Annotated in this window: 63 protein-coding genes, 1 tRNA gene and 6 pseudogenes (2 of these 70 only partly in view); 36 read left to right on the forward strand and 34 right to left on the reverse strand. The window is 35.1% G+C overall.

Features of this window, described 5'->3' with window-relative positions:
• Nucleotides 1-598 carry the 5' end (the start) of an HlyD family type I secretion periplasmic adaptor subunit gene (locus tag ABWU47_RS03915; protein ID WP_186809115.1) on the reverse strand. Its footprint begins 923 nt before the window's first position, so 598 of the gene's 1,521 nt are visible here — the first part of the coding sequence; its start codon is at nt 596-598; its stop codon lies beyond the left edge, outside the window.
• Nucleotides 599-864: 266 nt separating this feature from the next.
• On the opposite strand from ABWU47_RS03915, the gene fabG reads away from it, so the two are divergent.
• Together fabG and ABWU47_RS03925 are read left to right on the forward strand one after the other, a co-directional pair.
• Nucleotides 865-1,599, forward strand: a complete 735-nt coding sequence (gene fabG / locus ABWU47_RS03920) for a 3-oxoacyl-[acyl-carrier-protein] reductase (protein ID WP_077188170.1) — start codon at nt 865-867, stop codon at nt 1,597-1,599.
• A gap of 94 nt (nt 1,600-1,693) precedes the next feature.
• Nucleotides 1,694-2,029, forward strand: coding sequence for a TrbC/VirB2 family protein (locus ABWU47_RS03925; RefSeq protein WP_077188171.1), 336 nt, complete (start codon nt 1,694-1,696; stop codon nt 2,027-2,029).
• Nucleotides 2,030-2,072: 43 nt separating this feature from the next.
• Here ABWU47_RS03925 and ABWU47_RS03930 read toward each other — a convergent pair whose 3' ends face one another.
• From ABWU47_RS03930 to ABWU47_RS03995, 14 genes and pseudogenes are all read right to left on the reverse strand, one after another.
• Nucleotides 2,073-3,455, reverse strand: coding sequence for an IS66-like element ISWen3 family transposase (locus ABWU47_RS03930; protein ID WP_353285577.1), 1,383 nt, complete (start codon nt 3,453-3,455; stop codon nt 2,073-2,075).
• An 80-nt stretch (nt 3,456-3,535) separates the two neighbouring features.
• Nucleotides 3,536-3,681: pseudogene (locus tag ABWU47_RS03935) on the reverse strand (DDE-type integrase/transposase/recombinase); the annotation flags it as partial.
• A 22-nt stretch (nt 3,682-3,703) separates the two neighbouring features.
• A protein-coding gene (locus ABWU47_RS03940) for an IS5 family transposase (RefSeq protein WP_238513981.1) occupies nt 3,704-4,488 on the reverse strand; the annotation gives its coding sequence in 2 pieces (ribosomal slippage) (nt 3,704-4,167 and nt 4,167-4,488; 786 coding nt in all).
• Between the two features lie 68 nt (nt 4,489-4,556).
• Nucleotides 4,557-4,736, reverse strand: coding sequence for a hypothetical protein (locus ABWU47_RS03945; protein ID WP_353285578.1), 180 nt, complete (start codon nt 4,734-4,736; stop codon nt 4,557-4,559).
• An 18-nt stretch (nt 4,737-4,754) separates the two neighbouring features.
• Nucleotides 4,755-4,961, reverse strand: a pseudogene (locus ABWU47_RS03950) (IS3 family transposase); the annotation flags it as partial.
• Nucleotides 4,962-4,982: 21 nt separating this feature from the next.
• On the reverse strand, nt 4,983-5,267 hold the full coding sequence (locus tag ABWU47_RS03955) for a transposase (RefSeq protein WP_038198869.1): 285 nt from the start codon (nt 5,265-5,267) through the stop codon (nt 4,983-4,985).
• 78 nt (nt 5,268-5,345) lie between these two features.
• On the reverse strand, nt 5,346-6,104 hold the full coding sequence (gene pstB, locus ABWU47_RS03960) for a phosphate ABC transporter ATP-binding protein PstB (protein ID WP_065094809.1): 759 nt from the start codon (nt 6,102-6,104) through the stop codon (nt 5,346-5,348).
• Entirely contained in the window at nt 6,101-6,886 is a 786-nt protein-coding gene (gene dapB / locus ABWU47_RS03965; protein WP_006279993.1) for a 4-hydroxy-tetrahydrodipicolinate reductase, read from the reverse strand. Before dapB ends, pstB begins: the two co-directional genes overlap by 4 nt.
• A 384-nt stretch (nt 6,887-7,270) precedes the next feature.
• Nucleotides 7,271-8,152: an Rpn family recombination-promoting nuclease/putative transposase gene (locus ABWU47_RS03970; RefSeq protein WP_077188592.1), complete on the reverse strand. Its 882-nt coding sequence runs from the start codon at nt 8,150-8,152 to the stop codon at nt 7,271-7,273.
• Between the two features lie 301 nt (nt 8,153-8,453).
• The gene (gene holA / locus ABWU47_RS03975) at nt 8,454-9,470 is read right to left on the reverse strand and encodes a DNA polymerase III subunit delta (protein WP_006279994.1); all 1,017 of its coding nucleotides are present in this window, start codon (nt 9,468-9,470) and stop codon (nt 8,454-8,456) included.
• 5 nt (nt 9,471-9,475) lie between these two features.
• Nucleotides 9,476-9,613 (reverse strand): hypothetical protein, encoded by a 138-nt coding sequence (locus ABWU47_RS03980; RefSeq protein ID WP_220468367.1) that lies wholly within the window; start codon nt 9,611-9,613, stop codon nt 9,476-9,478.
• 173 nt (nt 9,614-9,786) lie between these two features.
• Complete coding sequence (locus tag ABWU47_RS03985) at nt 9,787-10,596, reverse strand: metal ABC transporter permease (protein ID WP_049973644.1); 810 nt, start codon at nt 10,594-10,596, stop codon at nt 9,787-9,789.
• 1 nt (nt 10,597) lies between these two features.
• Nucleotides 10,598-10,954, reverse strand: a complete 357-nt coding sequence (locus ABWU47_RS03990) for an Mth938-like domain-containing protein (protein ID WP_006279996.1) — start codon at nt 10,952-10,954, stop codon at nt 10,598-10,600.
• 3 nt (nt 10,955-10,957) lie between these two features.
• A complete protein-coding gene (locus tag ABWU47_RS03995; protein ID WP_077188591.1) occupies nt 10,958-11,824 on the reverse strand; it encodes a 4-(cytidine 5'-diphospho)-2-C-methyl-D-erythritol kinase in 867 nt (288 codons plus the stop codon).
• 81 nt (nt 11,825-11,905) lie between these two features.
• Between ABWU47_RS03995 and ABWU47_RS04000 the strand changes: the two genes are divergently transcribed.
• On the forward strand, nt 11,906-15,478 hold the full coding sequence (locus tag ABWU47_RS04000; RefSeq protein WP_077188590.1) for a UvrD-helicase domain-containing protein: 3,573 nt from the start codon (nt 11,906-11,908) through the stop codon (nt 15,476-15,478).
• Nucleotides 15,479-15,774: 296 nt separating this feature from the next.
• Nucleotides 15,775-16,786 (forward strand): IS630 family transposase gene (locus ABWU47_RS04010; protein WP_410530061.1). Its coding sequence is split into 2 segments (ribosomal slippage): nt 15,775-16,254 and nt 16,256-16,786, totalling 1,011 coding nucleotides; the frame shifts between segments, so codons are not numbered across the junction.
• A gap of 101 nt (nt 16,787-16,887) precedes the next feature.
• On the opposite strand, the pseudogene ABWU47_RS04015 reads toward ABWU47_RS04010, so the two are convergent.
• Both ABWU47_RS04015 and ABWU47_RS04020 read right to left on the reverse strand, forming a co-directional pair.
• Nucleotides 16,888-17,616, reverse strand: a pseudogene (locus ABWU47_RS04015) (IS5 family transposase).
• A gap of 103 nt (nt 17,617-17,719) precedes the next feature.
• A complete protein-coding gene (locus tag ABWU47_RS04020; protein WP_353285764.1) occupies nt 17,720-18,997 on the reverse strand; it encodes an adenylosuccinate synthase in 1,278 nt (425 codons plus the stop codon).
• Nucleotides 18,998-19,177: 180 nt separating this feature from the next.
• Between ABWU47_RS04020 and ABWU47_RS04025 the strand changes: the two genes are divergently transcribed.
• Nucleotides 19,178-20,782 (forward strand): hypothetical protein, encoded by a 1,605-nt coding sequence (locus tag ABWU47_RS04025; RefSeq protein ID WP_006279635.1) that lies wholly within the window; start codon nt 19,178-19,180, stop codon nt 20,780-20,782.
• A gap of 51 nt (nt 20,783-20,833) precedes the next feature.
• On the opposite strand, the gene ABWU47_RS04030 is transcribed toward ABWU47_RS04025, so the two are convergent.
• Together ABWU47_RS04030 and ccmC are read right to left on the reverse strand one after the other, a co-directional pair.
• Nucleotides 20,834-21,250 carry a GNAT family N-acetyltransferase gene (locus ABWU47_RS04030; RefSeq protein WP_006279634.1) on the reverse strand — a complete coding sequence of 139 codons (417 nt, stop codon included), beginning with the start codon at nt 21,248-21,250 and terminating at the stop codon, nt 20,834-20,836.
• 8 nt (nt 21,251-21,258) lie between these two features.
• Nucleotides 21,259-21,969 (reverse strand): heme ABC transporter permease CcmC, encoded by a 711-nt coding sequence (ccmC, locus tag ABWU47_RS04035; RefSeq protein ID WP_006279633.1) that lies wholly within the window; start codon nt 21,967-21,969, stop codon nt 21,259-21,261.
• A gap of 150 nt (nt 21,970-22,119) precedes the next feature.
• Here ccmC and ABWU47_RS04040 point away from each other — a divergent pair, with 150 nt between their 5' ends.
• The 7 genes from ABWU47_RS04040 (at nt 22,120) to ABWU47_RS04075 (ending at nt 24,622) form a co-directional block, all read left to right on the forward strand.
• Nucleotides 22,120-22,950 (forward strand): pyruvate, water dikinase regulatory protein, encoded by an 831-nt coding sequence (locus ABWU47_RS04040; RefSeq protein ID WP_353285580.1) that lies wholly within the window; start codon nt 22,120-22,122, stop codon nt 22,948-22,950.
• A 49-nt stretch (nt 22,951-22,999) separates the two neighbouring features.
• Nucleotides 23,000-23,128 (forward strand): type B 50S ribosomal protein L36, encoded by a 129-nt coding sequence (gene ykgO, locus ABWU47_RS04045; RefSeq protein ID WP_006279631.1) that lies wholly within the window; start codon nt 23,000-23,002, stop codon nt 23,126-23,128.
• A 49-nt stretch (nt 23,129-23,177) separates the two neighbouring features.
• Nucleotides 23,178-23,492, forward strand: coding sequence for an FtsB family cell division protein (locus ABWU47_RS04050; protein WP_006279630.1), 315 nt, complete (start codon nt 23,178-23,180; stop codon nt 23,490-23,492).
• Nucleotides 23,493-23,571: 79 nt separating this feature from the next.
• The gene (locus ABWU47_RS04055) at nt 23,572-23,826 is read left to right on the forward strand and encodes a transposase (protein ID WP_353285581.1); all 255 of its coding nucleotides are present in this window, start codon (nt 23,572-23,574) and stop codon (nt 23,824-23,826) included.
• Between the two features lie 177 nt (nt 23,827-24,003).
• A complete protein-coding gene (locus tag ABWU47_RS04065) occupies nt 24,004-24,300 on the forward strand; it encodes an IS3 family transposase (RefSeq protein WP_094189604.1) in 297 nt (98 codons plus the stop codon).
• A 3-nt stretch (nt 24,301-24,303) separates the two neighbouring features.
• The gene (locus ABWU47_RS04070; protein WP_010082071.1) at nt 24,304-24,465 is read left to right on the forward strand and encodes a DDE-type integrase/transposase/recombinase; all 162 of its coding nucleotides are present in this window, start codon (nt 24,304-24,306) and stop codon (nt 24,463-24,465) included.
• Nucleotides 24,458-24,622, forward strand: coding sequence for an IS3 family transposase (locus tag ABWU47_RS04075; RefSeq protein ID WP_010082072.1), 165 nt, complete (start codon nt 24,458-24,460; stop codon nt 24,620-24,622). Before ABWU47_RS04070 ends, ABWU47_RS04075 begins: the two co-directional genes overlap by 8 nt.
• A 100-nt stretch (nt 24,623-24,722) precedes the next feature.
• Here ABWU47_RS04075 and ABWU47_RS04080 read toward each other — a convergent pair whose 3' ends face one another.
• The 4 genes from ABWU47_RS04080 to ABWU47_RS04095 all read right to left on the reverse strand — a co-directional run bounded on the left by ABWU47_RS04080 (nt 24,723) and on the right by ABWU47_RS04095 (nt 29,744).
• Nucleotides 24,723-25,805: an efflux RND transporter periplasmic adaptor subunit gene (locus tag ABWU47_RS04080; protein WP_077188586.1), complete on the reverse strand. Its 1,083-nt coding sequence runs from the start codon at nt 25,803-25,805 to the stop codon at nt 24,723-24,725.
• 209 nt (nt 25,806-26,014) lie between these two features.
• A complete protein-coding gene (locus ABWU47_RS04085; protein ID WP_077188585.1) occupies nt 26,015-27,097 on the reverse strand; it encodes a Fic family protein in 1,083 nt (360 codons plus the stop codon).
• 237 nt (nt 27,098-27,334) lie between these two features.
• Nucleotides 27,335-29,083 carry a DNA primase gene (gene dnaG, locus ABWU47_RS04090; RefSeq protein WP_077188584.1) on the reverse strand — a complete coding sequence of 583 codons (1,749 nt, stop codon included), beginning with the start codon at nt 29,081-29,083 and terminating at the stop codon, nt 27,335-27,337.
• Between the two features lie 487 nt (nt 29,084-29,570).
• Entirely contained in the window at nt 29,571-29,744 is a 174-nt protein-coding gene (locus ABWU47_RS04095; RefSeq protein ID WP_353285582.1) for a hypothetical protein, read from the reverse strand.
• A 575-nt stretch (nt 29,745-30,319) separates the two neighbouring features.
• Between ABWU47_RS04095 and ubiG the strand changes: the two genes are divergently transcribed.
• Complete coding sequence (gene ubiG / locus ABWU47_RS04100; protein WP_077188583.1) at nt 30,320-31,495, forward strand: bifunctional 2-polyprenyl-6-hydroxyphenol methylase/3-demethylubiquinol 3-O-methyltransferase UbiG; 1,176 nt, start codon at nt 30,320-30,322, stop codon at nt 31,493-31,495.
• An 11-nt stretch (nt 31,496-31,506) separates the two neighbouring features.
• Here the strand turns inward: ubiG and ABWU47_RS07090 are convergent, their stop codons facing one another.
• Nucleotides 31,507-32,019 carry a TrbC/VirB2 family protein gene (locus ABWU47_RS07090; RefSeq protein ID WP_236717777.1) on the reverse strand — a complete coding sequence of 171 codons (513 nt, stop codon included), beginning with the start codon at nt 32,017-32,019 and terminating at the stop codon, nt 31,507-31,509.
• 67 nt (nt 32,020-32,086) lie between these two features.
• Here ABWU47_RS07090 and metG point away from each other — a divergent pair, with 67 nt between their 5' ends.
• Nucleotides 32,087-33,712, forward strand: a complete 1,626-nt coding sequence (metG, locus tag ABWU47_RS04110) for a methionine--tRNA ligase (protein ID WP_006279930.1) — start codon at nt 32,087-32,089, stop codon at nt 33,710-33,712.
• Here the strand turns inward: metG and ABWU47_RS04115 are convergent.
• Both ABWU47_RS04115 and ABWU47_RS04120 read right to left on the reverse strand, forming a co-directional pair.
• Entirely contained in the window at nt 33,709-35,118 is a 1,410-nt protein-coding gene (locus ABWU47_RS04115; RefSeq protein WP_186809146.1) for a hypothetical protein, read from the reverse strand. The two genes, metG and ABWU47_RS04115, sit on opposite strands and share 4 nt — an antisense overlap.
• Before the next feature lie 113 nt (nt 35,119-35,231).
• Nucleotides 35,232-36,683, reverse strand: coding sequence for a replicative DNA helicase (locus tag ABWU47_RS04120; RefSeq protein WP_006279932.1), 1,452 nt, complete (start codon nt 36,681-36,683; stop codon nt 35,232-35,234).
• 114 nt (nt 36,684-36,797) lie between these two features.
• Here ABWU47_RS04120 and ABWU47_RS04125 point away from each other — a divergent pair.
• The 6 genes and pseudogenes from ABWU47_RS04125 to ABWU47_RS04150 all read left to right on the forward strand — a co-directional run.
• Nucleotides 36,798-36,880, forward strand: a tRNA-Leu gene (locus ABWU47_RS04125).
• A gap of 24 nt (nt 36,881-36,904) precedes the next feature.
• A complete protein-coding gene (locus tag ABWU47_RS04130) occupies nt 36,905-37,501 on the forward strand; it encodes an RDD family protein (RefSeq protein WP_015589093.1) in 597 nt (198 codons plus the stop codon).
• Nucleotides 37,502-37,643: 142 nt separating this feature from the next.
• Nucleotides 37,644-37,874: a hypothetical protein gene (locus tag ABWU47_RS04135; RefSeq protein WP_041573522.1), complete on the forward strand. Its 231-nt coding sequence runs from the start codon at nt 37,644-37,646 to the stop codon at nt 37,872-37,874.
• Nucleotides 37,849-38,523: a RadC family protein gene (radC, locus tag ABWU47_RS04140; protein WP_010962534.1), complete on the forward strand. Its 675-nt coding sequence runs from the start codon at nt 37,849-37,851 to the stop codon at nt 38,521-38,523. Before ABWU47_RS04135 ends, radC begins: the two co-directional genes overlap by 26 nt.
• A 106-nt stretch (nt 38,524-38,629) precedes the next feature.
• Nucleotides 38,630-38,758 carry a hypothetical protein gene (locus ABWU47_RS04145; protein ID WP_353285583.1) on the forward strand — a complete coding sequence of 43 codons (129 nt, stop codon included), beginning with the start codon at nt 38,630-38,632 and terminating at the stop codon, nt 38,756-38,758.
• 401 nt (nt 38,759-39,159) lie between these two features.
• Nucleotides 39,160-39,279: pseudogene (locus tag ABWU47_RS04150) on the forward strand (transposase); the annotation flags it as partial.
• Nucleotides 39,280-39,288: 9 nt separating this feature from the next.
• Here the strand turns inward: ABWU47_RS04150 and ABWU47_RS04155 are convergent.
• From ABWU47_RS04155 to ABWU47_RS04165, 3 genes and pseudogenes are all read right to left on the reverse strand, one after another.
• Nucleotides 39,289-40,300 (reverse strand): IS630 family transposase gene (locus ABWU47_RS04155; RefSeq protein ID WP_410530061.1). Its coding sequence is split into 2 segments (ribosomal slippage): nt 39,289-39,819 and nt 39,821-40,300, totalling 1,011 coding nucleotides; the frame shifts between segments, so codons are not numbered across the junction.
• A gap of 109 nt (nt 40,301-40,409) precedes the next feature.
• A protein-coding gene (locus ABWU47_RS04160; RefSeq protein WP_238513981.1) for an IS5 family transposase occupies nt 40,410-41,194 on the reverse strand; the annotation gives its coding sequence in 2 pieces (ribosomal slippage) (nt 40,410-40,873 and nt 40,873-41,194; 786 coding nt in all).
• Between the two features lie 107 nt (nt 41,195-41,301).
• A pseudogene (locus ABWU47_RS04165) lies at nt 41,302-42,195 on the reverse strand (MFS transporter); the annotation flags it as partial.
• Nucleotides 42,196-42,658: 463 nt separating this feature from the next.
• On the opposite strand from ABWU47_RS04165, the gene ABWU47_RS04170 reads away from it, so the two are divergent.
• The 7 genes and pseudogenes from ABWU47_RS04170 to ABWU47_RS04200 all read left to right on the forward strand — a co-directional run bounded on the left by ABWU47_RS04170 (nt 42,659) and on the right by ABWU47_RS04200 (nt 47,296).
• Nucleotides 42,659-43,588: an AEC family transporter gene (locus ABWU47_RS04170; RefSeq protein WP_006279391.1), complete on the forward strand. Its 930-nt coding sequence runs from the start codon at nt 42,659-42,661 to the stop codon at nt 43,586-43,588.
• A gap of 209 nt (nt 43,589-43,797) precedes the next feature.
• Entirely contained in the window at nt 43,798-43,932 is a 135-nt protein-coding gene (locus ABWU47_RS04175) for an IS3 family transposase (RefSeq protein ID WP_007548354.1), read from the forward strand.
• A complete protein-coding gene (locus tag ABWU47_RS04180; RefSeq protein WP_007548509.1) occupies nt 43,929-44,063 on the forward strand; it encodes a hypothetical protein in 135 nt (44 codons plus the stop codon). Before ABWU47_RS04175 ends, ABWU47_RS04180 begins: the two co-directional genes overlap by 4 nt.
• A 462-nt stretch (nt 44,064-44,525) precedes the next feature.
• Nucleotides 44,526-44,696 (forward strand): DDE-type integrase/transposase/recombinase, encoded by a 171-nt coding sequence (locus ABWU47_RS04185; RefSeq protein WP_080717647.1) that lies wholly within the window; start codon nt 44,526-44,528, stop codon nt 44,694-44,696.
• Between the two features lie 256 nt (nt 44,697-44,952).
• The gene (gene rmuC / locus ABWU47_RS04190) at nt 44,953-46,284 is read left to right on the forward strand and encodes a DNA recombination protein RmuC (protein ID WP_077188164.1); all 1,332 of its coding nucleotides are present in this window, start codon (nt 44,953-44,955) and stop codon (nt 46,282-46,284) included.
• Between the two features lie 84 nt (nt 46,285-46,368).
• Nucleotides 46,369-46,563, forward strand: a pseudogene (locus ABWU47_RS04195) (IS256 family transposase); the annotation flags it as partial.
• Nucleotides 46,564-47,155: 592 nt separating this feature from the next.
• Nucleotides 47,156-47,296 carry a hypothetical protein gene (locus ABWU47_RS04200; RefSeq protein WP_218914972.1) on the forward strand — a complete coding sequence of 47 codons (141 nt, stop codon included), beginning with the start codon at nt 47,156-47,158 and terminating at the stop codon, nt 47,294-47,296.
• Nucleotides 47,297-47,323: 27 nt separating this feature from the next.
• Here the strand turns inward: ABWU47_RS04200 and ABWU47_RS04205 are convergent, their stop codons facing one another.
• Nucleotides 47,324-48,496: an NADH-quinone oxidoreductase subunit D gene (locus ABWU47_RS04205; RefSeq protein WP_077188163.1), complete on the reverse strand. Its 1,173-nt coding sequence runs from the start codon at nt 48,494-48,496 to the stop codon at nt 47,324-47,326.
• A gap of 275 nt (nt 48,497-48,771) precedes the next feature.
• Between ABWU47_RS04205 and ABWU47_RS04210 the strand changes: the two genes are divergently transcribed.
• The 5 genes from ABWU47_RS04210 to folD all read left to right on the forward strand — a co-directional run bounded on the left by ABWU47_RS04210 (nt 48,772) and on the right by folD (nt 53,032).
• Nucleotides 48,772-49,950 (forward strand): aspartate aminotransferase family protein, encoded by a 1,179-nt coding sequence (locus tag ABWU47_RS04210; protein ID WP_353285584.1) that lies wholly within the window; start codon nt 48,772-48,774, stop codon nt 49,948-49,950.
• Between the two features lie 88 nt (nt 49,951-50,038).
• Nucleotides 50,039-51,322 carry an HlyC/CorC family transporter gene (locus ABWU47_RS04215; RefSeq protein ID WP_353285585.1) on the forward strand — a complete coding sequence of 428 codons (1,284 nt, stop codon included), beginning with the start codon at nt 50,039-50,041 and terminating at the stop codon, nt 51,320-51,322.
• Between the two features lie 13 nt (nt 51,323-51,335).
• Nucleotides 51,336-51,602, forward strand: coding sequence for a DUF2312 domain-containing protein (locus ABWU47_RS04220; protein ID WP_010082293.1), 267 nt, complete (start codon nt 51,336-51,338; stop codon nt 51,600-51,602).
• Complete coding sequence (locus ABWU47_RS04225; RefSeq protein WP_006280027.1) at nt 51,595-52,170, forward strand: UbiX family flavin prenyltransferase; 576 nt, start codon at nt 51,595-51,597, stop codon at nt 52,168-52,170. The genes ABWU47_RS04220 and ABWU47_RS04225 overlap by 8 nt, the downstream gene beginning before the upstream one ends.
• Nucleotides 52,154-53,032, forward strand: coding sequence for a bifunctional methylenetetrahydrofolate dehydrogenase/methenyltetrahydrofolate cyclohydrolase FolD (folD, locus tag ABWU47_RS04230; RefSeq protein WP_155968464.1), 879 nt, complete (start codon nt 52,154-52,156; stop codon nt 53,030-53,032). The genes ABWU47_RS04225 and folD overlap by 17 nt, the downstream gene beginning before the upstream one ends.
• A 523-nt stretch (nt 53,033-53,555) precedes the next feature.
• Here the strand turns inward: folD and ABWU47_RS04235 are convergent.
• From ABWU47_RS04235 to ABWU47_RS04255, 4 genes are read right to left on the reverse strand one after another with little or no spacing between them, the layout of a single operon-like run.
• Entirely contained in the window at nt 53,556-53,720 is a 165-nt protein-coding gene (locus ABWU47_RS04235) for an IS3 family transposase (protein WP_010082072.1), read from the reverse strand.
• Nucleotides 53,713-53,874 carry a DDE-type integrase/transposase/recombinase gene (locus ABWU47_RS04240; protein ID WP_353285586.1) on the reverse strand — a complete coding sequence of 54 codons (162 nt, stop codon included), beginning with the start codon at nt 53,872-53,874 and terminating at the stop codon, nt 53,713-53,715. Before ABWU47_RS04240 ends, ABWU47_RS04235 begins: the two co-directional genes overlap by 8 nt.
• A 3-nt stretch (nt 53,875-53,877) precedes the next feature.
• Entirely contained in the window at nt 53,878-54,300 is a 423-nt protein-coding gene (locus tag ABWU47_RS07095; protein WP_174930894.1) for an IS3 family transposase, read from the reverse strand.
• A 51-nt stretch (nt 54,301-54,351) separates the two neighbouring features.
• Entirely contained in the window at nt 54,352-54,615 is a 264-nt protein-coding gene (locus ABWU47_RS04255) for a transposase (RefSeq protein WP_049973625.1), read from the reverse strand.
• A 104-nt stretch (nt 54,616-54,719) separates the two neighbouring features.
• On the opposite strand from ABWU47_RS04255, the gene ABWU47_RS04260 reads away from it, so the two are divergent.
• The 4 genes from ABWU47_RS04260 to ABWU47_RS04275 form a co-directional block, all read left to right on the forward strand.
• A complete protein-coding gene (locus ABWU47_RS04260) occupies nt 54,720-54,905 on the forward strand; it encodes a hypothetical protein (RefSeq protein ID WP_182319079.1) in 186 nt (61 codons plus the stop codon).
• Nucleotides 54,886-55,227, forward strand: a complete 342-nt coding sequence (locus ABWU47_RS04265; protein ID WP_006280030.1) for a hypothetical protein — start codon at nt 54,886-54,888, stop codon at nt 55,225-55,227. Before ABWU47_RS04260 ends, ABWU47_RS04265 begins: the two co-directional genes overlap by 20 nt.
• 39 nt (nt 55,228-55,266) lie before the next feature.
• Complete coding sequence (gene fsa, locus ABWU47_RS04270) at nt 55,267-55,908, forward strand: fructose-6-phosphate aldolase (protein WP_236515101.1); 642 nt, start codon at nt 55,267-55,269, stop codon at nt 55,906-55,908.
• A 336-nt stretch (nt 55,909-56,244) separates the two neighbouring features.
• A protein-coding gene (locus tag ABWU47_RS04275) for an ankyrin repeat domain-containing protein (RefSeq protein WP_006280032.1) crosses the window boundary here: on the forward strand, nt 56,245-56,328 show its start. The gene runs 846 nt beyond the window's last position; 84 of the gene's 930 nt are visible here — the first part of the coding sequence; the start codon lies at nt 56,245-56,247; its stop codon lies off the right edge, out of view.

Here is a 56,328-nt window from a genome sequence, read left to right on the forward strand (position 1 = left end):
TCTTTATCGCTTTATTTACAAGTTCATCGTGAGATAATTTTTTAACCTCATCAGGAAACTCGAGCGTGTCCAAATCTACTCTGATTGCAAGAAGCCTTGCTTCTGTTGCTAAAAATGATAAGAGCTTCTCTTTGATGATACTTAAATTCGCCTTCTCGTTAACATCACTCAACAAAACTAGAGGCTCATCTTTTTTAACTGCTTGACCCTCTTTTACTAAAATTTTGCTTATTATTCCTCCGCCCAAGTGTTGAACTATTTTTCTATTTGAAGATACAATAACTTCTCCACTTGCATGCACCGCACCGTCAATTGGAGCTATAGCCGACCAAATACCACCTATCCCAAAAAAGATGAGTATTACTACCAGACCAAAAAATAGTGGTCCCCATGTTACTTTCAGGACTTCATTTACGTTATTACTTTCGCGTTTTAAAATAAAATTTATCACTGCATCAATCAATGCAAACGTCTTATCCAAAAATTTTGGGTACTTCTTCTTTTTATTTTTTACTCCTTGCATATTTATATTATCACCATGGCCAATCAAGCCTGTCAAAGAAAATCCAGCGCTAAGCTTTTTTAACTTACTTATCATAATACTACTGTGAATTTGTGTTAACTCAAGATAACACACAAAAACAAAGAATCTATAATTTAAGCATTCCATTTAGACTGTAGAGCACCAGAATAAACTATTTAGTAACAATTCCTGCATCAACTATGTTTTTAAAATTTTTTGACGTTTAACTTTATTATAACTTTTTCTTTACTTTGTGAATATCTGAGTTACTTATATTATGTAAGAAATCTATTGCCAACTAGTCAATATTCTGTTAGGAATTAAGATAATATAAAGTTATTATGCTTAAATTGGAAAGCAGAAAGTTCCTGATTACTGGCGCATCAGGCGGAATAGGGCAAGCAATTGTAAAAATTATGCACAAAGCCGGAGCAACTTTATGTATTTCTGGCACAAAAAAAGAAGTGCTCGAAGAAGTTGCTAAACAATATGAAAAAAATATGCACGTACTCCCTTGTGATTTATCAAATGCTGAGGAAGTAAATCAACTAGTAAACAGAGCAAGTGAGTTGATGGAAGGCTTTGACGGGCTTGTATGCAACGCGGGCATTACGCAAGACAGTTTATTATTGAGAATGACAGATGAAGCATGGCAAAAAGTAATTGATATTAACTTGAGCTCTATATTTAAGCTGAGTAGAGAAGCATGCAGGAAACTAATTAAGAATAATTGGGGAAGAATTATAAATATTTCCTCAATAATAGGGCTAACAGGAAACGCCGGGCAAGCAAATTATGCAGCGTCTAAAGCTGGAATAATAGCCATGAGCAAATCTATAGCAAAAGAAGTTGCAAGTCGTAATATAACAGTAAATTGTATTGCTCCTGGGTTTATAGATACTAAAATGACTGAAGTTTTAAATGAAGGACAAAAGGGAAAAATATTAGATAATATTCCAATGAAAAGAATGGGAACAGGGGAAGAAATAGCAGCAGGGGTCTTGTTTTTAGCAAGTGATGAAGCAAAATATATAACAGGGCATGTGCTCAATATTAATGGTGGGTTATTTATGTAGCAACACTTATGTATGGACAAATTATAATTTTTACTTTAAAATAGAAAATGTGTAGGTTTAGGTTTACGTTAATTTATTACTTAGAGGCAAAAAAATGAGCTCTGTAATAGGATTTTTTGGTGTCTTGTGTGTAGTATTGCTTTTCTCTTTCTCAGGTTACGCAGCTATCACTGGTCCTGATATGGATGATACAACACAAGTAATATGTAATATTATTGGTTATGTTTGGGGGATAGGCGGTCCACTTATGACGGTAGTAATAATTGGTGCAGCTTTGCTTGCAATATTTGGCAGGATGCCGTGGCCAGCCCTCTTTGCTCTAGGCGTGTTTTGTGCTGTATTTTTTGGCGCTAAGACGATTATAATAAAAGTTATGCCCAATGTAAGCGATGAAGCAAAAGCTATGTTGGAAAAGTGTGGAAAGAAATAACCCATAAAAGTACAGAAATGCTGTATCCGTTCAGGAGAGTGGTTTAAGAAACAATAGATAGGAGATTTTGGAAAGGATTGAGACCCCTTTGTTTCCAAATTAAGTATAATGAAATTATCCGCTCAAGGAATGTATTTCCCCGCTTTGATTGTGTAAAATATGAGTTTTTGCGATAAACGACATAATGCCGAATTTGCCGTTCAGCGTGGTTATTTGTCAGCGGAATATTTTCTGGGTCATCTAAAAATTTCCACATCATTCTTTCAGATCTCAGAACATTTTTTGCAACTCGAGAGGCTCCAATTGCTTCAGGTAAACGAGATATCTCCTTCAAGTAATACTTTGTACGTTTTCTTAATTTTCTGGCACGTCTGACAAACCTCAAAACATCTATCTCACTTTTTAGTAAAGCTTTTTTTAGTGCAAATAATTCAGTGGCCACGTTTCTCAAGTAACAACCCAGAACTTTAACTTCAATATTCCAACTATGTGCTAATCTTTCAAAATCTCTTGATAAATGTGCCCAACAGATTTGCCTGTTTTTATCGGCAAAATAATTGTATGCTGCATACCTGTCAGTTATTACCAAGCTATTGCGATTGCAGAATTTACTATTTTGTAAAACTTTCATTCCTCTTGACTCTGTAAATTTTACAAAACTTGCCGTATTGCTTGCAAACATCCAACACCAAGCGAGTTTACCTTTGTTATAATGGCTCGTTTCATCAATATGTAGAACTTTACTCCTACTTATCTCTTGTTCGATCTGCTCATACATTTTTTTGCATTTTGAAGCAACTCTATGTTCACTATTTGATATGCTACCGACGCTTATGTTCAAATTGAAGATATCATTTACGACACTCGCTATTTCGCGTTTTGAATTTTTGTAGAATCCGCTGAACGCTGCAATTATTGACTTAACCCTTGGACCAAATGTATTTGGCGTAACACCTTCCGGTAACTTGCTACTTCTTCTCTTTCCGCATCTCCGACAACGGCCATGTTCTAACTGATATTCCACTACATAAGGCTTGATTTCTGGAAGATCAACTTTCTGATGAATATATGGTTTTTCACATATTGCAATTTCTCCTCCGCATTCGCAAGTATTAGGCAACTCTATCTTTACTACTTTATCTGCATCCATGTTGGCGCGAAAACTTCCTTTATGACCAACCTGACCGCCAATATTCCTTTCGCTTTTCGGCTTATTCTTTTTTATTTTATACAACTCTTTGGAACTTGGTATTGATGAATTTTTTGAGCTTAAACCGAGTCTTTCTCTTAACTCAGCATTTTCTATCTTTAAAGCCTTATTTTCTGCTTTTAAACTTTCATTCTCTTTTTCCAATCTTTCTATTTTTGCTTCTAACCTTTCTATTTTTTGCTGTAAATTTTTGCAAAGTTCTAAAAGGTTTACCATATTATTTCACTTTTGCTCTATGATTATCTTTTTAGATCACCTTGTCTACCTTATTCTGCCACTCCGCTTAACGGATACGGTTTACGCTTGTTAACAGCCATTAATAAAGAGTCCATAACCAATTGTTTATTTATGAACTGCTCATTGACCAGCCAACTACCATGCGTGAATATAGATCGATTATTGCTGCCAAATATAGCCATCCCTCCTTGGTTTTGATGTAAGAGGTTGTCCGGAAACAAGTAAATTCAAGCATATTCCCTCTTTAACATAACCCTACTCATAGCTAGGTATATGAAATTCTCAGTGGATGTTGTGAGTAAATCATACTCCTTCGATAGCCTTCTATTCCTATTAACCCAAGCAAAAGTCCTTTCTACAACCCATCTTCTTGGCTGTACTTTAAACCCTTGTTCTCTTGTTGGTAGTAGCTCAGGTGGCGTATCTTTGTGCACCCAAAATCTACATGGAGGCCTTGTAACAATTTCAATATCTATGTCATATTCTTCCTTTATGTGATTCTTTAAATTTCTTCCTTGGTATCCCATGTCAGCCCACATTTTTTTAACTTTAGTATATTTTGTTCTCATATTGTTTAATGCTATTTTAATACCATCTCTATCATTTTCGTTAGCAGCGCCTACGTAACAACCTAGTATAAAACCCTGAGTGTCTGTAATTATATGCCTTTTTCTACCCTTTACTTTTTTACTTCCATCATAGCCTTTGATCCCCCCTTTTCTGTAGTCTTTACAGATTGACTATCTACTATACAGGCACTCGGCTGCTCATTCCTTCCTATTTTTCTTCTACTATATTTTGTAATTTCATAATTCATTTTCTCAAAAATTCCCTGCTTCTTCCATTGCCTGAACTGCTCATACACAGTCTTCCATAGCGGAAAATCATTTGGTAAATACCGCCATTGACACCCTGTACGCAATACATAGAAAATTGCTTCTAATATTTCTCTTTTGCTATACTTTGGCGGCCTTCCTCCTTTCTTGTATGATACTCTGAAGTGTTTTTCTATTCTTGCCTATTCCCTTTCGCTTAGATCTGTTGGATACTTTTTTCTCATCTTTACCCCGTACTAAAATTTCAGATATTATAGCCTTTTACTTGTTTCCGGACAACCTCTAAGTAATCCCATACTTTATTTGGTTGATCAACAACAAAGTTTTGATCTAGTATATTGGGAGCTACAGCTCTATTATCTGTTTGTTGTTTTTTAATTTTAAACTTTCTTCTCAGTATAGCCCTGATGTCATTTTTCTGCATAATACTTTGCACCGTTTTCAAATTGCAACTTTTACCCAAAGCCTTCAATTCAGCATGAATTTTAGGAGCTCCATATCTACATTTAGAAGCTTGATATATTTTTTGAATATCTGCTAATAACTCTTTATTTGCTGATTCTCTACTGCTTATTTTCCTTGTAGTCCACTTATAGTAGCCACTAGCAGAAAACCCTACATAATTCCTGCACTTTATAGTGTTTACTATGCTCTTTTATGAAAAAATATTTTACTCTTTTTGACTGGCCAGGGCTTTTTTTAAAATGTCTCTTTCTCTTGTTACTTTTGCTAACTCTTTCTGTAAATCAAATCTCTCTTTGTCATAAGGTGCTACATCTGGAAATGCATTTGCCGCTGACTTTTTTTCGTTATATTTCTTCATCCATTTTCCTAATACACTATCCCTTATTCCTAGATCTCTTGCTACTTTTGCAACTGGTTGACCTACCTTTCTTTGTTCATTTGCCAGCTTAACAGCTTCCAATTTGAATTCTGCCGTATATTCTCTTGCCATTTCTAATCCTCCAAAATTTTATTTTACTCGAAAAAACTCCTTTCTTTCTCTCCACTTTTTCTGGGTAAGGTCAGAAATTTAATGATCCAGGATATACTCCTTTGTTAAGGGAGATTGAGCATTTTCGAATATTTCTTGAGTGCTTCCAGACTCAACAATTCTGCCATTATGAAAGAAAATTACACTATCAGATAACTTTTTAGCTTGCTTCATTGAATGAGTCACCATAATTATAGTAAATCTTAATTTCAGCTCTTGTATAAGATTTTCGATTGCATTGGTTGCCATTGGATCAAGAGCAGAGCACGGTTCATCCATTAATAAAATAGTTGGCTTCACTGCAATTGCGCGAGCGATGCATAGCCTCTGTTGTTGGCCACCGGATAAATTGAGTGCACTATCTTGCAATCTGTCTTTCAATTCTTCCCATAAACCAACCTTGGTTAAACTATTTTCCACCATCTCATTCAATTTTTGCTTATCCTTCGCCATACCATGCAGTTTTGGTCCATAAGCAACATTGTCGTATATTGATTTTGGAAAAGGATTTGGCTTTTGAAATACCATGCCAACTTTTGCTCTGAGTAGCACAACATCCATATCGCGTGAATATATATCACCCAGCCCATCGATATCTAATTCACCAACAGTTTTGCATCCAGGTACATAGTCATTCATACGATTAAAACAACGCAAAAATGTTGATTTACCGCACCCGGATGGTCCGATAAAAGTAGTAACTTTTCTTTTATAAATATTCAAATTTATATCGAATAAAACTTGCTTAGAGCCGTACCAGAGATTTAAATCTTTAACAGAGGCACGTGTATTGCTCATATCACATCCTGCATTGAATAGAGCCCCGGAATTTCTCTTTTATTTTCGTATAGCCATACTGCTGCTTGAACAGCTCCTCTAGCAAATGTTGTGCGATCAATTGCTTTGTGGTTTAGTTCTATCCGTTCATCAGAATTGACAAACATCACGCTGTGATCTCCTATTACTCCACCTCCACGAGATACCGCAAAACCTATTCCCCCCTTTTTTCTTATGTTTGAACCACTATGTAAATATTGATTGGACTGAAAATCCACTTTTGAAGCGTTAGCAATTGTTTTGCCAAGTTCTATAGCTGTTCCAGATGGTGAATCCTTTTTTAAGTTATGATGCATTTCCCAAATCTCAACGTCATATTCATTACCTAAAAGCTCAGCAGCTTTTTTTACCAATTTCAGCAACACATTAACCCCAACACTCATATTTGCTGACCATAATATTGGAACTTCAGCAGCATATTCTTTCAAATCGACACCTTCTATTCCAGTTGTGCCACTAACCAGCGGTGTTTTAAATTTTACAGCTGCTTTAAGGCAGTCTAACATACATTCTTTAGTTGTAAAATCTATTACAACGTCGGATAACTCAAATATGCCACTAATAGAACTTGTAACTTTAATTCCTAGATTGGCTATAATTGGTCCAATATCTGAATCTATGTACTTACTGCCTGAACGGGCAACAGCACCTGCTATTTCCACTTTGGTATTTGTAATTAATTCATTGAGTATTTTCTTGCCCATCCTGCCTAAGCAGCCTATTACTCCAACTCTGATTTTCATAAAGCTTTTTACGTTTATTAAGAATGTTAGGCCTTTTTTTAAGCTCTGTCACTTCTGATCTATATTCTATAGCTAACACGTCATACCACGATTCATTCGCGGTATCTCGGCATAGATCCCGCTAACACGTAGCGGAATGATGGTTTTTCAAATTGTCGTAAGTCAGTTTAGCTATATATGACTCATTTCTTTACTGTAACTTAACAAGAACTGGTCTGTAGCTAATAGTTATTGATAATAAGGGTAATTAACTTTGATAAGAATCTTTTCTGTGTTCAATTGAAGTCTGTATGTTCTGGAATATCTATATAGTAAATTATGCGGTAATCGTAGACTACGCTGCCCACTTAAATTATGCCACAAAGGTTTTCCAAGTGTAACCGTTCACAGATTTCCACTTAATTCTTCAATCTCACTAATAGAAAGGCCAGTAAACTTGACAATAGTGTTGACATCAACATTATTAGCCAGCATTGCTTTTGTGACTTCAATTTCCCTTTCTTTTCTACCTTCCTCTCTACCTTTCTCTTCAGCAAGATCAAGTCTGTATTCAAGAATGGCTTCTTTTTTGCGTAGATCCATTATCCTTTCTTCGTAAGCTACTAAATCTTTTTCGTTCCAACGAAACTTGTCTAATTCATCATATGCTAGCTTTATTATTGGTGCTTTTTCTGCTATCTCTTTTAAGTCCTCTTCTGTTGTTTCTTCTGCGTATTTAAAAAAGAAACACCACCTTTCTACTGTACTTTCTAGCTGCTCTACTTTACTTTTTGAAAATTTGGGCAATTCTATAAAGATAAATTGAAAATCTTTTAAGTAATGGCCGTTGGTTTTTATATCACGTATATTATGAGTAGAGATATAATCAACTTCTTCAGGAAGTAAGTTACAATTGGAAATAGCAATAAAGAAGACTTTCTTTAAATCAATGTAGTTGCCAGATTTATCTAATTGTCTTGAGTAAGCCTTAGCAGCATACAGTTGGGCACGTTTCTCAAAACCTTTATCACGAGCAAGCTGCATCTCAATCACAAACCTATTACCAATAGAATCCTTGCAGAGAACATCAACAATACTCTGTTTATCAGAGGCAACTTCGGGATCCATAATAGTACTGAGGAATTCAACTTCTTGTATTGCATTTATCTCAGTAAACCCTAAAATATCGTTCAAAAAGTGAATAAGGATATTCTTATTTTTTTCCGTTCCAAAGATTTTTTTGAAACACAAATCATTGCGAGGATCGAGAAATTTTGAAAGAGCCATAGCCAAAGTGCTTAAAAATATTAATAATTATACACTATTATTAACAATTATTCAACCATATTTTTGAAGATAGCTATAGCTAACACGTCATAACCGCCACGAACCGTCATACCGCGATTCATTCGCGGTATCTCGGCATAGATTCCGCTAACAAGTAGCGGGATGACGATTGTCGGTGAACCTAAGTTACTTTAGCTATAGGCAGCAATTTTCTGTATTTATTTTAAATTGAAGAAAGCTCAAATGAAAGATCGTGTTTTGCTAAAATCACAGAATGCAGTCTGGTTACACCTTATCTTTGTTAGCTATAGCAAGTAACTGTATTTGTAATATGACAAATCACCTGTTGAAAAATCATTTTATGATCCAAGTCAGTTTTTTTACAGGTAACTTCTAAGCTTATCAATTTTTCCAAGATCTTCTTAAGTTCTGAAAGTTGCAAACTTTTCAAATGAGATTTAAAACTCTGCAATTGTTTAAAAAACAATGGAGGGCTTAGCTGATCAATCGCAGCCTGCTCACTCATTCCACCTTGCACTGACAGCAAAACGGTTTCAAGGCGTAGGAAATAATTTGATATAATGCGAATTAGTGCTATCGGTGAAAAATTTTCTTGCGATATCAATGCATCAGAAATTCTAATGAAACGCGACATATCTTTACTTGCTATGGCAGAGCATAGATCATCAAGTGTAGCATAGTCGTTGCCGGAAGTTGAAAAGCATAATTCTATATCAGTAAGTTTTAGGTCTTTTCTCTCCCCTAAGTATAAAACTAACTTCTCAAGTTCTGAACATATAGGCAGCTTGCTATGATTAAAGTAAGATTGCAAATGGTAGATTATCTCATTTGTGCATTTTATATCATTTTGTTTTAAGTAACTTGATATAATATCATAAAGATTGCTGTTGCTGTCTTTATAGCAAGCAATCACACCAAAAATTTTTGAACTCTCCATATAACTTTTGGTTGCAGAATTGTGTGGAAGATCAGTTGCTGTCATCATTACATAATGACCACTTGCATTATAATCCAATACGTTTTTTAACTCTTTGGATATACCTCCACTCACATTTATCAGTTTAATTAATTTTTTGCTGGTAAACATCGAAATGTTTGCCAATTCAGAAAATAGTAAACCGGGTGACTTATTCACTATTGCAAAATCCATCACCTGAACTGAATACTCATCCAAACTGGCAATTATTTCTTGTACATAAAAATCAACCCTACTGTTATCACTTCCATGAATTAACACACCACGTAAAGCATCAGGTTTCTCTAGGAATCTTTTAACTTTGGATGGTGTAACCCTCATGCCACCTATATGATATCATTCTCATTTGATTGTACATGAGTGTCCAAAGACTCTGAGCTTTCTTGTACAATATCATCTGCCGTACTCTGCACATTATCCGACTCTTCTGTTTTTCCTGTAATATAATTATAAAATTTTTTCACAGGTTAAGATATATATTTGGAAAAAAATCCTTCTTCGCTCATATTGCTTACTCCATAAAATTAACAACTTATCATTAGCATATAAATAATAGTATAGCAAAAACTATTTTGTGCTAAGATAGTGATGTTTTATAATGAGTATATTACAAAATTATTAACATTCGAGATTAAAATTAAGCCAACCTGCTTAATACTAGCCTTATAAAATAAGCGATAATTAAATATACGGCTGCAACAAGTATAATTGCAGGTCCAGTTAACAAATCAAAACTTGCAGATAACATGAGACCTGATATCCCAGAGATCACAGAAAAAACTGTTGCAACAATAATCATCTGCATCGGAGTTTTCGAAATGAGCCTTGCAGATGCTGCTGGTATTAGCAAAAATGCAGCAATAAGTAATATTCCTATTAATTGGGCAGCAATTGCTATAAATATAGCAAGAGTGATTAAAAATTCTAGTCTAACAAAGGTAACATTAATTTTTTCAACTACTGCTAAATCTTGATTAATTGAAATCATTAACCAATAACGCCATCTAAATATTAATATCAAAGTAACTACTGCAGAGGTTAAAAAAATCAATACTATATCACTTTGATCGAGCGTTAATATATCACCAAACAGTGAGCTAATAATACTATTATTGCCAGATGGAAGAAAAGACATAAGTATTAAACTCGATGATAAAACTACATTGGTAACAATGTTCAATATCGTATCAGCAGAATATAATCTGTTAAAATTAAGAGAAAGTAGTATAGCAAATGTAATTGCAATGAGCATTATGCTAAGCGATGGGCTAATCTTAAAGATTAAAGCAAGTGCAACACCAAGCAACGAAGAATGGGACAAACTATCACCAAGATAAGATAACCTTTGCCATATCATAAACGATCCTAAAGCGCCTGTTACTAGGCTAATTACAACTACTGCAACTAGACTGTTGATGAAAAAATCCTGGGTAAACATTTCAAACATGCTATATGGCTATTAGATAACTGACAACAAATCTATCTTCGGATATCAGAATATTATGGGTTCTGCATGCAGAACCTGTTGTCATAAATTCAAAATTTAAACCTTTTTGTTCCATAAGATAGGACTTCACTGAAGAACTTAGTATATTGCGTGTTTTACCAGTACCTATTATCAAAATTTCTATTTCCTCTGTTAAAAAAGATTTAAAATGTTCCTTGCTATTTATATCACTTTCTTTCAATTTAATCACCTTTTCAGGAAAAATTATAATTGAGCCGCAATATTCTCTATTATTCACCAAAAATTTTCCTTCCCTGTAACCATTTATAAGATTTTTATTCTCGGAAATTAAGGGCATAAGTCAAACTATTAATTGAGTGTCACATACCCACCATTCTGGTTGCTTTTTTCCGATATTAACTGCAGCAGCTTTTGCATTTTCCTCACTATCGAATATTCCAAAGCATGATACACCACTGCCTGACATGCGAGAAAGTATAGAGCCTTCTTGTGACTCAAGTGTTGATATCACATCCTTAATTTCAGGTACAAAGCTTATTGCTATTTCTTGAAGATCGTTTCTCGTCTCTTTAAGAAGCTTCAACAAATCCTTTTCAGCGTCATCGCTCCATTTAATTGGCTCAGAAAATTTTCCTTCATGTTTGGAAAATACCTCTGGTGTACTCAAAAACCTTTTTTTCGGTTTCACAAGCACCACATTTGTAGATAAAGAGAATTTTTTAATGTGGCATAATTCTTCGCCAATACCTCTAACAAAAACTGGCTTGCTATCTACGCTTGCGGGAACATCAGCACCAACGTTTAAGGCTATTTCATTTAAAATCGTCCTATCAATCTCCCACAGCTTCCCTAGCGTACGTACCACAGCTCCAGCATCTGAGGATCCGCTACCAAGTCCTGCAGCAATTGGTATGTTTTTTACAACCTTTACAGTGACTTTAGTGCGTACAGGAGCATGCCTAAGCAGCAGATTAACCGCTTTCATTACAGTGTTATACTGGTTATTTATTCTAGACTCGGAGTTTATAAATTCAACTGTAGAGTTATCGTATCTAGAATCCTTCTCACCTACTTTTATTTCCAAAAAATTAGAGAGATTAGCAAAGACAAACAAACCCTCAATCAAGTGATATCCTGTTTCCTTCTTATTTACAACATGCAAAAAAAGATTGATTTTTGCAGGCGCCTTTACACAAAAACTTTTCATTATATATCTTCACTAACACTATTTTTACATTATATGTATAATGCTATTTTAGTCAACTTCTATAAGGTTCTCGCACTTCTGATGAGATCAAATGCCATAAATCCTAATTTCTCTGTGTGGGTAAATGCGTCCGCTGGTACAGGCAAAACAAAAATCTTAATAGACAGAGTATTGAGACTTTTATTAGAAAACAAAAGAAATATTCTTTGCTTAACATTCACCAATGCTGCAGCAAACGAAATGGAGAATCGCATTCACAGCATACTCAGTAAGTGGGCAATATGCTCAGAGAGTGAATTAATAATGGATCTGGAACAACTAGACCTCTTGCATTTAAGTGAGGAATCGGTGTCATTCCAGTGCTTGACGCTGGAATCCAGAAAAAAGGAAGAATGGATCCCAGTGTCAAGCACTGGGATGACAAAGGAGAGTGCTGGGATAACGGGGGGATCCAGAAAAAATGAAGCACTTGATCGTCACTTAACAAGAGCAAGAAGGCTTTTCTCTGAACTGGAAAATCTTGGTCTAACTATACAAACCATACACGCTTTCTGTTACAAATTAATCTCCAGCTTTCCTATAGAAGCTGGCATTGCTCCAAATTGCACGCTGAGTGAATGTAAAGAATTACATTCCATCATATTCAATAAAGTGCTTCATAACGAAACTGTGCAGGATGATATCAACCTTATTGCAACTGAAATTGATGAAAATAAACTACGCGATTTGCTTTATACTTTATGTGTAAAAAGATCGATGTCAGCAAATGATTCAGAATACATCAAAGAAAAACTCAATGCTCCAGATGGAATTCATGATTTACAGAGTGAAACGACTGAGCACGTGGGAAGACTAGCCGAGATATTAAGTGAAGGCAGTAAAAGAGATCAGAGTTATAGTGAAATACTTTATTCTACTGTCATCCCAGCTGGGATCCAGAAAAAAAGAACCAGTGTCAGCTACTCGGATGACACCGGAATAAAGTGGAATGACACCAAAATAGAAAACCTAGCCAAGGTATTTCTCAAATCAGAATCGCACGAAAAAAAGAGCATATCATCCATTGCAACAAAAAGTATTTTGGAGAAATTCAAAGATGCAGAGCAAATAATAGAGAGCGTTCAGAATGTAGTATTTACCCATATAAGAGACATGAACTCTTATCAAATATTCAAGAGAACCAGTAGCTTACTTGGTGTATTTAAAGTATATGTTGATTTGTATAATAGTGAAAAATCAAAAAATGCACTGCTTGACTACAATGATATAATCAACTTAGCAACAAATCTTCTTAGCAATCCAAACTATAAAGATTGGATATTGTTTAACTTGGATCAAAAAATAGATCACATCCTTGTTGACGAGGCACAAGACAATAGCATCAGCCAGTGGAAAATTATAACAAATCTCTGCGATGAATTTTTTGCCGGTAATGATGAAAAGCGAACCTTATTTGTAGTTGGTGACGTAAAACAATCCATATACAGATTTCAAGGAGCAAATCCCCATCTATTCAACTATATGCAACAATACTTTCATACGAAAACTGGTGGTAGAGATTGGATATCATGCCAACTTGAAAAGTCATTTCGTTCAACTCCAGAAGTTTTGATGCTTGTAGATAGAATATTTAACAACTTCCGCGCAGAAATATCTTTTGTTGATAATGAAATAAAACATGTTCCACATAGAGAAAATGATCAAGGATATATTGAAATTTGGCCAGCGTTACCAAAGTGTAAAGAGGAAGAACAGCAAGCTTTACAAATTCCTCTGATATGTAAGGAAGGTTATACAATAGCAGATCGATTACTTGCTCAGGCAATAGCCCACAAAATTCACAATTGGTTAAACGAAGGGCGGATTTTAGTTGCTAAAGATCGCCATATAGAACCAAGAGACATTATGGTTCTGGTACGACAACGAAACGTATTGGTTGATTACATAATAAGCGAACTTAAAAAAGCAAACGTGCCAGTTGTAGGCCGAGATTATTTTAGAATTATGGACTATATAGCCGTGCAGGACTTAATAGCTTTGGCCGAATTTTTACTCCTCCAGGCAAATGATCTAGCTCTTGCAAATGCTTTAAAATCACCGTTATTCAATTTTACCGAGGATGATTTATTTAACATTGCATATGATCGTAAAGAGCATTCACTATGGGAAAGAATTCAGGATTATTCTGTGGTTATCTACAGTGAATTAAACTATCTCATTAACTTATCTCGCACAGAGTCTCCTCTTGCACTATTTACACATATATTGCGTACAGGTAAGAAGAAATTTGCTGCAAGGCTAGGTCTTGAGTGCTTTGAGGTTCTAGACGAATTTATGAACCTCGTGTTGCAATTTGAAAACCCATCTCTTCAAGCGTTTGTTCAGTGGATCAAGGAGAATAACCCGGAGATTAAGAATGATATGCAATCAGAACGCAATGCTGTGCGAATAATGACAATTCATAAATCAAAAGGTCTGCAAGCTCCCATAGTATTTTTGGTTGATACAAACACAGTGCCAAGAAACAGTGAAAGCATTATCTTTGATGGAACAGAAGTGCCATTTTGGTGTGGAAAAAACAACAACGCTTATTGCGATCAAGTAAAAAGAGAGAAAAAACTAGAGGATTATAATGAATATTTGCGTTTATTATACGTAGCACTCACACGTGCTGAAGATGAGTTATACATCTTAAGTAAAGAGCCAGTGCAAAAGGGCTCTTGGTATGATCTAATCACTAAGTACGGAGAACCATATGAAAAGAAACAAAGGGATTTACGGCCAATATTTAAAGAAAAAGTTGAAGTATTATGCGTGAATGCAAACTACCCTTACATTTATAAAAAACGTGATTACTTTGACGTTCCGGTCATTTCCCTTCCACCAAACCTATCAATGTCATTCCAGTGCTTGACACTGGAATCCAGTAAAAAAGAAGGAGAACCAGCATCAGCTACTCGCTCTCCCCTGTCATCCCAGTGCTTGACACTGGGATCCAGTAAAAAAGAAGGAGAACAAGTGTCAGCTCACTCTTCGGTATCATTTCAGCACTCTCTTTCGTCATTCCAGCGCGTGACGCTGGAACCTGGAGAAAAAAAGGCCTGGATCCCAGTGTCAAGCACTGGGATGACAAATAGGGGTATTAGAATGACAGACAGGGGTATTGGAATGACAGATGAGAGTGCTGGAATGACAACAAGGAGCATTGGGATGACAGATGGTTATGCAAGAGGCCTGATTATTCACAGCATATTGCAGTATATGCCCAAGATAGAAAAAGAAAGGAGAAAAAATTGGGTCAGAAAATACCTTGATAACATCAGCGAAGATAAGGATGAAATTTACAGTAAAATATTAGCCTTTAATGAAAAATATGGCTATTTGTTTGACTTGGAAGGCAAATCAGAGATTACACTGAGTGGAACAATTGATGGCAAGTCAGTATTAGTACGACTAGATAGGCTATGCATAACGCAAGATAAAGCAATCATAATTGACTACAAGTCACACCGTAACGTTTCTGTTTCCTCATTAAATGAAATAAAAAAGCAAATGTTGACCTATAAAACCTTAGTACAAGAAATATATCCAAACAAGCAAGTAGAGTGCGTGGTTATTTGGGTGGAAGATTTAACCATTCAATCTGACTTTTAACGAAACTTGATTGCAAGAAATAGCTACTACGTCATACCACCGCGAACCGTCATCCCGCGATTCATTCCACAACTGTACGAACATTGCGATTTGGGCCTACCAGAAGGGTGTCATGAAAGTAGCTGACACTGGTTCCTTTATGACGGTGTCATCCCAGTGCCCAGACACTGGGATCCAGGAAACTTAATTGCAAGTAATGCATTGGGTTTGGTGATACCAATTCCCATTACAGGGCAAACAGATGGACAATGATGGAAGAAAAGCCATACTGAAGTAAGTAAAATAGCGAGGTTTAAATGGCATTAAGATCAAAATTATTGGATGAAAAAGTAGTAGAATCAGCAAAAGAAATGCTGAAGAAAGTAAGGAATAATGCATATGTTTCAAAAAAACTAAATGCTGTAATTGCAGCAAAAAAGTACAGTATAACGGCTGTAGCAAAAATATATTGCATTTCAAGAAGCGCACTAACTTCGTGGGTAAAACTCTTGAAAATTGGCAGAGAAGAAAAACTGTTTGCTCCTTCACAACGTCGTAGAAAAACTAAATTAAATCAGGCTCAACTACAGCAAATTGAAGAGTGGATAGAAGAAAATCCTAATATCACCATTAAAGAAATGAGAATAAGAATCCAGGAAAAGTTCGGATTAAATATCAGCAAATCTACAGTACACCGCCATATGCAAAAGATGAAATTCTCATATATTACACCAAGACCAGTTCATAATGGACAAGATAAAAGCAAACAAGAGGAATTCAAAAAAAAATCTCAATTGAGCTATTAGCAAGTATCCAGAAAAAGAGCTATTTTTCTTTGATGAATCACGGTTTGGCACACATTCAAAAGTTGGACATGGGTGGTTTAAAAAGGGGATTAGAACACAGGTTAAAACAAAATTAGGTAGGCAAAATTTCTATCTCTATAGTGCAGTTAATCCTAGAAATGGAGAGAGTTCTAGCTTATTTGCACCAAATGTCAACACTGATTGCATGAACATATTTCTTGAGCAAATTTCGCAATATCTAGAAACACGAGAGGCTTTTCTCGTTATGGACTGTGCTAGTTGGCATAGGTCAAAAAATTTAAAGGTACCTAAAAATATCGACATTATATACCTACCTCCATACTCACCTGAGCTAAATCCTGTTGAGAGGCTTTGGTTATATATAAAACAGAACATTTTGCGCAATAAAATATACGATACAATTGCTCTACTTGAGGGTGCTTTGTGCAAATTTATTACTTCTCTTGCCAGCTCCACAATTAAACAACTCTGCAATGTTTCCTATTTGACTGGACAACAATGAGAATTGGTATTACTACATGTTTATACTGCTGTCTTGCATAATAGACTATTCGAAGTTACACAAGTATTTTTTTTATTAGATAAGAGTTAGTAAGAGCCTGTTCATAATTTTTTCAGAAGTAAGGCAGTGAAAGCCAGAACGACCATTTGTAGGCTAGTATTGAGTTTTCGCTCACAATTTTTCCACAATCTTCTACATTTTTCTAACCAAGCAAAAGATCGCTCCACAACCCATCTTTTGGGCAATACAACAAAGGAACGTAATTCATTTCTTTTGATCACTTCAACGGTTGCACCAATAATCGTTTTTATTTGAGTTACAAAATTCTCTCCAGTATAGCCTGCATCAACCAGTACATTTTTAACTCCCGAGAGGTTTTCTTTTGCATTTTCGACCATTCTCACAGCACTGCTACGGTCAGTTATCTCTGCTGTTGTTGTATAAATTGCATGCTTGCGTATCTACTGCAATACGGCCCTGAAATCTTCTTGCCTGCATCATAGCTTCAGCAGTATCTGCATTTTTTATACTCTGTGCATCAATTATACAGAAGCTTTTCCGACCATTGTTTTGTCGCAATTATTTTTTTTTAATACCAGCTCCAGAACACTTTCTTTATTTGCATCTGGTTTTTCACTCCACTTCTTAAAATAGTCGTAACAATTGCGCCATTTTGGGAACTCTTTTGATACCATTCTCCACTGGCAACCACTTTTTAACACGTATAACACTCCACAAAATACATCATGTAAATCAAGTGTTCTTGGTTTTGTCTTCTTTCTGCAAGATTCCAGATCTGCTACAATAATCTCAAACTTTTCTCGACTTATGTCACTTGGTTATAAACTTCGCATATCCTACTTTATATACTTTATCCTCTCACTTTATCTCTTTTTTGAGATTACGTACAGGCTCTAAGATACAAAGACGTTTTCAGAAATCTTTAAGCTTAATAACATCCTCTCTCTTTGGACTAGTTGAAATTAGATGAATTGGTACACCTATTAATTTTTCTAACCTGTCTATATATTTTATTAAATTGATAGGCAATGCTTTAATTGACCTTTTACCTTGAGTGTTTTCTTTCCAGCCAGGAAACTCTCCGTATATTGGCTCTAATTCCCCTTGTATTGAATGCGATGCGGGTAAATAATCATACATTTTTCCGCTATACTTGTAACCAGTGCATATTTTAATTGTATCAAAAGAATTAAGCACATCTAATTTGGTTAATACAATGCTTGAAACTCCAGAGAGTTGTACGGCCTGGCGCACTAAAACTGCATCGAACCATCCGCAACGCCTTCTTCTATTGCTCACTGTTCCAAGTTCCTTACCTATAGTAAACAAGCTATCTCCTACTTCATTTTTCTGCTCAGTAGGAAATGGGCCATTGCCCACTCTTGTTGTATAAGCTTTTACCACACCAATAATGTAAGCATTGGAGGATAACCCTGAGCCTGTTATTGCTTGCGATGCTACAGTATTACTTGAAGTAACAAAAGGGTAAGTTCCGTGGTCGATATCTAAAAATGCGCCTTGGGCACCTTCAAATATTATTTTCTTACCTTCTTTCATCAAGTCATTTAATATCTTCCACACAGGTTTTTTATATGAAAGAATTTTTTCTGAAATCTCTTGAATTTCCTTTAATATTTCTTCTTTTTTAACCACCTGGTAGTTAAGGCCTTTCCTGATAGCATTGTGGTAATTCAAAAGAGTATCCACTCTTTTATTGAGCTCATCTGCGTTTTCTAAGTCACAAAGGCGTATAGCTCTCCTTCCAACTTTATCTTCATAACATGGCCCTATCCCTTTGTTTGTTGTACCAATTTTGTGATTTCCATTTAAATCTTCAAATAGCTTTTCCTTGTCCTTATGTATGCTAAGTATTAATGGACAGCTCTCGGATACCATCAAGTTGTTATAGTTTACGTCTACTCCTTTAACTTTCAATGACTCTATTTCTGAGATTAGAGCGTGTGGATCAAGAGCAACGCCATTTCCTATGATAGATATTTTGCCTGGCCTCAAAACAGCAGAGGGCAGTAAATTTAATTTATAAACCTCATCATCTACTACTATAGTGTGCCCTGCATTATTTCCTCCCTGAAATCTCACAACTACATCTGCATTCTCAGAAAGATAATCTACTATTTTACCCTTGCCTTCGTCACCCCATTGCAGACCAACAATTACAATGTTATTCATCATTATTTTCTAGATTAATACATAAATATTAATGCAGTACGCTACAAATGGAAAGAGAAATCTACGCCTTTCCTACACCTCTTAAATAAAGAAATATACTGTCGATTTTCTTAATATATTACCAAATTATTCATCATTATATGATATAACTTACAGCATATTTGCAGTAAGGTGTTATTTATGAAAGAGACAAAAGGAAAAAATAATAAGAGTCCAGTAGTTAGATTAAAGGCCACAGCTAAAGAGTTCAATTTTAGTAAATTAAGAGCAGATCAAGATAATAAATTAGCGAATTCCGGTGAAACAATGTTCTTAGATTTTCAAAGGATGAATTTTATTATTAACGGAAAAGAAATAGATAAAAATCTTATTATTGCATTTAAGGAAGGAGCTAAGCACCGCAGAAGCGAACTTTTTAATAGTGATGATATATATAATGACGAAATATTTAACAAAAAAGGAACAAGAGAAATAGATACGGATCGTGGCAAAGCTTTTGTTGCTTCAGTACTCGAAGATATTGAGAAAGAGCTTGTAAGTGACGCATTGGGTGAGCTGTGGAAAAATCACTGCGAAGATCCCAAAACTACTGATCATCAAAAAACTGATTCATATAAGAAAGAATTTGAAGAATTTTACAATGCTGGCCAAAGGTATATCCATCTATTACCAACAGAGAAAGATGAAAACAAGGATTACCGTTCCTTTGCAAAAGAAGTTTTCAAAAAAATGTTCAGATACGCTGGGGCAGAAGTTCCAAGTGATGCTATTTTAGAAGAGCTAGTTACCAATTGTAATCAAGCAGGGTATGAGGCTGCTCCATTTATACAAACCCAACTTGCACTTGGACAGTCGTTCATAGTAGAAAATCCTAAAAAAGTAATAAACATTGATTGTGCTAACCAAAATAATGTGAGAATTAGATCTGATATGAGGCTACCAATACTCTCTGTTAAAAATCAAGTTATGCATGGCGATAAGATATGTAATCTGTCTAGTTCATTGGAATTTACAATTGAATCTCACAATGGTGAAGACTTTGTAACATACAGAGATGGTAAATTGTCACTTACTATTCCTAAAGAGTTAAAAAATTATAAAGATAATGGCAAGAGCTTGTTTGACATTATTAAAGAATATTTTCAGAAATTCTGTGCAAAATTAGGATTTAAACCTGAGACAAAAATACAAATAGAGCATGGCTTCGGTGCTCAAAGTAACTATTTAGATGGTACAATATCAACCACAGGATCAGATGCAAATGAAGAATTTATCAATCTTTTAAGCGAAAATCTCAGAGAGAGGTTATTGGGGTCAGGAGTTGCTCTAGAAGATGAAGATGTTGATGATATTGTTGAAGTCAGAGTATCTACCGTTATAGATCTATTGAGTGATTATGCTAAATTGGAAGATAATAAAGAACACAGAGAGTTATTAATAAGTAAAGTAGCAGATAATTTAGGACTTTCCACTCAAGACAAAACAGCACCAGAAGTATTGATGGAATTAGGCTCTTTACCTTCTTTGATAAAAGGTCAGGTTAATCATAATCAAGTGCAGTCTGTTGTAAATACTTTTATTAAGTTAATTATTGAAGGGAAAAGCGAAGTATACAAAAAAGGAGGTGCGATTAATGCAATTGATGCAATTCATAAGGAGATAGATAAGGCAATTGTTGAGCAAGAAAAAAAAGCAACCAACAAACAAGATATAGAAAATGATAAATGGACAGATAGAATCAAAAAACAGAATTATTCTGCGGAATCACATGAACATTTACCTTAAAGATATTAGTAGGCTCTTTAAATATTTTAGAGTTCATGGTTACAACGGTTGCTATTTTACAGTGCATCTCACAACACTTTCTTCAAAAATATACATGTTAACATACCCTGGACGTACAAGATCACACTTATACCCAAGCTTTTCATAAAATACTTTCGCTTTTTGAAAATTCATGGTTGCAACGGTTGCTATTTTACAGTGCATCTCACGACCATAATCATGAACTTCTTCCATTAGCTGCTTTCCCATACCTTTTCTTCTATAATCAGAATGTACCCAAAGCAAGTCAGTGTAAATTGAACCATAGATAACAAAACCGCTACAACCTGCAATAATTTGTTCAGTATCATCGCGAATAAAAAAAGCAAATGGGTTACACGTACCTTTATCAACGGTTTCTTCATTAATCTTTTTGAGTAGGAATTCAATGTCTTTGCTACTTGGTGATGTGGTGTGTTCTATTTTCATCTCTCGGCCTAATACCGCATACTGATTTCTCTCTTTATCTTATATAAATTAATTAAGTAAAGTGAATACAGTATCCACACTACTAAAAAAAATGTGGCACAAAACATAAACATTGCAACCAGTGGCAACAGCAGGGAACTTTCTATTGCTATTCCACCTTTTCTCAAAATGCTTGCTGGCTGATGGAGAGTGGACCATAAATTCACGGAAAATTTTACTATAGGAATATTTATAGCACTAAAGATGGCAAATACTGCTGCTGATTTTTCTGCCCTCGCTTCATTATCAAAAGCGCTCCACAATGAAAGGTAGCCAACATATAGGAAAAGTAAAATCAGCATTGAAGTAAGCCTTGCATCCCATACCCACCAAGTGCCCCAGGTTCCTTTTCCCCAGATGCTGCCTGTGATTAAGCATATTGCCGAAAAGATTGTCCCTGCAGGAGCAGCAGCATGTGCCAAGACACTAGCAATGCTATTGTTCCATACCAATGAAATGAAACTGAGTGATGCAATTAATCCATATATTCCAAGAGCAAGCCATGCAGAAGGCACATGAATGTACATGATTCGTACAATTTCTCCTTGTTTATAATCTTCTGGAGAGAAGAATAACGCCAAAGACATTCCAATTAAAAAACATGCGAAACAAATAACCCCAAGCCAAGGTAGAGCTTTCTTAGAAAAATAAGAGAAATTTGTAGGCTTTAATAAAAACATTCGTTTTGAGAATAATTGTGTTAAGAATTTACCAATTAGTTTGAGTTTTATCAACAGGATAGTTTTTCTATATTTACGTAGGTCAACAAATTAGCATAATTTCAGTAGCAGATTGCTAGCCATTATTTTTAGTATAACACTATATAAAACATGACCATTAAAAAGCTTAATCTACACTTAGTATCAGATTCAAGTGGTGAAACTGTTATATCAGTTGCAAAATCAGCTCTGAAACACTTTCGTTCTATAGAAACGATCGAATATGTTTGGTCTTTTGTGAAAAAAGAGGAGCAGATTGACAAAATTCTGGAGGAAATTAATAGGAAAAGTGATGAGCATAATTTTGTTATATGCACTATTACTGATGATGAGCTAAGAAAATATTTAAAAGATAACTGTATAAAGTTGAAAATTCCCTATAGAGCAATATTATCACATATTATTAGAGAAGTTTCGTCCTATCTTAAAATTGAAAAAGACGAAAAGCTTGACTTGCATACTGAGATAAATAACGAATATTTTCAGCGCATTGAGGCAATAAACTACACTATTAATCATGATGATGGACAAAATATTCAAGATATTGATAAAGCAGATATAATTTTGGTTGGAGTTTCACGTACATCAAAATCTCCCACCAGTACGTATTTAGCTTACCGAGGCTATAAAGTTGCAAATATTCCTTTTGTTAGTGGAGTACCCTTTTATGTTGACTTGGCAAAATTAAAAAATAAACTAACGATAGGGGTAACAACAGACGTAAGTAGGCTAATAGAAATACGCAAAAATAGACTTACTTCAATTAACAACGAAGATAATAATATATATGCTAACCCTGAGAAAGTAGAAAAGGAAATTAAAGAAGCAGAGGAGCTCTTTAAACAGAATAACTGGCCAATTATCGATGTCACGCAAAAGTCGATCGAAGAAGTATCAGCAACAATTATACAATATTTTAATAAAATGTTATCAATTGACTAACTCTTGATAAGTGATTATAATGCAAAGTAATTTAATTCTTACTATAGATATGAAAGTCAAAGGGTCGCTAAAATCTCATCGTAACAGAGATAAAAATTGTAAAGTTGTGAAAAGGGGTGGTAAGATTTACATTATAAATAAGGTAAAGCCAAGGTGTAAAGCGCGTCAAGGTTCTTAGCTTTTTGTTCACCTTTTCATGTTATATATTTTTTATATGTGAAAGTACGGTGCTTATATCTAAAAAGAAGCAAAAATTACTGTGTTTAAGCGTAACCTTACTCATTTCTTCTCTTACATTATATTTCAGCATTAGCACAATTACAGGTAAACGTGGCTTATTGACGTTAATCGATTTAAAAAAAGAAATCGAGTACAATGAACTTTTGCTAAAGGATGTCTCTTCTGAAAAGGAAAAGTTGGACAACAAAGTATTTGGCTTATATGAAAAAAGCTTAGATTTAGATCTGCTTGATGAGCAAGCAAAAAATGCTTTAGGTTATGTGAACCCTAATGAACTTATGGTTGTTCTTGACGTGGAATAGCAGTAGTGACCTTACCCAGAAAAAGTGGAGAGAAAGAAAAGAGTTTTTTTGGGTAAAATAAAATTTTGGAGGATTAGAAATGGTAAGAGAATATACAGCAGAATTCAAATTGGAAGCTGTTAAACTGGCAAATGAACAAAGAAAGGTAGGTCAACCAGTTGCAAAAGTAGCAAGAGATCTAAGAATAAGGGATAGTGTATTAGGAAAATGGATGAAGAAATATAACGAAAAAAAGTCAGCGGCAAATGCATTTCCAGATGTAGCACCTTATGACAAAGAGAGATTTGATTTACAGAAAGAGTTAGCAAAAGTAACAAGAGAAAGAGACATTTAAAAAAAAGCCCTGGCCAGTCAAAAAGAGTAAAATATTTTTTTATAAAAGAGCATAGTAACTGCTATAAAGTACAGGAATTATGTAGGATTTTCTGCTAGTTGCTACTATAAGTGGACCACAAGAAAAATAAGCAGTAGAGAATCAGCAAATAAAGAGCTACTCGAAGCTATTCAAAAAATATATCAAGTTTCTAAATGTAGATATGGAGCTCCTAAAATTCATGCTGAATTGAAGGCTTTGGGTAAAAGTTGCAATTTGAAAACGGTGCAAAGTATTATGCAGAAAAATGACATCAGGGCTATACTGAGAAGAAAGTTTAAAATTAAAAAACAACAAACAGATAATAGAGCTGTAGCTCCCAATATACTAGATCAAAACTTTATTGTTGATCAACCAAATAAAGTATGGGATTACTTACATCAAAACCAAGGAGGGATGGCTATATTTGGCAGCAATAATTCTCACGTATGGTAGTTAATGAGTAGTGCAATAAATAAACAATTGGTTATGAACTCTTTATTAATGGCCATTAATAGGCGTAAACCTGTTAAAAATCTACTGCTGCACAGTGACCAAGGTTCACAATATACTGCGCAAGGGTATCAATATCTCTTAGCTGTAAAGAATATAGATGAGTAATAAAGGCTGTTGTTACGACAATTCTGTTGCAGAAAGCTTCTTTAGCTCATTGAAAAGAGAAATACTTATTGATACTTCACAACACTCTGCTCAACAAACTAGAACTGCAATATTTGAATACATAGAAATTTTTTATAACAAACAACGTCACTATTAACTATTGCATTCCAGAACAATTTGATGCATCATTCTTTTTGTAAAAAACATTCCACACTTTCTCTCCACTTTTTCTGGGTAAGGTCAAAGGATCTTGTGTCTTAAACCTTATCACCAGGCTTAACAAATAGGTGGCCCAATACTATTAACTTTATGGGTTTACCTTCGTTATTTGCTACTATCCAAACCCCATCGCTCTCATGATCAACAATTTCTATTGGTGAAAATACTACATAATTATTATCATCAACAATCTTTATTCCAAGAGCACCTTCGTCACTTAAGCTCAGGGCTGAAGAAGGAACTTTATATGCAAATCTTTCGCCTGAAGGTAGCCTTACGTTGGCAGTTAGTCCCTGCAAGGATATCATTTTATTATTAGTTACCTTTACTTCTACCCTATAAGACCCAGTTTTAGGCTCAGCAATTTTACTAATAAAACTTACTTCACCTGCCAATTCTTTTCCGTCCAGCAAATTAATTTGAGCTGTGCTGCCTAGCTCTATTTTATTTACTTCATTTTCCGAAACGTATAACACTACAAGAATTTGATCGAAATTAACCACGTCAGCTATTTTTTGCCCAGCATTAACAAAATCCCCTTCGTTTGCATTGATTTTATCAATATAACCATCTATAGGAGATGTGACTGCAGTATTTTCTAAATCCAATTCTAGCCTTTTTAGGTCAGCTTTTGCACTTTGTAACGCAGTAAAAGCTGCTTCTACTTGTATTTGTGCCCCATAGCCTTTTTTATTCAGTTTGTGAGAGGAATCATACTCAATTTCACGCTGCTTTAATAAAGCTTTGGCTTTCTGAGCTTGCTCAATCCTGTCATAATCTTCTATCTTTAACACTACATCATCTCTTTTTACCTTTTCACCATCAGGTAAATAAATAGCAATAATCTTACCACTTATTTTTGAGACAAGGCTAGCTCTATGTAAGGGATTTACTGTACCAGAAAAATTTAAATATATAGTGCGGTTTTGCGGCGCACATTCTTGAGTTTTTACTGAAAAGTTACTAGTTGCATTATCACTATGAACCGCCTGATCTTTTTTTAAAAATGCACTGCTGATAAAAAACAGTAGAATAAAAGCAATACTGGAAATGATGATTACTTTATTTCTCATCTTTAAACAATAGAATTTGTTAACTAATTTTGTTAGAAACAACTGCATAAATTTTCGAATCAGAAATGTAAGTATAATACATGCACCATTGTCACTCCATAAATAATTTTATATGAGAACAAACACAAGATTTTCCTACAATAAGTAAGTTTTCTATTGCAAAAATGCAATTTTGAATCGAATAAAAATGTAAAATTGCAAATAAAGTTGTGCATAAAACTGGATTTAAAAAAATCTCGAAAAACATACTAAAACTTTTAAATAATAACTTTATATCTAGTGGCTTTGCCTTCTCCAAGACGCTGTAAGTATTTCATCCCTAGCAGTTTCTTTGTAATTGCCTCTACTGTTCTTGGAGGAAATCCTAGAGCTTCTATAGCATCTTTTCTACTAAATTCTTTATCTGCAAGGCTAAGTGCCCACTCCCAGAAGAATAATTGTTTTCTTGATAATAAATATTCAGTATTCTCCCTCTCAAGAATATAATGCGCCTCATTTGCTTGCGTTTTGAGCACATTAAGAAAAAATATTAACCATGGGGAAATATCTTCTTTGCCACTTTTCCAGCTACTTTGTGTTTTATTAAGCGCTAAATAGTAATCAAGTTTGTTAGTTTCAATTATCTTTTCATGTGATACAATAGATACAAAATCATAACCCTGCTGCAACAGCATTAAATTAGTCATCAATCTACTAGTTCTGCCATTCCCATCTTGAAAAGGGTGTATTGCCAGATACTCAAAAACAAAGTTAGCAATAATAATAAGAGGATGCTTAAATTTATTATTTAAGGACCAGTGATACCAATCAATAAGCTCTTGTACTTCCTTTCTAACAAGGTAAGGTGGTGTGGGATCAAAAATTATACCAACAACTTTTCCATTCTGATCTTTTGCCTCAACTCTATTAGAACTTGCTTTGTATTTTCCTCTATGATACAAATCTTTTTCACTATAAAGTAGCATCTGGTTGTTAATGTGCAATATTGATGACTCACTAATTGGAATATCCGTATAATCATGAAATATTAGTTTAAGCATTTCTAAGTAGCCAGCAATTTCTTGCTCATCTCTATTTTTAAATTTTTTGACACGTAGGTTTTTATATAGATCCTCAACTTCTTTATCGGTTAGACGATTTCCTTCAATACGGTTAGAAGCGCCAGAAGATGTAACAATAACTGAATGAGTTAATCTTTCAATTGTTTGTGGTAGTAGTTTTTTCGTTACCTGCCAGCTATTTTTAACACTATCAACTGCAGTAATTAACTCGTACACTTGCTCAATTACAGGCCCTTCTAGGTTGAGACGTGTACTAAAACGAAAATTCTTCCAGTTCATATTCTTCTCACATGCATATTATGTGAGATAATGTGAGATAATGTGATAAAAGTCAATAGTAAGCTTTATATGCATAGCAGAGCTAACTACAAAAATTATACATTTTTAAGTGATCCTAACCATATCAAAAACTACAGGGCAAAGCTGTTAGAGGAAGGCTTAATTAGTTAAAAATTTCAATCTTATGTAAAATATTGTCTTATTTTGTAATTTTCTTGTTGACTAACGAGACGATATCTACTTTTCAATAAACTCCATTTGCATTTCTTGTATACTGCTTTCTATTTGCTTTATTTGTTCTATCAACCTTTCCTCTAAGTCAAGATTACCGCTCAGCCTCGCTTCGGTTCTTTCTTTTCGTAATGCATTTAACTCTTTTAGTAACACTATATTATTCCACACAATTTCTGCAGATTTTCTCTCGTTCAGTTGGCTATTTAGTACACTAGTTTTTTCAAATACATACTTTATAACGTTAAACTGTTTCAATTCTTGTAACAAAGCCTCTTTATCGAGTTTGCTTTTGTTACTTATTACATCAATTACACGCTGTTGTAATCTTTTCATCTCATTAGTAAATTCAAAATGAGAAAATTGCTCAAAAAATATAGGACGGTTCAAGATTTCAGGAAATTCTACGGCTATACGCAAAATTACGGCCTGATTTTGCTCTGCTTCAATTAGCTCTGGAGATTTGTTATGAAGATACTCACCTTTTGTTGCTCCAGTTTTACTATTAAAAATCTGTTTTTTGAAGCTACTTCTTAGTTCACTAGACTTATTGTAAAAATAATCTCTGTAATACCTTCTAATACTGCTGTTGCTAATAGTATTTACATATTCCATGAACTTGTGCTCAAGAATTGAATATTTTTCCGGAGCAAGTTTTTCATAATTTTGCAAATTGCTATCGATTATGTGATGCCATAAATATTCAGAATGCAGTTTTGTTGAATGGTCAAGAGCAGTCAATACGTCTTCTTTCTTGTATTCCAGTTCGTTACATATATCGTATGGATCTTTATTACTCGGCAAAGTCACAAACTTTAACGTGTATCCAGGCTCTAATATTAGCAGAGCAAGTTCTGCAACTCGAGTAGCAGCATGACGTCCAGCACTATCGCCATCCATACAGATGGAGATTTCTTTAGCAAATTTCCATAGATTTTTTATCTGTTCTGCAGAAATTGCAGTACCAAGCGGAGCAACTGTATTGCTAATTTCCGCTTGATGTAGTGCTATCACGTCCATATATCCTTCAACAACAAATATGTGCTGTTTTTTACGTATTTCGCTTAAAGCAAAGTTTAATCCGTATAAATTCTCCCTCTTCTTGAAGAGCTGACTCTCTGGACTGTTTAAATATTTCGGCTGTTGCTCAGAACTTAGCGCACGTCCGCCAAAACCAATAACTCTCCCTGCAATGCTCTGTATAGGAAATATCAGCCGGTCATAAAAATAATCATGAAAATTTTTGTTTACTAATCCAATATCAATTAAAATTTTGTCTTCAATACCTGAAGAGTTTAAATACTCTTTCAAACCAGAGCTTGGTGCATAACCTATCTTAAATTTATCTATGATTTTAGGTGAAATCTTACGCTGCTTTAAATAATCTACAACACTTTGATTTTTTTGTGCAAACCAATTTGCAGCTAAATCAAGCGCTAAAAATAGTTTATTGTTCTCTTTTGTAATACTAAGATTTTTGGGCAGTTCAACACCTGTAACCGATGCTAATTTTTCCAATGCTTCTTTAAAGCTTAATCCTTCAGTTTGTGAAATAAATTCAAATGCATCACCACTAGCTAAGCAACCAAAACAGTAATATAACCCCTTAGTATTGCTCACCGAAAAAGATGGGGTTTTTTCGTTATGAAATGGACAGAGCCCAACAAAACTATCTCCTCTTTTTATTAATCTGACTTTTTTACCTACTATGTCGGATAATAATAATTTTGATTTTATAATATCTATGTGATCCATCTTATTGAATTAGTAGTAGGATAAAAATTATATAGAATTTATACACATCTGACTCGAAATTTATTTCTATAACTAAAGCAATTTAGATTTACCGACAATGTAGCTATACAAATTCAAGAGCAATCCTGTCATCCAGGTAGCCCACAGAAACAAAAAACTTCCTTGACAAACCTCGCCAGCGCCCTTATCATGAAACTGAAGCTATTTATTTATCTTCTCTGTACAGATTAAATGACAAAAAAACTCAACGTATCTGGCGTCTCATGTTTAATTTTTTGCACTATGTGCACCTTATGTCTTTATCAAATTTCCGGGTTTTGACCTACACAAGCTGAAATACGCTTATAAAGCATTTAAAACATTAAAAAACGCCAACTTAAAAAATGGATAGTGAATAACTAGCTACCCTAGGGTTTCTTTTGCCTTTTTTTCTGTTTAGTAAATTTCTTAACGTTTATAATTTAGATTAGTTGCGGCTTAAAAGCAGCTAAATCGCGGTTATTAAGTGTTTAGAATAAAAAAACGCCATACTTGAAAGTATAATGTAAGTAATTAGCCAACCACGGGGCTTCTTTTGCCTTTTTTTTCGTTTGGTAAATTTCTTAATATTTATACAGAAGGTGTCATTCCAGTGCTTGACACTGGAATGGCTTTGTTGCATCGCTACTTATGAAAGGCTAACTATAATTAGGATTATAAGCAACTTATTGAAAATCTTGTTTTTTTTGCAATCAATCTGATCAAATTTAAGAATAGTAACTTGTTATTTATATTAATAAATTTAATTCTATTGAAAATAGCTAAAGCATTGAAATTCTTGAATTTTAGCCGGATTAGTGAGTGGTAGTGAAATTTCTTTTACTCAAATTTAGGTATTCACTGACCGTTCTTGTTATAAATACCAGAATAATAAGCTACTGATATTCTCCACCTTTTTTATCTTTAATCCATCATAGCTAGCGATGCAACAAAGCCCACTGGAATCCAGTTCTTATTATACAGCTATCTGGTGTACTTATTTAAAATTAAGTTTTCTGGATCTCAGTGCCAAAGCACTGGGATGACACCCTTCCTGGCGGAGATTATTCTCAAATCACAATGTTCGTACAGTTGTGGAATGAATTGCGGTATGACGTAGGAAAACCTTAGCTATAGCTTTAGAACTCCCAAAAGGTCAGAAGCATTGAATGACTTGACAGAAAGTTCAAACCCATATAAAATGTCCTTATTTCTTATATGTTAGGTATAGTATCAATTGCCTCAGATCATGCTGGTTATGAATTAAAATCAGAAATAAAACCTTACCTGGAAGCCCTAGGTTACAGAGTAGTAGATCAAGGCTGCACTGTTAAGCAAAAGTGTGTAGATTACCCAAACTATGCTGTTAAAGTTGTAGAAGATATAACAAGCAAAAAAGCAAATTATGGGATATTAATTTGTGGTACAGGTTTGGGCATGAGTACTGTGGCAAATCGTTTTGAAGGAATCTACGCTGCTTTATGTAACAGTGTTGAGATCGCAAAATTAGCTCGCGAGCATGGCAACGCAAATGTACTGTGTCTTGGTGCAGGGTTTACTGCGAGTGGATTAGCAAAAGACATAGTCAAACAATTCCTCGAAACAGAATTTTCAAAAGAAAGCAGACATAAAAAACGCCTTGATAAACTCAGCAATATAACCTCTAAGAAAAAAAAAACAAAAACTTATAACGAAGATGAAATATCAAAATTCGCTAAAATGGCAGGCCAGTGGTGGGATGAGAACGGCAAATTCAAACCATTGCACATGATGAATCCTGTTAGAGTATCTTACATTATTGAGAAAATAAAAGAGTTAAAAAAATGCAATTTGAAAGAATTATCATTGCTTGATGTTGGATGCGGTGGTGGCATTTTGTCAGAGTCAATGGCACGCGTTGGCATTAACGTTGTGGGAATAGATGTATGTGAAGAAAACATAAAAGTAGCGCATTCACATGCAAAAAAAGTAGGGTTAAATATAGAATATATACACACCAGCATTGAAGAGCTAAGCAATGACAAGAAGTACGACGTGGTTCTGCTGATGGAAGTAGTTGAACATGTGGATAATTTAGAGCTTTTCATGAAAAAAGCGATAGAACTGCTAAAACCGGAGGGGTTAATCTTTATATCCACAATAAATAGAACTATTAAATCCTTTTGTCTTGCAATAATTGGTGCAGAGTACATATTAAATTGGCTGCCAAAAGGTACACATAACTGGAATAAATTTCTCAAGCCGTCAGAAATTGCAAATCACTTAAGAGAAAATAATGTAACGCTGCAAAACATGGCTGGCATGGAGTACAACGTAATAAAGCGTGAGTGGAATCTAACTAAAGGCGTGGATGTTAATTATATACTCTGCGGTTTGTTAGATTTAACTCTATAAAAGCACCATTTTCACTTCCAATACTTTGAAGGATCTTGGCCAGCTTTTATACAGTAGCCTTTATTAGTTAGCGCCCAACCGGAACGACAAGCATAACCTGTACCTACACGTTCATATCCAGGATCAGCAACACACTTTCCATTCTCCAAGGTTTGACCTTTAAAAAGACAACAAACTTCTTTTTCTGTTACCTTTGTTACAATTTGAGGAGCACCAAAAAACACAGCAACAAACATACCCAGTGCGAAAAGTGCAGGCCAAGGCATTCTGCCAAATATTGCAAGTAAGCTTGAACCAATTATTACCACTGTAATCATTGGTCCACCTATTCCATGAACGTAACCTATTACATTACACATTACATCTGTTGCTCCATCAGCGTGTGCATCAAATGCATAGAAAACTATAAATAGAATTACAAGAAAATTTCCCATTGTTCTTTCAATAATCATGCCTGATTGTTTCTTATTTTTATAAAATTTCAGTAAATCGCTTTTTTCAAAAATTATGCTTAACCTAATCAATATTTATTTATTACTGCCTTTTTAATACTATAATTAACTCAGTTGATTTTTATCAAAATGCTAAACCATGGAACAATTCGAGAACTTTTACATCACCACGCCAGTATATTACGTAAACGATAAGCCACATATTGGTCATGCATACACTTCTCTCTTGTGTGACGTGGTGGCAAGGTTCATGAAACTAGCTGGGAAAAATGTCAAATTTACCACCGGTACAGATGAACATGGACAAAAAATAGAAAAAGCAGCTAAAGCAAAGGAAATGCAGCCAAAAGAATTTACAGATGAAGTGAGCGTTTCATTTAAAGAATTGGCTAAGTTCATGAATTTTGAGTATGACGATTTTATTCGCACTACGGAGGAACGTCACAAAAAAGCAGTTATAGCTTTATGGAATAGACTTGAAGAGAGAGGGCAAATATATTTGGATTCCTATTCGGGTTGGTATTCAGTTCGTGATGAAGCATTTTATCAGGAATCAGAGCTGATAGATGGCAAAGCACCAACAGGCGCAGAAGTTCAGTGGATAAAAGAAGAGAGCTACTTTTTTCGCTTGTCAAACTGGCAAGACAAATTACTGGAACTCTATAAAAATCAGCCAAGTTTTATCTTTCCTGAGAGCAGAAGAAATGAAGTGATATCGTTTGTAAGATCAGGGCTCATTGACCTCTCAATCTCTCGCACTAGTTTTAACTGGGGAATAAAAGTACCAGGTAATGACAAACACGTAATCTATGTCTGGATAGATGCATTAACCAATTATCTTACATCAATAGGTTTCCCTAGTACTGAAGGTGAGGAATATAAGAGGTTTTGGGCAGAATCTAAAACGCAGATTCCAGCGTCACGCGCTGGAATGACACCAAACCAAGGGAAAACGCAGATTCCAGTGTTACGCGCTGCAAACCTAGCTGACAGCTCTTTCAACGTTCATGTAATTGGTAAAGACATATTGCGCTTTCACGCCGTATATTGGCCGGCAATTCTCCTTGCAGCAGATTTGCCACTACCAAAACAAATTGCAGTTCATGGTTGGTGGCTAAACGAGGGAGAAAAAATATCCAAGTCCCTTGGTAATGTCATAGATCCAATTGGCCTCGCTCAAGAGTTTGGTGTTGATCAACTACGCTATTTTCTCCTTCGAGAAGCAAGTTTTGGCCAGGATGGTAACTTTAGTAAGAAAAATATGATCAGCCGGATAAATTCAGAACTGGCAAACAACATAGGCAATTTAGTACAAAGAACAATTTCATTTTTACACAAGCAATGCTCTGGAATTGTACCAACAATTGATCGAGATTTACTTAGAGGTGAAGAAAGTCTGCCAAATTGCAAAGCTATACTAGGTCAAGTGATGGACCATTTATCAAAGTATGAATTTAACCAGATTATACTTCTAATTATCAACATCTCTTCTGAAGCAAATGCCTACATAGACAAAAGTGCACCCTGGACATTAAGCAAAACTGATAGAGAACGCATGAATTTAGTAATTTACAAGTTACTGGAATATATCAGGATAATTGGCACTTTATTGCAACCGATTGTTCCAAAGTCAGCAGAGATGATACTAAATCAACTGCAAATTCCGAAAGAACAACGAGATTTAAAATCTTTGTACGACACGTGCGTAAGTTCAGGCATTACGCTGCCTAAACCTACGCCGGTTTTTTTGAGGGTTGATGTTTAACCAAGGAAGCATTCAGGTAGTAACACATCATATTTATTACTTATTTTAACTGCATACACTATAGGTTGTTCTACTCGTGCTTGTTTTCTTTTTCTTCTTGCGGCTCCACTTCTTTTATTTTTACCGTCTTCTTTCGTATTGTTTATGCTGTTGTCCCTTTGAAGATTTGGCTTTTGCTCTGCTTGCTCTTCTGGCTTTTGAGCTTCTTTATTTATAACCTCTTCTTGTGGTACATTAGCCAAGGTGTTTTTATGTTGAGCATGCAACAGATTAGTACCTAGTACATAACTATTTTGTACACCACTCCAAAAGCTGGTAAATTTCCCTTTTACTAACTCATATACAACAGAAATTCTTGACTGAATTTTTGTTTTATTGTTTTCATCCAACTGCTCTTTCAGGCTAGAAACCTCAGTATCTTTTTCATCACCAGATTCTGCATCATAAAATACATCCTGATCCTCAGAAAGACTCATTAAATCACTTTTAGCAGCATCAACATTTAAATGATCAGGTTGCTTAGGAACGTTATCAATATTTAAATAATCCAAACTATTAGCTCGTTGCTTTTGCTCACTGGAAAGAACCTCAAGATTTAAATAATCCAAACGAGTTAGTTCTTGCATGCTAGGTTTAGATCCATCTTCACGCTTAAACTGCTCTTCCGGACTAGAAACCTTAGTACCATAAATCCTACTGTACAAGCTGCTTCCAACGCTGTTAAGTGCTCCTCTTACAGATGCAATTGACGCATCATAAGTATTTTTCAAGCCACCTCCAATACCACTAAGTGTTCCTTTTGTAGACTCAGTTGATGGCACATAATTATCGTAAGCATATTTGCCAGAATACAAGACACCATTAACTGCTTCTTTTGCAAACCAAACAGCGCTATTAACTGTTCCTTTTGCAAGCTGAACAGTGCCATCAGCAATTGCCACTTTTAATTTGTCTTCTTCTATCTTTTTATTTTTTTCAGCTAGTTGAGTTTTTTGCTCAGAATTTTTCTGCTTTTGAGTGCGTACTTGATCTTTTAACTTAGAATTTTCTTCCTCTTGAGCTTCTACTTTATTTTTTAACTTAGAATTTTCTTCCTCTTTAGCTTTTACTTCCGCTTCTTTTTTAGCTAGTTGAGTTTTTTGCCCAGAAATTGTTTGCTCTTGAGCTTTCATTTTATTTTTTAACTCAGAATTTGTTTTGTTCTCACTAATTGCTTTATACGAAAGTGCAATAGTTACAACAGAAAACACAGCATAACCAATAATAAATGGCAAGCCAACACTTAATGCTGCAACTGGAGCTAAGAAACCAATATAAGGAGCTGCAGCAAACACTTCAGATGCTAATAAAGTTGCAGTAGCCAGAGCACCAGCTATAAGATAGGGTACATTGTTTTTATTCATCATCTCACGTATTATAAAATATAATACCATTATAAAAGGATTTTTAAGAAATTGTCAAGCTATCTTTACATAAAAAAATAATCAATGAACTTGGGAACAAGAAGATTGCTGCCAAGCTATGAACTATGCCTTTCTGTGTAATCTTTAAACGAACCTCTGTTAGAGTCAAAATATAGCTTCACACTGCCAATTGGTCCATTTCTCTGCTTTGCAATAATGAGCTCTGCAATGTTTCTAATTTTTTCCATTTTCTCTTGCCATTCCCGATGTTTATTGTTTCCTTCATTTGGCTGTTTTCTTAGTTCATAATACTCTTCTCTATAGAGAAACATTACTATATCTGCGTCTTGCTCTATGCTCCCTGAATCACGTAAATCAGAAAGTTGTGGTTTTTTATCATCCCTCTGCTCAACAGAACGAGAGAGCTGAGATAGTGCAACAATGGGAATATTTAGCTCCTTTGCAATTGCTTTCAAACCCTGCGTCACTTCCGAGATTTCTTGCACTCTATTTTCATTACTCCTTTTTGTTGTTCCTCTGATTAGCTGCAAATAATCAATGAATACCACTTCTACATTATATAATTGATACAGCAAGCGTATTCTGGTGCGAAGGGCACTAATCGATAGCGCAGGGGTGTCATCTATGATGAAAGGCAGTTCAGATAATTCTGTACTAGTATTGATAAATTCATGCAATTCAAAATCACTAATTCTCCCGGTTAATGCCTTATAATAACTAATCCCTGAATCTATAGTGATCAGCCTTGCAGTTAATTGCTCTGCTGACATTTCAAGCGAGAAAAACGCTACATAGTGTTGCTTATCTGCTCTTTTTTGCAACATCTTACAAGCATTGAGTGCGATGTTTAGCGCCAATGCTGTTTTTCCCATAGAAGGCCTTGCAGCTAAAATTAATAAATCAGATTTTTGTAGACCACCAAGAAGCTGATTTAGATCTTGAAGTCCGGTTGTAACGCCTAGCGCTTCTGGATTATTTTTCAGTGTGCTGATCTTCTCAACTACATCTTTAATTGAACTTGCAAGTTTTATATATGTTTTCTCACCTTGTTTTTTTACTGCCAAATTGAACAATTTTGTCATTGCTTGTTCAATTTGCGCCTGTGCAGGATTTTCAATATCGTAGTTGTAGCTATCACCAACTATTTCTTGCCCGAGCTTAATTAAACATCTCCTTAAGTAAGTATCACGGATTATTCTAGTCAAACTATAGATATCAAGCGCAATACTTGCCTTCGCTGCAAGCTTTGCTAAGTACTCTACCCCACCACATTCGGTAAACGCTTGGTCGTTCTCAAAAAACATTTTGAGGCTCAGTTCATTGGCAATTATGCCATGTTTCCTGGTTTTGGATATTTGCGTAAAAATACTTTGATGTAATGGATCATAGAAATTCTCCGCTGTGATTGTGTCTTCAACCGCATCACAGATTCTATTATCACGAATCATTGCACCAATAAGCATCTGTTCAGCTTCTAGGTTATGCGGTAATTTACATATTTCCTTGTCTACACTTCTTGAACCCAAGAGACTAGCTAATTCATTCATTTTAAGTTTTGAGAGTAACTGTTGATTATTGTAGAATATTTAGTCCTCATTTGAAAGATGTAAAGGCAAAAAAATTTGACTAATTCCGTGTTGCCTATAGCATTAAAACTTAATGCCCCTGTGGTGGAATGGTAGACACGGCAGACTCAAAATCTGTTGCTTGCAAAAGCATGCTGGTTCAAGTCCGGCCAGGGGCACGTTAAATATTGGAAAGTATATATATGTTACATAAATTTTTTAATCGTTTATTTTCTATTTTTTCTTCTATAAATGTTATTCAAAAGGTAAAGAAAGATGAAAATGGGATATGTTATGTAACGGGCCTCAGGCGCTATATATCAGTATTGCTTGATTTGATTATTATCGTTTTGTTCTTGCAGTTTTGCAGCCAAGCCTTAAATCAGCTCTTTATGAACTCAGAGGATAGCAAAATATTAAGTCAAATTGCTGCAAAATCCCCAATGCAAGCACCACTGTCTGCGGAAGAAAAGACAACGCAGAGTAGACTTATAAAATTACTAATCCTAAATCAAATAGTCCAGTTTATTATGCTCTTTTGCTATGTAATATATATGTGGGTAAAGTTTGCTACTACACCTGGAAAACTATTATTTGGGCTTAGAGTTGTGGATGCACAAACTTTCGAAAAGATGACCCTAAAACAAGCAACAAAGAGATTTTTTTCCTTTATATTGTCAGTTGCACCATTGTTCTTGGGCTTTTTATGGTCAAATTTCAACAAACGCTGTCAAACTTGGCACGATAAGATCGCAGGCACAGTGGTTGTCACGAGTAAAAGCCTTAGAAGGCAGAGCTAAAAACTACTTGACACCCTTCGCCAGCCCCTTTATCATGATACTGAAGGTATTCATTTATCTTCAATCTGTGCAGATTAAACGACAACAGTATTACGTATTGGTGTCTTATTTTTAATTTTTTGCACTATGTGCATGCACTGGGATGACACCTCTGGGCACTGCCGTCGTAAAGGAACCAGTGTCAGCTACTCGGATGACAAAGGAGGACAGTGTCTCAGCTACTTTCATGACACCATTTGCTGTCTTTAAAAATGAATGTTCTTACAATTGTGCGTCATGCGCTTTATTAAATATTTTACTTAAAAATCTAATTTCTTATTATACAAGAGATAAGCAATTCATTGATGATGAAAAATTACAAAAAGGGGCATAGAAAGCGCCTAAGAGAGAAAATTATTTTAGATAATGGACAATCATTACTTGATTATGAAGTTTTAGAGCACATTTTATATTCAGCATATAGTAGAATTGATGTAAAACCGGTGGCAAAGAGTTTGATAGAAAGTTTTGGCAGCTTAAATAAAGTTTTTAATGCTGACCTGGAAGCGCTGCAAAACGTTGATGATGTCAGCAATGCAGCGATATCTGCCATCTTTTGTGTAAAACAAGCCTTTGTTCGTTCTGCAAGAGAAGAAATAAAAAACCTGCCTGTAATCGATAACTGGGAAAAATTGCTTGATTATTTAAGAATAAGTATAGGAAGCCTCAATAAGGAAAATTTTCGTGTCATCTATATGAATAAAAAGTATCGTCTAATAGCGGAAGACCTGCAAAATATTGGTACAGTAGATCAAACTCCTCTTTATGTCAGAGAGATCATCAAGCGCGCACTTTTGATTGGTTCAACATCCATTGTAATATCTCACAATCATCCAAGCGGAGATACACAACCTTCAAATAGCGATATATCTCTCACTAGACAACTAGCAGAAGCTTGCCAAAGTATAGGAATAGAATTAATAGACCACATTATTATTACATTCAGTAGCTATTTTAGTTTCAAGGAAAATAGGTTGTTGTGAAAGCCTTTATAGCTACAGTAACTTAGATTTACCGACAATCGTCATTCCGCTACGTGTTAGCGGCTAAGAGATACCGTGACGGGATGACGTAGGGGTTGCCGAGAACTTGTCATTCCAGTGCTTGACACTGGAATGGCTTTGTTGCATCGCTACTTATGAAAGGCTAACTATAGTTAGGATTATAAGCAACCTATTGAAAATCTTGTTTTTTTGCAATCAATCTGATCAAATTTAAGAATAGTAATTTGTTATTTATATTAATAAATTTAATTCTATTGAAAATAGCTAAAGCATTGAAATTCTTGAATTTTAGCCGGATTGGTAAATGGTAGTGAAATTTCTTTTACTCAAATTTAGGTATTCATTGACCGTTCTTGTTATAAATACCAGAATAATAAGCTACTGATATTCTCCACCTTTTTTATCTTTAATCCATCATAGCTAGCGATGCAACAAAGCCCACTGGAATCCAGTTTTCTTTACAAATTCACCAAAAGTGCTTCATTCTATAACGCAAAACCCATACTCAGAGGTTGTCCGGAAACAAGTAAAAGGCTATAATATCTGAAATTTTAGTACGGGGTAAAGATGAGAAAAAAGTATCCAACAGATCTAAGCGAAAGGGAATAGGCAAGAATAGAAAAACACTTCAGAGTATCATACAAGAAAGGAGGAAGGCCGCCAAAGTATAGCAAAAGAGAAATATTAGAAGCAATTTTCTATGTATTGCGTACAGGGTGTCAATGGCGGTATTTATACCAATTCTCATTGTTGTCCAGTCAAATAGGAAACATTGCAGAGTTGTTTAATTGTGGAGCTGGCAAGAGAAGTAATAAATTTGCACAAAGCACCCTCAAGTAGAGCAATTGTATCGTATATTTTATTGCGCAAAATGTTCTGTTTTATATATAACCAAAGCCTCTCAACAGGATTTAGCTCAGGTGAGTATGGAGGTAGGTATATAATGTCGATATTTTTAGGTACCTTTAAATTTTTTGACCTATGCCAACTAGCACAGTCCATAACGAGAAAAGCCTCTCGTGTTTCTAGATATTGCGAAATTTGCTCAAGAAATATGTTCATGCAATCAGTGTTGACATTTGGTGCAAATAAGCTAGAACTCTCTCCATTTCTAGGATTAACTGCACTATAGAGATAGAAATTTTGCCTACCTAATTTTGTTTTAACCTGTGTTCTAATCCCCTTTTTAAACCACCCATGTCCAACTTTTGAATGTGTGCCAAACCGTGATTCATCAAAGAAAAATAGCTCTTTTTCTGGATACTTGCTAATAGCTCAATTGAGATTTTTTTTTGAATTCCTCTTGTTTGCTTTTATCTTGTCCATTATGAACTGGTCTTGGTGTAATATATGAGAATTTCATCTTTTGCATATGGCGGTGTACTGTAGATTTGCTGATATTTAATCCGAACTTTTCCTGGATTCTTATTCTCATTTCTTTAATGGTGATATTAGGATTTTCTTCTATCCACTCTTCAATTTGCTGTAGTTGAGCCTGATTTAATTTAGTTTTTCTACGACGTTGTGAAGGAGCAAACAGTTTTTCTTCTCTGCCAATTTTCAAGAGTTTTACCCACGAAGTTAGTGCGCTTCTTGAAATGCAATATATTTTTGCTACAGCCGTTATACTGTACTTTTTTGCTGCAATTACAGCATTTAGTTTTTTTGAAACATATGCATTATTCCTTACTTTCTTCAGCATTTCTTTTGCTGATTCTACTACTTTTTCATCCAATAATTTTGATCTTAATGCCATTTAAACCTCGCTATTTTACTTACTTCAGTATGGCTTTTCTTCCATCATTGTCCATCTGTTTGCCCTGTAATGGGAATTGGTATAAGAGGTTGTCCGGAAACAAGTAAATTCAAGCATATTCCCTCTTTAACATAACCCTACTCATAGCTAGGTATATGAAATTCTCAGTGGATGTTGTGAGTAAATCATACTCCTTCGATAGCCTTCTATTCCTATTAACCCAAGCAAAAGTCCTTTCTACAACCCATCTTCTTGGCTGTACTTTAAACCCTTGTTCTCTTGTTGGTAGTAGCTCAGGTGGCGTATCTTTGTGCACCCAAAATCTACATGGAGGCCTTGTAACAATTTCAATATCTATGTCATATTCTTCCTTTATGTGATTCTTTAAATTTCTTCCTTGGTATCCCATGTCAGCCCACATTTTTTTAACTTTAGTATATTTTGTTCTCATATTGTTTAATGCTATTTTAATACCATCTCTATCATTTTCGTTAGCAGCGCCTACGTAACAACCTAGTATAAAACCCTGAGTGTCTGTAATTATATGCCTTTTTCTACCCTTTACTTTTTTACTTCCATCATAGCCTTTGATCCCCCCTTTTCTGTAGTCTTTACAGATTGACTATCTACTATACAGGCACTCGGCTGCTCATTCCTTCCTATTTTTCTTCTACTATATTTTGTAATTTCATAATTCATTTTCTCAAAAATTCCCTGCTTCTTCCATTGCCTGAACTGCTCATACACAGTCTTCCATAGCGGAAAATCATTTGGTAAATACCGCCATTGACACCCTGTACGCAATACATAGAAAATTGCTTCTAATATTTCTCTTTTGCTATACTTTGGCGGCCTTCCTCCTTTCTTGTATGATACTCTGAAGTGTTTTTCTATTCTTGCCTATTCCCTTTCGCTTAGATCTGTTGGATACTTTTTTCTCATCTTTACCCCGTACTAAAATTTCAGATATTATAGCCTTTTACTTGTTTCCGGACAACCTCTAAGTAGAAAGAGTGAGGTACAATTATACTGAATATTACAAGCAATAGAGACCCAATAGCACCCACGCTCGTACCAGAAATTACACACTTTATTGCTCCAAGTTTCTGCAAGATTTTGCCAGCAAATAGACTGATGAGTGAGAAGCACCCAACTATTGCACCTTGATGTAGTGCATAAATAGTGCTAGATAAACCAAAAGTCTTCATATACAGAAAAGGTCCACAAGTAATGAATGACATATACGCAGCAGAAAAGAGGCTTGACATCAAAGACAACGTAACAAACCTCGGACTAGATAGTAGTTTTCTGTAATCTTTCATCATTTTTTTCAAACTGAAAATATCGCGGTCCTTTTTTGTTTCTGGTAACGCTAAAAGCAGCAAAACCCAAGAGATTAAACAAAGTATTGCAACAGTTGCATAATTACCACGCCATCCTACAATTTCATTGATGAAACTGCCTAACACTGGCGCAATTGCCATGACAACTGTAAGAACAGAATTCATGATTCCAATAAATTTCACCGCTTCGTCGCCTTTGTAGCTGTCTGCAACGATTGCAAACACAACTACAGATGTGCTAACACCAATGCCCTGAACAAAGCGAGAGATTAAAAGCCAAAAAATCGACGGTGCAAAAACACAACCAACAGCGCCGATTAATAACAAAGTGTTACCTATGATCATAATTCTCCTTCTGCCATAGCATTCAGACAATGGACCAAAAAACAACCCTCCTATGCAAAAGCCTAGGAAATTATAAGCAATAGTTAATTGAATTATGCCTTCCGGTACGTTAAAATAGTGCACCATATAAGAAAAACTAGGTACGGAAATGTCAATTTCAATGAACTTGGCAATGAGAGACAGGATTAACAGAAATGGTAGTAACATTTGAGATTTTTAATTAATGAATAAAAATATCACATTTAAAGCGTTGAAAGAAAACATTTTTTACTGTTATTAAAATGGTTAGAAACACCTCATGTGAAGGAATGGTGGATAAATTGGACACTAGGGTTAATTAAAGAAAAATATGACAACTATGTTAAAGCTCTTACTCTCTGTCCTAACTTTACTTATTTCCTCTTACTTTTTCAACAGTCCGTCTAAATTACTACAAGCAGTTTAATTTTTAGTAAATATGTCATTATTCAAAAATATGCAAGAAGCTTTACAGAAACTTAACATAATTTTATCATACAAATGTCATTCTTAAGTCCTATGTAAAAACAAATTTTGGCACTAATTTAATTAACTATGAGCTGGATAAATTGGAAAATAAATTTTGTTTACTTTTACAACACCTTAAGATCTAATGTCACTTTATCAATCAAAAATATTACAATAGGCTAGTATGTTCCTTACTCTTTTTCTCAAAATATTACCTATTTATATTACAATATTTATTGGTTACTTAGCAGGAAAATATCTTAAAATTGATAGAAACACTATATCTCAAATACTTTTTTATATAGCTAATCCAATAGTGATTTTATATGGAGTCTCTCATACAGAAGTTAACTTAAAAGTAATTTCTCTGCCGATTTTGATATGGTTTATAGGTAGCACTATGTCCTTATCAGTGTATTATCTTTCTTCTTTTTTATTTAAGGATAACACAAGAAACATATTAGCATTTAGCTCGGGCAGCACAAGTATGGGTTATTTTGGCCTGCCGATTGCCATGGCTTTATTTGATGAAGATTCAGTATCTGTATATGTTGTTTGTTATATAGGAATGGCGCTATTTGAAAACAGCTTAGGATTTTACATAGCTGCAAATGGTATTTATACCGCAAAAGAATGCATATTAAAGTTGTTCAAACTTCCTTCGCTTTATGCGATGGTTCTGGGCTTCTTTTTAAGTATATACGATATACAAATACCTACTTTTTTAACAGATGTTATGATGAATATTAGAAGTACATTTGTCACATTAGGAATGGTGCTACTTGGAGTGAGCATTGCGAATATTGCAAGCTTTAAAATAGATTGGAAGCTTGCTTTGATCACTATTACAGCAAAGTACGTATTCTGGCCACTGTTTGTTTTAGGAATTGTCCTTTTAGACAAGCATGTTATAGGTATATACGATGAGAGCATATATAAAGCACTGATGTTGCTAGCTATTATTCCAGTTTCTGGGTCCAGTATAATACTTGCTAATATTTTGAATTATCAACCAGATAAAGCTACTCTATTGCTTCTAATCAGTACTGCAGTGGGACTGTTTTATGTTCCACTAATAATATCATTATTTTTTACTAAACTTGTTCCTTTTTGATCAAAAAATTAAGCGCTTGCACAACCATTATTTGGGTAACAACACAAGACATTGATAAAACTTGAATTTATAGCTAAAGCAACTTCTACAATTTGGTAACCCGTCATCCCGCTACTAGTTAACGCCGCGGCGGTAAATTGACCTTACCCAGAAAAAGTAGAGAGAAAGTTAAGACGTTTTTGGAGTAAAATAAAACGTTTTTTCAAAATATGACAAATAGAAGAGAATATACAGCAGAATTCAAATTAGAAGCTGTTAAGCTGGTTAAAGAAACAGGTCAAGCAAGTACAAAAATAGCAAAAGATCTAGGTATAGATGGCAGTATGTTAAGTAAGAAAATATGATGGAAAAATGTCTGGAGCATACGCATTTCCAGGCAAAGGCTCCTTATGACAAAGAAAGATTTGATCTAAAAAAAGAGCTAATAAGAGAAAGAGACATCTTAAAAAAAGCCCTGGGCAAAGAAAAAGAGTAAAGTATTCTTTTATATAGAAATTGCTATAAAACACAGGAACTATGTAGGGTTTTGTACTGGTGGTATGGGTTGCTAAGGAAAAAAGCAGTAAAGAATTAGCAAAAGAAGGGCTTCTAGCAGATATTCAAAAAATACATCAAGCATTCTAAATGCAGATATGGAGCCCCTAAAATTCACGCTGAATTAAAAGCTTTAGGCAAAAATTAAAACAGTACAAAGTGTTATGCAAGAAAATGGCATTAAAACCAAGCTTAGACGAAGGTTCAAAAATAAAAAACAGCAAATAAGCAACCGAGTTGTGGCTCCGAACACATTGGATCAAAATTTTACTACTGATCAGCCAAATAAAGTTTGGGATTACCTACATAAAAACTAAAGAAGGTTGTTGGCGGCAATAATTGACCTATATTCACGCATGGTGGTTAATGAGTAACATGATAATTAGTTATAGATTCTTTATTGATGGCCGTTGATAAACGCAAACCCGATAAAAATCTGCTGTTACATAGCGATCAAGGGTCACAGTATACCTCTCAAAATTACCAATTTCTATTGAATACAAAAAACATCATTTCCAGCATGAGCCATAAGGGCTGTTGTTACGATAACTCTGTTGCAGAAAAGTTCACTTAAAAGGGAGCTGCTTATTGATACTTCTCGCTCAACAAACCAGAACTGCCATATTTGAATACATAGAAATCTTTTATAACAAATAACGTAGACATTCTACTATTAACTATTGCATTCCTGCACAATTTATTCTCATGATAAAAACGTCTTAACTTTCTCTCTGCTTTTTCTGGGTAAGGTCACCTCTTTAGGTGCTCCTTTTTTCTTTCTTATACACACAAAAATCATATAGAATTGTAAATACAGCTTTTTTATTCTGATGCTTTTCAATTCTATAGCTCTGGTTGTCTCTCTATTACTATTTTTCTACATTATCGTAAAAAAACTGAGCGAAAAGAAAGCAAACCTTGAGGGTAATTTATGTAAATTAGAGCAAGAACTTCAAGAAACAAAGCAAACTTTGCTTACGAAGAATGAAGAAATAGTTGATTTAAGGGTCAAAAGAGCAGAACTTGAAGTAACTCTGCAAAAAGAACGTGAGGAAAAGAAAAAGGAAATAGAATTACTAACAAAAGCAGAGGAGAGATTAACAAACACTTTTAAAGCGCTCTCTCTTGATGCTTTGCAAACAAATAACAATAATTTTCTGAACTTAGCAAAGGAAGTAATCGATAGTAAATTAAAAGAAACGGAAAGCGATTTCAAAAAAAGACAAGCAACGATCAACGAAGTTGTAACTCCAATAAAAGAAAAATTAGAAAAATTCGATAATGAAATACGTGAGCTAGAAAAGGAGAGGGTAGGGGCCTATGAAGGTTTAAAGGAGCAAATTGGAGCGCTGATGAACCAAACTTCCAACCTTGCTAATGCCCTGAGGAAACCTCACATTAGGGGCAAATGGGGTGAAATGCAACTCAAAAGAGTGGTAGAAATGGCAGGAATGATTGAGTATTGCGATTTTTTTACTCAGCCGTCAGTGATTGATAAAAACGAGGATAATTTATTGCGTCCTGATTTAATAATCAAAATGCCATCTGGAAAGCAAATAATAATAGATGCTAAAGTGCCGCTTGATTCTTACATGGATGCTATATCACAAAATGATTTGCAAATACAAAAGGAGAAATTAAAGAACCATTCCCTGGCAATAAAAAAACACATAAATGACTTGGGTAAAAAAGAGTATTGGAATCAATTTGAAAATACGCCAGAACTTGTGGTGCTTTTCTTAACAGGGGAGGGGGTTTTTAGCGCAGCACTGGAATATGAGCCTGCTTTGATAGAGATTGGAGTGGAAAAAAAAGTGATCATTGCAACACCGATCACTCTAATTGCGTTGCTGAGAGCAATAGCGTATGGATGGAAGCAAGAGATGATAGCTGAAAACGCAAAGAAAATCAGTGAACTAGGTCATATTTTATATGAGCGCATTTGCACAATGGGTGAAAACTTTGATAATTTGCGCAGGAGCTTAAAAAGTGCTGTTGATCATTATAATAAAACTGCTGGCTCTCTTGAAGCAAGGGTGTTTCCTGCTGCTCGAGAATTCAATAAGCTTGGTATACATGCAAAAAATAAAAGTTTAAGTGCTGCAAAGGAATTAGAGTCTTTACCACGCAGTTTACATACTGAGGAGCTGAAAGTAGATTAGGCATCTTAACAGGGAATGTTCAAAAAAGTGTGTCAAACCAAAAAAAAAGTAATAAATTGATATAAAAAAAATGGAGGTTTGACAATGAGTCAGAAAGTAGTAAACAGAACTACCGGTTTGGTAGATTACAAAGAACTGGAAGCAAATATACTGTCATCAATAAGGGAAGGCAGACCATTAACAGGAAGGGATGGAGCATTTACACCATTTATAAAAAAGCTGCTGGAGGCAAGTTTGGAAGGTGAAATAGAAAATCACTTATTAGCTGAAAGTGAAGAGAGGGTTTGGTTGGAAGAAGTGGAGTAGCGAATGGATATACAAAACGCTGGGTCTATATTCAGACTACAGAATAAGGTATTACAAACCGAAAGCATCACCAGCACAATATGTTATAAACTTTGGTAAAGAATCTGCTAGGAAAGCGTAGTGCGGATGCTGCGTTTGACGAGGCGGGAGCTGGAAACGTTAACATGGGAATTTGGATTGAGGCCTATTGTGAAAACAATGGATCAGCCACCAAACCCTAAAGTAGGCGCGCCAGTTCTTGACCCTACATATTTTTTTGAAGGTTAAATCCAGCTTAGGGTCGAGAAACTTAGATAAAGCCATAGCCAAAGTGCTTAAAAATATTAATAATTATACACACAATTATTCAACCATATTTTTGAAGATAGCTATGCCGCCGCGGTATCTCTTAGCCGCTAACAAGTAGCGGGATGACGATTGTTGGTAAATCTAAGTCAGTTTAGCTATAGGCAGCAATTTTCTGTATTTATTTTAAATTGAAGGAAGCTCAAATGAAAGATCATGTTTTGCTAAAAATCACAGAATGCAGTCTAACAGTGAACGGTTACGCTTTTGATCAAAAATGTTGTATAGTACACAATCAATTTTTCTGGATCCAAGTAGTCAAGGCACTGCCTTTGTGTTTGAGGCAAAATCGGCTATAACACTTAACATACTGCCTTTGCAAACAAATGTTCGTACAGTTATGTGTCAGCTACTTGCATGACGCCATTGCCTGAACGGGTACCAATGATTACCTATCAATCTCACCAAAAACTATATCGAGTGAGCCAATAATTGCTGCAACGTCAGCAAGCATGTGTCCTTTTGCCATAAAGTCTAAGGCTTGTAAATGCGCAAAGCCAGGTGCTCTTATTCGGCACCTATAAGGTCTATTGGTACCATCTGAAACTATATACACTCCAAACTCACCTTTTGGTGCCTCAACAACTGCGTAAGCCTCACCTTCTGGTACGTGATATCCTTCTGAATAGAGCTTAAAATGGTGAATCAGAGCTTCCATAGATTTTTTCATCTCTGCTCTTGACGGTGGAGAAATTTTTCTATCTTCAGTTTTTATTTGCCCTTCAGGCATTTTCTCTATGCACTGCTTCACCAAACTGATAGATTGCCTAATCTCTGCCATTCTAACTAGATAACGGTCATAACAGTCGCCATTTTGGCCGATCGGTATATCAAAATCTAGTTGATCATATATCTCATATGGCTGGCTTTTTCGCAAATCCCAAGCAAGCCCAGCAGCGCGCAACATTGGGCCACTAAAGCCCCAATCAAGTGCCTGTTTAATTGATATTGCACTAATTCCTACAGTGCGTTGCTTCCATATCCTATTTTCTGTTAAAAGTTCATCAACATCGTCTATATATTTTGGAAATTGCTCTATAAACTTTGCAATATCCTCAATCAAATCTTCTGGAACATCTGCTGCAATTCCACCTGGCCTGATGTAAGCTGCGTGAAACCTTGCACCTGAAGCTCTTTCGTAAAATTCCAGTATTTTTTCTCTTTCTTCAAAGAGCCATAAAAGAGGGGTCATTGCTCCAACATCAAGTGCTTGAGAAGAAACGTTCAGTAAATGATTTAGTATTCTCGTCAGTTCACAAAACAAGACACGTAAATACTTTGCCCTAATTGGCACTTCACATTGCAACAATTTCTCCACACAAAGTGAATATGCATGCTCTTGTGACATTGGTGATACGTAATCAAGGCGATCAAAATAAGGCAAAGCTTGAAGATACGTTTTATGTTCTATTAATTTTTCAGTACCGCGGTGCAAAAGCCCAATATGGGGATCTGCCCTCTCGATCACTTCACCATCCATCTCTAAAACAAGACGCAACACTCCATGTGCAGCTGGGTGCTGAGGTCCAAAATTTAACATCATTGTCTTTAGATCGGGCATGTCCAGTAGTTTAAGATATTAAAATTGTATAGGCTAAAGTGCGCTCAAAGTCAATAAACTTCTTGCATAGGCTACAACTATCATTCAATAGAAACAAAAACTTTTACAATGGCTAATAAGTGTTGGTAAAACCAAGTCACTTTAGCTATAGAATGACAAAAAAGGTTTGCATTAGCCAAATTTTTAGTTGAAGTAGCATAAGAGGTTAAAGGAAAAGCTTTGTGTTAATGGATTCATTTCAGGTATAGTATAGATAATACCACAATACTTATAAAATGGATCATGTTGTTAATGCGTATAATAGACTTGACACTCCTATAGTCAGGGGAGAAGGGGCATATCTTTTTGATAAAGATGGTAAAAAATATTTAGATTTTGCTGCAGGTATTTCTACAACTTCTTTAGGGCATTGTCATCCATACATTACAGATAAGCTGAAAGAGCAATCGAGCTCATTATGGCACTGCTCTAACATTTTCACTATTCCCGAGCAAGAAAGGCTTGCCGAGCGTTTAACAACCCTTACTTTTGCAGATAAAGTTTTTTTCTGCTCAAGTGGGCTTGAAGCAACAGAAGCTGCAATTAAGTTTATTCGTCGTTACTTTTATTCAAAAGGGCAAGCAAAACGTAATCGTATTATTACAATTGAAGGAGGCTTTCATGGCCGCAGTATTGCTGCAATTTCTGCTGGAGACAATGAAAAATCACGCGAAGGTTTTGCTCCGCTCCTTTCTGGTTTTGATAAAGTGCCAAGAAATGACATTAAAGCATTAGAAGAAAAAATCAACAATGAAATAGCTGCTGTATTTTTAGAGCCCATACAAAGCGAAGGTGGAGTATATCCACTAGACGTAGAATATCTTCAAAAAGTAAGGGAAATAACAAAAGCTCAAGGAATAATTTTGTGCTTTGATGAAGTGCAGTGCGGATATGGACGCATCGGTTCTTTATTTCATTATCAAAATGTCGGCATTGAACCTGATATGCTAACCTGTGCAAAAGCTATGGGTAACGGTTTTCCTTTAGCTGCATGTTTAGTGAAAGATTATATAGCAGAAGCAATCACTCCAGGAACTCATGGATCAACCTATGGTGGCAATCCACTTGCCATGACTGCTGGTAATGCAGTGCTCGATATAATGCTAAAAGAAGGCTTTTTTGATCATGTTAAAAAAATTAGTAAAGATTTAAAAGAAAAGCTGTTGCTTTTAGCTAAAGAATTTCCTGAGATGATTTTAGAAGTTCGTGGAGAAGGGTTACTAATGGGAATAGAACTAGCAACTCCTGTAGCTGATAAAATTATTAGTCGATCTCTTGATAAAGGTTTAATAATAACTAGGGTTTTAAACAACAAAGTAGTAAGGGTAACCCCACCACTTATCATTGAGGATGAGCATGTGAACGCAGCGTGTAATATGCTTTATGATTTGTTTTTTAAGATTAAAGGTATATAAAATTCGGCAATATAAATTCAGGCTTGCAAATGCCTCTCATAACATGTAAAATTAATTTTATTTTTTATCACAATAACATCGTACTTTAATGGATTGGTTATTGGTCTTAGTATCATCAGCAATTTTTGTTTTGTTAGTTTTATCGTTTTTGTTCTCAGGAGCAGAAATAGGCTTAACCTCAATTAGCCGTTCTCGAGTTAATAAGCTAAAGCTAGACGGTAACAAAAAAGCCAGGGTAATAGATCGCTTATTAAATAGGAAAGAATTGACAATAGGAACGGTATTGCTCGGCAATACAATTATTAATATTACTTGCTCTGCTTTATTTACAGCAATATTTATCAATCTTTTTGGAAATGAGGTCATTCTCCTATCAACAATTATAATGACATTTTGTATTTTATTGTTCTGCGAAGTTCTACCAAAAACTTATGCTATTCAAAATCCTGAAAAATTTGCATCATTTTCTGCTTATTTTGTATTGTTTTTTGTAAAGATTTTTTCTCCATTGACACTAGGTATTCAATTTATTGTTAACCTCATCCTAAAATTATGTGGGCTGCATAAAGATAAGGAAGTGATATCTGCAGCGGATGCAATGCGTAATATGATTACTCTTCACCGCAGTGAAGGAACTATGTTGCAACAGGATTTAGATATGCTAAGCAGCATACTTGATTTGGCTGAGACAGAGATATCACAAATTATGACCCATAGAAGAAACCTATTTTCTCTTGATATAGATCGGAATAAAGAAGAGTTAATAAGAGAGATTTTAACCAGCAGTCACAGTAGAGTACCTTTATGGCAGAAGGAACCAGATAACATTGTAGGTGTAATTCACGTGAAAGCTCTAATAAATGCTTTGCGTGAAAAGAATAATAAAGCGGAAGAAGTTGACATTACCCAAGTTATGTCAAGGCCTTGGTTCATACCAGAAAGTACACCGCTCAGCGTGCAACTTCACAACTTCCGTAAGAACAGGAAACACCTTGCATTTGTTATTGATGAGTATGGAGCACTGCAGGGAATTGTAACTCTTGAGGATATACTGGAAGAAATAGTTGGAGAAATTTCGGATGAACATGATTTGATTACGGAGAATTTTATAAAGAAAATATCTGATAATATGTATCACATAGAAGGAAAATCTACTATTAGGGACATTAACAGGCGGTTATACTGGAATCTCCCTGATGAAGAAGCTACAACTCTAGCAGGTATGATTGTAAATGAAATAGAGCGCATTCCTGACGAAGGCGAGGAGTTTTCCATGTATGGGTTTCGCTTTAAGATTTTAAAAAAAGATAAAAATATTATTACTGTTGTTGAAGTGCAAGTAAAAACTGGTAATACTAGTAGCAGCAATTAATTAGTGGAGTTTCATGGAAGATACAGTAAAAATAACGGCTGAAGAGTTAAAGGGTTACATAGAGAGAATCGAAAAACTTGAACAAGAAAAGAGGGATGTGCAAGATCACATTCGTGATGTATATGCAAAAGCCGCAGATGAAGGTTGGGATATAAAAGTGATGAAACAAATTATTAGGCTGAGGAAGATGGATGATGATGACAGAGAGGAACAAGAAATATTGCTTGATACCTATAAACGTGCATTGGGAATGAGCTACGAAGAAGAGTTAAGTGAATAGCAGAATTGTAATTGGAATAAGTGGAGCATCTGGTTCTATTTACGGTGTGCGTATTTTAGAAGCGTTGAAAGACGTCGATTATGAAACTCATTTAGTGATAAGTCGTGCTGGGAAAATAACTTTAGCTCACGAGATTAAAGAAAAACTTGAAGATATTACATCACTTGCAGATTTTTACTATTCTGAAGAAAAGATTGGAGAAAAAATAGCAAGCGGCTCATTTAAAACCTCAGGGATGATTGTAGCACCATGCTCTATGAAGACAATGTCTGAAATCGCATCAGGTGTTACTTCCAATCTATTGACAAGGGCTGCAGATGTAACGCTAAAAGAAAGAAGAAAGTTAGTTCTTATGGTGCGAGAGTCACCACTGCATCTTGGGCATTTACAAAATATGTTAAAATTAACGGAGATGGGAGCAATTATTGCTCCACCAGTGCCTGCTTTTTATATTAAACCGAAATCGTTGGATGATATTATTAATCATTCTGTTGGCAAAGTATTGGATTTATTTGATATCAAATTACCCGACTTTAAGGAGTGGCAAGGAAGTGACAATTATTATTGATGGTAAAAAAATAGCAAACGACCTATGTGAGAGGCTATCACAAAAAATTGATATTTTAAAGAGAGAGTATAACATTTTTCCTTGCCTGAAAGTAATTCTCGTGGGCAGCAATCCAGCAAGTCAGGTTTATGTTCGCAACAAACAGAAAAAAGCAGAATCAATAGGCATAAGTTCTGAGACCATTGTTTTGCCTGATAATATTTCAGAAGATGAATTAATTGAAAAAATCAATGAATTAAATGAAGATCCATCTGTGCATGGCATTTTAGTGCAATTGCCTTTACCAAATCATATTAGTGCAAGCAGAGTAATTAACACAGTAAGTGTTGAAAAAGATGTAGATGGCTTTCATGATGAAAACGTTGGCAAATTAGTTAAAGGTGAAAAAAACTGCCTTATACCTTGCACTCCTAAAGGTTCTTTGCATTTAATTAAGTCAATTGAAGAGAACCTTTCCGGTAAAAACGCAGTGGTAATTGGTAGGTCAAATATCGTGGGCAAGCCAATGTTTTACCTGCTATTGCAAGAAAACTGCACTGTCACCATCTTGCATTCACAAAGCAAGGATTTAGCTGAATATTGCTCTAAAGCGGATATAGTAGTTGCAGCAGTCGGAAAGCCAAATTTTGTTCAAGCAGACTGGATAAAGAAAGGTGCAATAGTGATCGATGTTGGCATAAATAGCGTTAACGTAGGAAAGCTTGTAGGTGATGTTGACTTTGAAGGAATAAAAGGGAAAGCCAAAGCTATGACCCCAGTACCCGGGGGCGTTGGCCCAATGACCATTGCATTTCTAATGATGAACACTGTTATTGCTGCTTGCTTGCAAAAGGGAGTTGATGCTTCTGATTTCATTAGTTGAGGTATGAAGAGGAAAGCTATATGAAGATAGAATGTACCATATCACAATTAATAAAAAATTGAGATTTTTGAAATTCCTCAGTAGTCAAATTTATTAAATATTTAGGATCATCATCTATTCTTTTTTCTCTACAAGTATAGCTAAAGTGGCTTAGGTTTACCTACAATTTGAAAAACAACAAATTCGTCATTCCGCTACTCGTTAGCGGAATCTATGCTGAGATACCGCGGCGGTATGACGTAGGGAAACCTTTCTTGGGTTAGCTATAGTTAGTGGAATTGCAAAGTTTCTAGGCATAAAAAGCTTTGAACCTAATATATGAGCCAAACTTGATTTTCCAACCGTAGATACACCTGTAATAAAAATAATAGTCTTCATTTTGTGAATTTACTTGCTATATGAACTATCGGAGAAATTTTTTTATAGTTTATAGTATCTGACCTTACCCAGAAAAAGTGGAGAGAAAGTGTGGAATGTTTTTTACAAAAAGAATGATGCATCAAATTGTTCTGGAATGCAATAGTTAATAGTGACGTTGTTTGTTATAAAAAATTTCTATGTATTCAAATATTGCAGTTCTAGTTTGTTGAGCAGAGTGTTGTGAAGTATCAATAAGTATTTCTCTTTTCAATGAGCTAAAGAAGCTTTCTGCAACAGAATTGTCGTAACAACAGCCTTTATTACTCATCTATATTCTTTACAGCTAAGAGATATTGATACCCTTGCGCAGTATATTGTGAACCTTGGTCACTGTGCAGCAGTAGATTTTTAACAGGTTTACGCCTATTAATGGCCATTAATAAAGAGTTCATAACCAATTGTTTATTTGTTGCACTACTCATTAACTACCATACGTGAGAATTATTGCTGCCAAATATAGCCATCCCTCCTTGGTTTTGATGTAAGTAATCCCATACTTTATTTGGTTGATCAACAATAAAGTTTTGATCTAGTATATTGGGAGCTACAGCTCTATTATCTGTTTGTTGTTTTTTAATTTTAAACTTTCTTCTCAGTATAGCCCTGATGTCATTTTTCTGCATAATACTTTGCACCGTTTTCAAATTGCAACTTTTACCCAAAGCCTTCAATTCAGCATGAATTTTAGGAGCTCCATATCTACATTTAGAAACTTGATATATTTTTTGAATAGCTTCGAGTAGCTCTTTATTTGCTGATTCTCTACTGCTTATTTTTCTTGTGGTCCACTTATAGTAGCAACTAGCAGAAAATCCTACATAATTCCTGTACTTTATAGCAGTTACTATGCTCTTTTATAAAAAAATATTTTACTCTTTTTGACTGGCCAGGGCTTTTTTTTAAATGTCTCTTTCCCTTGTTACTTTTGCTAACTCTTTCTGTAAATCAAATCTCTCTTTGTCGTAAGGAGCCATGTTACCTCTACCTGGAAATGCATCTGCTGCCGACTTTTTTTCGTTGTGTTTCTTTATCCATTTTCCTAATAAACCACCCTTTATTCCTAAATCCTTTGCTGTTTTTGTAATTGTTTGACCTACCTTTCTTTGTTCATTTGCCAGCTTAACAGCTTCCAATTTGAATTCTGCCGTATATTCTCTTACCATTTCTAATCCTCCAAAATTTTATTTTACCCAAAAAAACTCTTTTCTTTCTCTCCACTTTTTCTGGGTAAGGTCAATATACCAGTGCCGAAAATAGTTGACAAAGATTGTGTATACTTATTACAATTATTTGGGTACCAGAAGTTTTTACGGCAACAAAGTATGCACTAACTATAAGTAAGGAAGACTTTAAGCAGGCAATAAAAAAAATGAAGGAACGTTTAAAAGAGATTAAAGGAGAGAAGAAAAAGGTAAAAGGGAATACGGCAGAAAATGAATCTTATTACAAATAGCATAAAGGGCTTTTATTCTAGTGTTAAATCGGACCTAGATTGGCAAGCCAGACGTAGTCTTATTAGGACATTAGTAAAAGAAGTCAACATTGATCTTGATAAAGTAGATGTAGTATTTAAGATCAAAGAACTTGAAAACCCCGCCCAGAATGGACAAAATCAAAAGATGGTACATTGTCTAAGGGGTCTGGGCACTGGGATGACATCTTTTTTCTTGGTACAAATTACTCTTATGTCTCAATATTTGTACAGTTGTGTTATCGGCCGTTTGATGTTTACAACGCAGGAAGTTCATACGGTTGTAAGTCAAGCGGTAGGATGACAAGATTTTGCAAGGGTATTTTTTTTATAGGAGATTAATATGGAAATTTTTCTTGATAGCGTTGATTTAAATGAAATTAAAGAACTAAAGGAGTTCATTGACGGCATAACAACTAATCCTTCTTTAATAGCAAAGTCCGGGCGTAAAGATAAATACGAGGATTTAGTGCGTGAAATATGCTCTATTATAAAAGGGCCTGTTAGTGTTGAAGTTGTTGCAGATAGCCATGAAGAGATGATCACAGAAGGTCTGAATTTAGCAAAAATTGCTGATAATGTTGTGATCAAATTACCTCTTACACATGAAGGATTAATTTCTTGTAAAAAGTTATGGACAGAGCATAAAATACCTGTTAACATCACATTATGTTTTTCTCCTGGACAAGCACTGCTTGCCGCTAAGGTCGGTGCTTGTTTTATTTCCCCCTTTATTGGTCGCCTTGATGATATAAGCTATGATGGCTTATCGCTAATAGAAGATATATGTACTATATATTCTAATTACGGTTTTGATACTAAAGTTCTTGTTGCATCAGTGAGAAGCCCAGCGCATGTAATAGAAGCTGCAAGGCTTGGTGCTGATTCAATTACTGTGCCAGCAAAAGTACTTAGACAATTAATTAATCACCCACTTACTGACCAAGGACTAGCAATATTTGAAAAAGACTGGGGTGTAAAATAATAAACGGTTACAAATGAACATAAAAATTGGCGTATCCGTTCAGGCAATGGCGTCAACTTAAGAGCCTTCATTAGCAAACTCTCCTAAAGACATGATGGCGTTTGCTACCTTATTGCGGCTGCCCTGGTCGAATTTTAACTTTATAGCTAACCCAAGAAAGGTTTCCCTACATCATACCGCCGAGGCGCTAACGAGTAGCGGAATGACGAATTTGTTGTTTTTCAAATTGTAGGTAAACCTAAAGCTATAGAAAAAAAGAAGAACCAGTTTCTTAGTTTTTCATTGACATAATCCACTCCATATGCCATAATAAAATTTTATATCTTGGAGAAGGAAATGACATTAAGGTTAACACTACAAGAAGTCAACAGTAGTCCAGATCTGAGTAAGGAAAATTTAATTGATAGAATTAAAGATAAG

The sequence above is a fragment of the Wolbachia endosymbiont (group A) of Gastracanthus pulcherrimus genome (assembly GCF_964028265.1).
Taxonomy (GTDB): Bacteria; Pseudomonadota; Alphaproteobacteria; order Rickettsiales; family Anaplasmataceae; genus Wolbachia; species Wolbachia pipientis.

Bases quoted from the DNA above. Each gene is read 5' to 3' on its own strand.
- dapB (WP_006279993.1), bottom strand. From the start codon at position 6,886: ATGAAAATCAGAGTTGGAGTAATAGGCTGCTTAGGCAGGATGGGCAAG.
- ABWU47_RS03970 (WP_077188592.1), bottom strand. From the start codon at position 8,152: ATGGCTCTTTCAAAATTTCTCGATCCTCGCAATGATTTGTGTTTCAAA.
- ABWU47_RS04220 (WP_010082293.1), top strand. From the start codon at position 51,336: ATGGAAGATACAGTAAAAATAACGGCTGAAGAGTTAAAGGGTTACATA.
- ABWU47_RS04040 (WP_353285580.1), top strand. From the start codon at position 22,120: ATGACCATTAAAAAGCTTAATCTACACTTAGTATCAGATTCAAGTGGT.
- pstB (WP_065094809.1), bottom strand. From the start codon at position 6,104: ATGAGCAATACACGTGCCTCTGTTAAAGATTTAAATCTCTGGTACGGC.
- ABWU47_RS04215 (WP_353285585.1), top strand. From the start codon at position 50,039: ATGGATTGGTTATTGGTCTTAGTATCATCAGCAATTTTTGTTTTGTTA.
- ABWU47_RS03925 (WP_077188171.1), top strand. From the start codon at position 1,694: ATGAGCTCTGTAATAGGATTTTTTGGTGTCTTGTGTGTAGTATTGCTT.
- ABWU47_RS04130 (WP_015589093.1), top strand. From the start codon at position 36,905: ATGTTACATAAATTTTTTAATCGTTTATTTTCTATTTTTTCTTCTATA.
- ABWU47_RS04205 (WP_077188163.1), bottom strand. From the start codon at position 48,496: ATGCCCGATCTAAAGACAATGATGTTAAATTTTGGACCTCAGCACCCA.
- ABWU47_RS04135 (WP_041573522.1), top strand. From the start codon at position 37,644: ATGACACCTCTGGGCACTGCCGTCGTAAAGGAACCAGTGTCAGCTACT.
- rmuC (WP_077188164.1), top strand. From the start codon at position 44,953: ATGCTTTTCAATTCTATAGCTCTGGTTGTCTCTCTATTACTATTTTTC.
- ABWU47_RS04255 (WP_049973625.1), bottom strand. From the start codon at position 54,615: ATGGTAAGAGAATATACGGCAGAATTCAAATTGGAAGCTGTTAAGCTG.
- metG (WP_006279930.1), top strand. From the start codon at position 32,087: ATGGAACAATTCGAGAACTTTTACATCACCACGCCAGTATATTACGTA.
- ABWU47_RS04235 (WP_010082072.1), bottom strand. From the start codon at position 53,720: ATGAGTAATAAAGGCTGTTGTTACGACAATTCTGTTGCAGAAAGCTTC.
- ABWU47_RS04095 (WP_353285582.1), bottom strand. From the start codon at position 29,744: ATGCAACAAAGCCATTCCAGTGTCAAGCACTGGAATGACACCTTCTGT.
- ABWU47_RS03985 (WP_049973644.1), bottom strand. From the start codon at position 10,596: ATGTTTGAAATGTTTACCCAGGATTTTTTCATCAACAGTCTAGTTGCA.
- ABWU47_RS03930 (WP_353285577.1), bottom strand. From the start codon at position 3,455: ATGGTAAACCTTTTAGAACTTTGCAAAAATTTACAGCAAAAAATAGAA.
- ABWU47_RS04025 (WP_006279635.1), top strand. From the start codon at position 19,178: ATGAAAGAGACAAAAGGAAAAAATAATAAGAGTCCAGTAGTTAGATTA.
- ABWU47_RS03990 (WP_006279996.1), bottom strand. From the start codon at position 10,954: ATGCCCTTAATTTCCGAGAATAAAAATCTTATAAATGGTTACAGGGAA.
- ABWU47_RS03955 (WP_038198869.1), bottom strand. From the start codon at position 5,267: ATGGCAAGAGAATATACGGCAGAATTCAAATTGGAAGCTGTTAAGCTG.
- ubiG (WP_077188583.1), top strand. From the start codon at position 30,320: ATGTTAGGTATAGTATCAATTGCCTCAGATCATGCTGGTTATGAATTA.
- ABWU47_RS04085 (WP_077188585.1), bottom strand. From the start codon at position 27,097: ATGAACTGGAAGAATTTTCGTTTTAGTACACGTCTCAACCTAGAAGGG.
- ABWU47_RS03945 (WP_353285578.1), bottom strand. From the start codon at position 4,736: ATGCAGAAAAATGACATCAGGGCTATACTGAGAAGAAAGTTTAAAATT.
- ABWU47_RS04120 (WP_006279932.1), bottom strand. From the start codon at position 36,683: ATGAATGAATTAGCTAGTCTCTTGGGTTCAAGAAGTGTAGACAAGGAA.
- ABWU47_RS04055 (WP_353285581.1), top strand. From the start codon at position 23,572: ATGGTAAGAGAATATACAGCAGAATTCAAATTGGAAGCTGTTAAACTG.
- holA (WP_006279994.1), bottom strand. From the start codon at position 9,470: ATGAGGGTTACACCATCCAAAGTTAAAAGATTCCTAGAGAAACCTGAT.
- ABWU47_RS04180 (WP_007548509.1), top strand. From the start codon at position 43,929: ATGATGGAAAAATGTCTGGAGCATACGCATTTCCAGGCAAAGGCTCCT.
- radC (WP_010962534.1), top strand. From the start codon at position 37,849: ATGAAAAATTACAAAAAGGGGCATAGAAAGCGCCTAAGAGAGAAAATT.
- ABWU47_RS04240 (WP_353285586.1), bottom strand. From the start codon at position 53,874: ATGAGTAGTGCAACAAATAAACAATTGGTTATGAACTCTTTATTAATG.
- ccmC (WP_006279633.1), bottom strand. From the start codon at position 21,969: ATGTTTTTATTAAAGCCTACAAATTTCTCTTATTTTTCTAAGAAAGCT.
- fabG (WP_077188170.1), top strand. From the start codon at position 865: ATGCTTAAATTGGAAAGCAGAAAGTTCCTGATTACTGGCGCATCAGGC.
- ABWU47_RS03995 (WP_077188591.1), bottom strand. From the start codon at position 11,824: ATGAAAAGTTTTTGTGTAAAGGCGCCTGCAAAAATCAATCTTTTTTTG.
- ABWU47_RS04175 (WP_007548354.1), top strand. From the start codon at position 43,798: ATGACAAATAGAAGAGAATATACAGCAGAATTCAAATTAGAAGCTGTT.
- ABWU47_RS04170 (WP_006279391.1), top strand. From the start codon at position 42,659: ATGTTCCTTACTCTTTTTCTCAAAATATTACCTATTTATATTACAATA.
- ABWU47_RS04070 (WP_010082071.1), top strand. From the start codon at position 24,304: ATGAGTAGTGCAATAAATAAACAATTGGTTATGAACTCTTTATTAATG.
- ABWU47_RS04265 (WP_006280030.1), top strand. From the start codon at position 54,886: ATGAATCTTATTACAAATAGCATAAAGGGCTTTTATTCTAGTGTTAAA.
- ABWU47_RS04080 (WP_077188586.1), bottom strand. From the start codon at position 25,805: ATGCAGTTGTTTCTAACAAAATTAGTTAACAAATTCTATTGTTTAAAG.
- ABWU47_RS04075 (WP_010082072.1), top strand. From the start codon at position 24,458: ATGAGTAATAAAGGCTGTTGTTACGACAATTCTGTTGCAGAAAGCTTC.
- dnaG (WP_077188584.1), bottom strand. From the start codon at position 29,083: ATGGATCACATAGATATTATAAAATCAAAATTATTATTATCCGACATA.
- ABWU47_RS04000 (WP_077188590.1), top strand. From the start codon at position 11,906: ATGAGATCAAATGCCATAAATCCTAATTTCTCTGTGTGGGTAAATGCG.
- ykgO (WP_006279631.1), top strand. From the start codon at position 23,000: ATGAAAGTCAAAGGGTCGCTAAAATCTCATCGTAACAGAGATAAAAAT.
- ABWU47_RS04185 (WP_080717647.1), top strand. From the start codon at position 44,526: ATGGCCGTTGATAAACGCAAACCCGATAAAAATCTGCTGTTACATAGC.
- ABWU47_RS04210 (WP_353285584.1), top strand. From the start codon at position 48,772: ATGGATCATGTTGTTAATGCGTATAATAGACTTGACACTCCTATAGTC.
- ABWU47_RS04030 (WP_006279634.1), bottom strand. From the start codon at position 21,250: ATGAAAATAGAACACACCACATCACCAAGTAGCAAAGACATTGAATTC.
- ABWU47_RS04020 (WP_353285764.1), bottom strand. From the start codon at position 18,997: ATGAATAACATTGTAATTGTTGGTCTGCAATGGGGTGACGAAGGCAAG.
- fsa (WP_236515101.1), top strand. From the start codon at position 55,267: ATGGAAATTTTTCTTGATAGCGTTGATTTAAATGAAATTAAAGAACTA.
- ABWU47_RS04115 (WP_186809146.1), bottom strand. From the start codon at position 35,118: ATGATGAATAAAAACAATGTACCCTATCTTATAGCTGGTGCTCTGGCT.